The following is a 44,650-nucleotide window of genomic DNA, read 5'->3' on the forward strand; positions in this document are numbered from 1 at the left end:
GGCGGCTGCCCAGAAACCGATATGCTGGGCATTTGCTCTACCCGGGTGGGCTAACCTTGGCCGAAAATGGCATGAACGAAACGAGAAGGTGTCTAACCGAAATGCCCGTTCGATGCGTGCACTTCATCGGCTTCCGAGGTGAGGAATACTGGAGCGCCGTGAAGGTCTTTGGCCCGCCTCATATGATCCACATGGGTTGGGATCGGAGAGCGCAGCGCGATATCGGCGAGGATGACCTGGTGGTCTTTGCCGTTGGTGATGAAACCCAACCCATGAGCCTGTATAACTATCCCGATAGGAAGGAGACAAGATGAACCAGTGGCGCAAACTGATCCGACAGAAAGCAGCGAAGGGTGGGCGGCTCAGTCCAGAAGAGCAGCGCGGCCTCGATGAGGTGCGGGGCGACGAAATCACCCGGCGGGCGATATCGCTTGAGGCGATGACCCTGCAGGACCGCATGCGGTCTATGGAAGCCGCGATCCGCAAAGCCTTCAATCTGGCCCGATGACCGAATCTCCCGAACTCATCGCCGCGCGCCTCATGGCCCCAGCCTCAACCTCTGCCCTATGGACCTATGATCAGGTACGGGCTTTAATCATCGAAGCCGTAAAAGCCGGTCGGCAGACGAAACCAGGAAAGCAGTGATGGCAATCGCATCTCGACGCATACACGCCATGGTATCGTCTCACCTGGAAATAATGGGCCAGGATTTCGCGGAGCTGGCAAGCGCGCTTGGCCGGACCGCAGATACCTTGAGGGCGCTCGACACCGAAGCGAAACTCACAGGCATCGACAACAGTCCTGCCGTGAATCAGGCGGTCCGCGAAGCCGCTGAAGATCTGGCTCGCATCACTAAATCCTAGATATCGATCACATCCACCGGAGCCAGCTGGACATCAGTCGGCGACGGCCATAGCCCTGCCTTCCCGCGCGGCTTCCGCAGCACGTCAACCGGCTCATGAAACCATGGGCCGGATGGATTGCAGTGACGACACTTGGTCATCAGCATAGGCTGGTTGCCGACCCTATCGAGGCTCCAGTCGAGTGAGGCGCCGCAACCTGCGCAGGGTAGGATCATGCCCCGACTTCGTCGCCCTGAAGGTCAATCAGAACCGGGCTGCCGAACATGCACCCATCGAACTCAGGCATCATCAGCACGTTGCCGTTTTCAGCCCGGAAGATCACTAGGTTATCGATGGCCTGCGAATTGACCGGGACGACTTCGATGATCTCGGCGCCCTTCTCATTGCCGTCGATAAAATCGGCAAAGCCCGCAATCGTCAGGCATTCAGCAGAGAACGCAGGAACACATAGGCAGGCGAAAGCGCCCGCAACCAGCAGGGTCTTCATCGTCTCAGTCCTTTCGGAGAAGCCAGGATGCCGCCCGGCGCGGATTCATGCCTTCCAGACGTTGAGCCCGGAATTCACCAGCCAGATCACCGCGCCGCATACCGCGGCGATGACCAGCCAGCCTATCTTGGCGGCAGTTCCGTTCACGCCCTTGCGCAGGGACCGAAGGAACATGAAGTCCCGCCTGGCGTCATCCTGGTGGTCGGCACTGTCGAGTCGCAGGCCGGCATCAGCCAACTCCTCCCGCATCGCCATCCGGAGCTGGGCCAACTGCTCCTTGGTGAATCCGTGCCCCATCTGGTCGATGAGACCGGTCAGCACGCGCGACTGCTGTTCCCGATCGTGTTCAAGCAATTCGACGCGCTTGCCGATCGACATACTTCCACGGCCAAGGTTGCCTTCACCAGACATGGGCGCTCCGGAATTCTTCTTGGGGTTGATCTTGGACGGGGCACGGCGGCGTGGTGTGGCGGTCATTTACCGAAGCGGCGGGCGGCGAAGGCTCCAGCGTCAGCAATGACGATCGCGGGAACCAACACCAGGGCCATGTCATGGATGCGAGCCGGCACGTCGATGACGACGAGCTCAAGGCCAAACCATGGGTTGATGATCTGAACGAAGTAGATCGCCGCCCACCAGCAGCCGAAGGGCAGGACGATGAGCCAGCGGCCGACCGACGTCGCGGACCAAGCACGGCCGGATTCGGCGAGCGCAATGTCTCGCGCTGCCTCGATGCGGTTGATGGTCAGATCAGCCTCAAGCCGATCGGTGTCGTTCTTGGCGTTGAGCTTTGCCTGATAGGCCGCCAGCAGCGGGTCGGTGAATTGCTTCACGATCCCACCGCCAAGCCAGTTGAGGATGGCGCTAAGCATGGATGGTGGCTTTCGTCTGACCGTTCTCGATGACCTTGATGGTGGAAGGGTCGTCGGTTTTCTCGATCACCTTCCGAACCTGCACCTCAGGATCAGACGCGATGCTGGCCGGCCGCGGCCGCATCCAAATGTTGAGCAGGAATGCCGCGACCAGGAACCACCGCTGATAGCCGGGTGGAATGACAGCGAGGATCTCCGGAGAGTTCAGCACCTCCGGCAGGATGAAGGCCAAGGCGAGAACGATGTTCAGGAGATAGGTGCGCCACCGGACGATGACTTCCCAGATGCGTGGCAGCATGATCATGCCTCCTTGGCGACTGATGCGAGGGCCTGAGCCCGTTGAGCGTTGATGATGGTGCGAATGACCAGCGGAACGACGATCGCCGCCACGACGGCCACAATGGCCCATACGGGCAGCCAGGACAGGTCCGGCGCCTGATCTGCGCCGATACCCCCGCCAGTGCCCACAGCAGCCCCGCTGCCCTGCGCCACGGCCTTGTCACGGGCCGCCTTGGCATCCGCCTCGAGCTGGGACTTGCTGCTCACCCACGACAGGGCCTTGGCCTCGACATTAGCCACGCGCGTCGACCATCCCCGGCCGAAGGTGTTCCAGATGGCGAGACCACGCAGGAAGCTCATGCGGCGCCCGCAGTGGCCCTTGATGACGACGCGGGGGTCAGCAGCCTTGACGGCCAAGATGGTGACGGGTCCGATGCGGCCATCAGCTTCGACGCCGACGACGCGCTGCAGTTCCTTGGCGGAACGGGACGGACCAGAGTTGACCCCATAGTCCATCGTGGAGAGATCGACGCCAGACGGCAGATCATCACCCCGAATCTTGCGCCAGTAATTGGCCTCATAGAGTTCGGCGATCTTGGCATCGCTGAGGTTCTTGATGTCGAGGGCCGGATAGGATGCCGCGGCGATCCCCTTCTTGGTCCCCTTGAGTGTACCGCTGCCGACCTTGCCGCCGGTCCAGTTTCCCGGATCCTTGGGATTGTTCGTATAGCCTCCCTCATGGACAAGCACGTCCGCTAGGCAAGCGGGGAAGTTCCCCTTGGCCATGATAGTCTCCATTGATGTGGGGTTTGGTTGGCTGGGGTCTGACGTTGGAGAGGTCAGACGATTGCGCTCGCCGGCAGGATTGCTGGCGAGGTGAGATGTGGATCAGAGTTTGAAGTAGTCCGGTCGGCTAACGCGCTTCCAGCGCTGCTATCCTGTCGTGCAGGTTGGCAAACTGAAGCGCGAGCAGTTCAGTGGCAAACCACAGTCGGTCAAAGAGATCGCCAGATAGAAGGTGGCGCTCGTACCATTCTGGCTTCGTCGGCATGCCCGGAAGAGTTGCCTCCGCCTTTAGCCACGCAACGTATTTTGCTGGGTCGCGAGGGTCGAAGCCACTATCGATCATGCCTCGGAACATGCGGGCAATCGTATGCCGACCATCCTCCGCCTGAGCATCCCAGCGAGTCACATCGACGCTTCCTGTCTCACGGAACTCCTCCATGAGCTGCAGCGCGACGAACTGCAGCCCGCCATAGTTGACAGCGGCCGTGAAGACCGGGGAAACCCTCGGACCAACATACTCGCCCCCGGTTATTCTCAGGCCTTCAGAGTCACCCGGTAGTGCATCTATTGCCGCGCCAGCACCGTCGATCACGCCATTCTTGTGAACAAAGAACTTTGGTCCGGTGGCCGCTCCCTTAAAGGTCACGCCCGCAAAATAGATACTGCCGAATGCTGAACCCGCAAAATACGCCGAGAAGTGCGGGACGCCCGAAATCGTAATGACGATAGGGATGTTCGAAATTCTCGACGGCATTCCTGTGTGCCAGTGGCTTTGCCCGCCGCCGGCTATTTCGTAGTCGCCGACGGCAACAATTTCGCCGTCCAGGCCAGTGTCGATGTGAGAATTGACGACGCTGCTAAAGATGTTTCGCTCGTGGATGATCTGAGCGCCGTGGTCTGCATGGAGGCCGTGGCCTATTTGACCCGTCGTTCCGACCTTGAAGCCACGCACGGTCATCCTGGCACCATCGCTCGCCGTGAATGCGTGGTCGTCGGCGACCGTAATCGGGCAGTTATCTGGTTGCGTCACATCTCCGGTTATTATGACGGAGCCGCCGCCTACCAATGCTGCAGGTAGGCGCACTGGCTTTGTTTGAGGCCCGCTCACATTGATGAAGACGTCGAACCCTGACGTGTCTACCTCGCGCGCAGCATCGATGGCCGCCTGGATATTCCGGAAGGCGTCTCGCTGATCGTCGCTCAACCCAGCGTTGGTGTCTTCACCATCGGCACGGACGAAATAGACTTGGTTGTCGCGCAGTTTCTTACGCGCCTTGCCGTCCGGAATGGGCTGCTCCGCCCGTGCTGGCGTTGCTATTGCTGATAGTCCTGCTGCGGCCGAGCCTGCCACAAGCGACTGAAGCGCACGCCGTCTAGAAGGCAGGGAAGGCAAGAAGCTGCTCCGGGTTAGCGCTCTAGCTTTACGACGCGTTCGTGCAGGTTGATTACCACAAGCGCCAGCATTTCGGTAGCCAGCCAGAGCCGTCCGAACATCTCGCCAGATGATAGCGTGTTGTGCTGCCATTCGGCCTTGGTGGGCATGCCTGGCAGCGCCTCGTCGGCCTTGAGTTTGGCGATGTACTGCACCGGGTCGCGTGGGTCGAAACCATCTTCGACCATGGCTTTGAACCGGTGAGCCAGTTCGTGGCGGCGGGGGATGCGCTGCTCGGGGATTTCGATTTCTTCGGTAACCGGCTGCTCGATTGCATCGACGCCGTTGCCGTCTTCATCCCAGATGGGGACGAATTCGAGTACGGGCTCGTCGGTTTCAACCTGGGCAATCGTGCGCACCCATCCGCCTTCTGTCTCAGCGTACCGCGCTTCCGGCTTGATAACCTTTTGAATGACCAGACGACGCTCCTTGCGAGCCGGCTCGATCCAATCGGGAACCATGTTGTCCCAAAAGCTCGTATCGACCTTCCCCGTGCGCAAGAAATCGCTCGCAAGCGCCATACAGGTTAGCAGTACGTTGTCGTCATAGACGCCTATCGCGTTGATCGTCCCTGCGCCCTTATCGCCACCAGTTGCGCCAGCCATGAGGAGGCCTTGGGCAATGGTGGCGCGGGTTGCAGGCGTTCCTGCAACCATCGTGTTGAAGCGCATAGACGCATCTTCGGAGCCGTCGGTCGGGTCGAGCAGAACCGAGTTGATCTGCGCGTAAAAGGTATTGTTGCCGCCGCTGTCCTTGCCAGCGAACACCAGAACACCAAGCTCGTCACTAGCCGCCGGGGAGGCGCTCGATCGATCCAAGTTCAGGAACGGACCAGCCTGCGCGCCGCTCTCTGTTTCGCGGATGGTTATGGGCACGGCGAAAGTGCTGGTCAGCTCGAAGACGTTGGCAACGCCTCGCTCTGGAATCGTCCCGGCGTTACTTTGTAGGTCAGCCGTAGTCAGATCCCGCGCGGTTGCCGATCCGACATATTGACCGCCAGTGTAGATGTCGCCAGCCACGTTGCCTGGCAGCGCAGTGATGGATGCTCCGGCACCCTCGAGGGTGCCGTTCTTGTGGACGTAGAACCGCTTGCCAGTCGCGGAACCGACGAACGTCACATAGGCGAAGTTGATGTAACCCGTCGCGCTGCCGGCGAAGTATGCCGAGAATGCCGGGGTTCCTGTGATCGTAATCGTGATCGGTGTATTGTAGATGACTGAAGGCACGCCGGTGTGCCAGTGGCCAACAGCCCCACCAGAGATGGCGTAATCTGCTACCGCGACAATCATGCCATCCAGGCCAGTGTCGATGTGCATTCCGGCGCAGGTGCCAAAATCGTTGCTTCCGTGAGTCACGAAAGCGCCGTACTCCACAACAAAGCAGCGACCACTGGTTACTGTCGAAAGTTTGAACCCCTCGACATGAACCTTTGCGCCGTTCGTGGCTTTGAAGCAGTCCCCACCCGTCACTGTAATGGTGTTGCTAGAAGGGCTCCCAGTGTTGCCGACGATCGACAGCGTTGCGCCCCCGAGTAAAGGGCCGGGGATGGTTGCGCCCGCAGTGCGCGCGCCGTTCCCGACACTGATGGTGATGTTGAAGCCGAAGTTATCGAGCTCCATCGCTGCGTCGACCGCGGCCTGAATGGTCAGAAAGGCTCCACCAGCATTGTTGACCAAGCCAGTATTTGAGTCGCTGCCGTCTGTTCTAACGTAGTAGGTCCGGGTGCCTGCCAACTTGACCCTGACGTCGTCGACACCAGCACCCCCGATCGCAGCGAGCAACGCCGTATCGCTCAGCGTGTCCATCGCCCCAGCGCCAGTGAACCGAGGGAACAGGTCACCGCCAGTACCGTCAAGTGCAGCCATGGCCAGAAGGTTTGCACCATCAAAGACCTCAGCGGTTCCTGGCCCCGTCATCTTGATGAGCTTGTTTCCACCTGTGCCATCGAGCGCAGCCAACGCCGCCAGATTCCCGCCGACTAGCAGCCGCTGAAAGCTGGCATAGAGCGTCAGCGCCTTAGTGACATCGGCAGCCGGCCACCAATCGTAGTCGAGCCCGGCCGCATCAGTGCCTGGGTACTCAAGCGCCCACTTCCCTGCGGTGTTGCTGGTGAACTCTTCGACACGGTATGCGGCGCCGTCCACGAGCAAGACATCCCCAGCCTCGTACTTGCTGAAGTCGGTGCCAGCCCCGGTAAAATCGACACTGCCATTGGTGACAGTAATCGTACCAGGACGATAAGGAACGAAGGGCGTTGCCATGGATGCTCCGGGCAGAAAAAAAGCCCGCCTAAGCGGGGTGTGGGTGGGCTTGGTGGTCTGAGGGTTAACCTACTCGCGTCTAGGATTCAACGGCGGCTCCAGTGCCGCCAGTTGCCCCTCCAACTCAGCCACCCTCTGCTCCAACACCAGCTTCTCCTGCTCAAGGATTTTGACCTGGTTGGGATAGAAGGATTCGAGCATGTCGACGCGCTTGCCTGCGGCACGAAGGGCGGCGATGGGGTGGATGGTCATAGTCTGGGTGTCGGTCATGGTTGGCTCTCTTCGGTTATGGCCGCCATGGCTGCGGCAATGGCATCGGCATGGCGCTGTGCCGCATCTTTGAACTGCCCGGTCGTCAGGCCATGCAGAAGCACACCCCTGTCGTCCTCCGGATCGCCACCCGTCTTGGCAAATGAGATCGCCACAGTCATCCAGCCGGGTTCGGCGCGGCGCTGAGATATCGCCCCCGCAATGGCGGCCGTAATCACATGCCCCAGCCAATCTTGGGGGTCAGGCGCAACGTCATAGAGCGCCGACATGTCTTCATCGGAAATCGAAAGTCGCTTGCTCATGTCAGACCTTGTTATTGACCGCGATGATTGACCGGTACGAAGCGGTGTACACTGGGGTCGTTGTGAATGCCGCTTCATGCACCAGTTCATAGGTCGCAGTGGATGGGGAGGAGTCCACGAACACCACCGACTGAAGGCCCAAGATGCCCGAAATGCTCTTGATCGAACCAAGCAGAACGCCGTTCTTCCGCAGATACATCAGGTAGGCAACGCCGGTTCCTGCGCCGATGTCGCACTGCGCGGTGATGATGACTTTGCCGGCGCTCGCCGTCACGCTCACACTGGCTAGAACCGTGACGCCACCCGCAGAAGCGCTGCAGTTTACAGCCGCCGCGGTCTGCGTAGCGAAGGTCTCGCTGACATTGCCGGAAACGATGTTGGCGGTCTGGATGACCGCCGTGCCGAGTTGAGCATTGCCGATTGCAGCATTGGCTATTTGCGCGCTGCCGATCGTCGCGTTAGCGATCTGGGTATTGGTGATCGTGGCATTGGCGATCTTCGCGCCAGTGATGGTCGCGTTTACGATCTTGGCATTGGTAATGCTCGCGTTCTCAATGAGCGCCGTATTGAAGTAGGCGCCCGTCGCATCGAACATGCCATAGACCGTACCGCCGCTATCCATCAGCCCGATACGCTGGCCGACCAGAAGCACGCGGCTAGACCCGTCGCTCTTGGAATCCAGCAGGATCGCTGCCGTCGTCCAGACGTCACCCGTCGTAGCCCTGGCCTGAATGCCCACAGTGGCATAGCTGCTGCCACTCGACGCCTGCGACACCATGCGGATTTTGGCGTCTGCGCTGATATCTCCGACCGATGTCTCGATGGACGTTATGGAGTTAGCGAGCGCCACCAGGCCGGTGGTTCCATCGGTGATCTGAACGACAATCGCGTCGAGCCCGGAGGCCAATGCAGCGTTGCCGCTCACCGGATCAGCATACGCCACCTCCAGCGTTTCCACGCGAGAGGAGATGCCCACCAGTTCGCCGTCGATGATGCCGACAGCCGTCGTGATCAGCAGCTCGTAATCGGCCTTGATCAGCCCCTGCGTTGCCGTCAGGGCAGTCCGAACCTGCTGGAAATTATCGTCGCTGGTATTCCCCTGATCCTGAAGCCGAACCACGACAGACTGGAGATCGTCACGGACCCGCTTGTTGCTCTGGGCGAGCCATTCCAAGCCCTGGTTGAGGACTTCGAGGGTGCCTTCCAGGTCTGGATAGAAGTCGGCAGGCGTCAGGTATATCGGAGGCGCTGTGACACCGAGCCAGCCGGACCATTCAACGGCCCTCCCGGAGAACGGGACGTATATGCCCCGAACCTCATAGTCCTCGTCTGGAATGATCCCTCCCCAGGTCAGAGCCCGAGAGGGATCAAGCTCTGTCGCGTCGTATGGAAACTCCCCATCGAACACCAGATTGTTGTCGCCGAAGTCCTCGCGTACCTGGACACGAACGGCCCTGACATCGAGAAGGCCTTCGTCATAGAAAATCTCAATGCCGATGCGCCGACCTTCAGCCGCCGAATCCGGAAAGATGTACGGCGCGACGTTCCAGCCAATTATCTCCTGCGGCGCCGGGCGGGCAATGACCAGAGGCGGAAAGTCGACCTCGACAATCTCATCGTCAGGCGGGTCATAGTCGGCCGGGTCAATCTCCTGCGAGCCAACGACCTGGTTCCCGTTCGGGAGGTCGTCCATGACCGTGATCAGGAAGGCCTTATCGGTATATCCCTCCTCCGCATCGGTCAGCAGGTAGCTGTCCAGTGGCTCGTATTCCCACCACTCAGGCGCATAGGTTTTGACCGGCTTGCGGAACCGACGACCCTCCTCAAGCGCCGCGTACATCAGACGCTGCACCTGGTCGACGTATGGCGCTGCCTTGTAGCTGGTCGAGAACGGCAAATGCCGGCCGTCGTCTGCCGCTTCATAGTCACTGCGCAGCCGAACCGGGGCTTCATTCATCTCCCAGGCCATGGCCGGCTCTGGGTAATCAGCGCGCATTTCGTTGAACAGGCTTTCGAGCCCAGGGAATGGCTCTTCGCTCTGGTCCTCGCTGATCACCACATCGTCGGTGGTGACGCTGGCAACTGGCGCGTCAGGCTCAGCAACCAGCACTTTCCATGTGCCGCCGATTTCGGCGATACGGCCTTCGCAGGTTTTCAGCAGCTCGCCGATGACGGCCTGGGGTTCCTGGTCGACACTGATCTCATAGCCGCAGCGGAACCGCTTCTCCGTCCCGCCGGCAGGCTTTGCGACCAAGGCATCGCACTTGTCCATCTGGGACGCCCAGACGGCATAAGGCAGATGCTGCTGGCCGATATCCTGGCCACCCCACAGCCACACTCCCTCGTATCGGATGCCGAGCAGGATGTTGTAGATGATGACGATCGGGTTATCCGACCATTCCCATGTCGCCGGATCGTCAAGGCGATGCGACCCCGAGCCCCCTGCAGTCGTGTCCTTCCGGACATCGTACATGTGGATTCCGCGTTCATCGAACATCGGCGCGGGCACGGCCGACGCAAACAGCTCACGGTTCACCAGCGACGTGACGATCGAATACGCGACCCCACGGAAGATCATGTCCGACAGCCACGGCCGATCCGGATCGGCGCCGAACTTGGCGAGCAGTAGCGGATCGGCGACAGTCTGCACGCCGGTATAGTCGCGCCACCACATGCGGTCCTTGCCGGCGCCGTCGCGGAACTCCAGAACTGGATAACCCAGATCGGCATGTGGACTTGCGTCCAGCGTCACTGGCTTGCCGTTGATGAACCGCCCAGCCATGCCGTCGGCGACAAGGTCGCAATGGCTATAGACCTCTGTGCGGTAGGCGTTCGGTGTGCCGCCGTCATCTCCCCATTCACCGCCATATTCGAACTGGCCGGCAGTGCCGTAGCGGCCGACAATGAAGGCCATGGGGTTGGTGCCACCGACCTGGCGCTCACCCCGAACACCAGGAACCCTCTGCTTGTCCTGCTGCTGCATGGACTTGATGATGGTCGAAGCTGCCATCGCCACCAGCCCGATAACGAGCTGGATGATCAAGCTGATAGGATCAAACACTGGCTGGGCCTACCTGGTGGTGGATTCGGTGGACTTATGGCCGGACGTGCCGGCATCGTCTTCGGCCTCACCCCAACGGATGGGCCACTTGAATGCAGTGCCGCCATAGCGACGAGCGCGGTCGCCGGACCGCAGCTTCAGGCTTTCGTCAGACCGCAGGGCTCGGCTAGTGCGGGTCAACAGGCGGGTTGCGCCAACGACCTTAAGCGTGATTGTCGATGGCGATCCTCGGCGGCCCTTGACCTTCGGGGCGCCGTTGACCTGACCAAGCTTGCGACAGCGAGGGTTCGCCACCAGCAGGCCAGACCACGAGTCGAGATAACCGCGGTAGATTTCGACCCTGGCATTGCGGCAATCGTGGGTGATGACCATCGTCCGCACCTGCGGCTGCAGGGCGTTGAGCGTGATCGAAACCGTATCGATCTCCAGCCCGATCTTGAGCGGGATGCTGTCCATCTTCTGGATGGGCGAGCCGTCGCCATAGAACGAGTGGTTGACGATGTCCTGCGTATTGCCATCGACAACATTGGTCGACACGTCCTCACCGAAGTCGGTGAATCCGAACACTTCTTCCTCGCCAGTGGCCCGGTTCTTTGCCCGGATCACGATGAAGGTACGCGGAGCCTGATGCACACGATCGCGCACCGCGCCTTGAGTGGCGACGTCAAGTGGCCTGACCATTGATTGCCCCTACCCTGCCGAGGTCGTCTGTCGAGCCGTGAAACTGATCACGGCATTGAGGATGTCGACGGGCGAGATGCTGAGCGTGCCCGGCACCATCTTCACCTTCGCCGCCGGCTTCTTGAGGATGACGGCCAGCGTGGTGGTGACGCCGGGCCCGATCGGATAGGACACCGCAAAGGACGGCGTCAGTCCAGCGCCAGAGGCTGTCACCGTCTCGGCGGCCTTGATCAGCGCCCTACGAGACGGACTGCCATAGTCCACGGCGATATAGTCGCCGCGGGTGATGACGTAGCCGGCGGGCAATCCAGTGATGCGCATGGTGCGCCGATCTCCGCCGATGGTGTGAATGGTCGGCGCCGACGCTGCCAGGATCGAGCCGTCAGGATCCGCAGCAGGGTAAAGCCGCATATAGTCCGGCAGGTAGAAGCATTCCTTGCTGCCGCCCAACGCTTGGATAAGCGCCATCAGACCATGCGCCTCGGCATTAGGCATCGGCGCGGTCTCACAAGCCGCCTGGTAGAGTGTTGGGCCCATATCGGCCGTCAGGAACTCGCCCGATCCAAGCTCCGAGACATTCTCCATCGGCATGGGAATGAACGGCGCGGCTCGCAGTTTGAGCAAGTCAGCAAAGTCCTCGACGGCGTAGGGGCGAGCAGGCAGAGCCATCAGAGGTTACCTCGCGCCAAGGGATCGCCGACCGACAACTGGATGTCCTGCTGCAGGCCGTGGTTTCGGTAAGTTTCGATGCCGTCGCTGACGATCGACTGGACGAAGGGCAGGATGTTGCCGTTCTGGTCGGCGCTCATGCCGAACGTGACATGGGTTTTCCCACCGCCCGCAAAGTCGCCGATATCGTTGTGGCGTATGACGTTTGCGCCCTTTGGCAACTGGACTAGCTCTTTGCCGCGCTCACCGACTTCGACCAGGCCGGCGGACATCGTTCGCCCACCGGTGGCCAGCCCGCCCCACGAGGAAGCGCCGCCACCGAGGAAGCCAGCGCCACCAGGCGCAAGCCCACCGAACGCGCTCCCGAATGCCCCGAAGATGACGTCAAAGATGCCGCCAAACGCGCTATCCAGCGCCTTGGTGGCGATGCCATCGAGGCCGGAAATGATGGTATCGAAGAAGCTCTTGCCCGCATCCTCGCCCTTGAAGAAAGACTTCACGATGCCGGTCGCCATGCTGGCCATGGAGTTGCTGATGCCATCGAAGATTTCGGCAATCTGGTCGCCAACGGTCTGGAAGGTTTCGCCCATGGCATCGACGGCTGGCTGGACAGCGGCAGCAGCGGCCTTCACACCGCCCAGGCCGGTCTCGATTTCCTCGAGTTCCGGCACGATGACCGGCGGAATAACCAGCGGCGGGATGATCGGCTCAGATGGAGCCTTGGTGTTGCCCTGCGAGATTGCCGCGATCGTCTGGCGCAGGTTCCTCTGCTGCTCCAGCAATTGATTGAGGCGGTCGGTGCTTGCAATCTCCTCCATCACCCCGTCAACAATCAGGAACCCGCCGCCCGCTTCCGGGTTGTTCTGCAGATCGGCAATGGCCTTCGTCACATCCCCAAGCTGGTTGATGTAATCGCTGAGCGGCCCGCCGGCACCAGCCTGAAGCGCATTGTTGATGCTGGACCAGGTGTTATGCGCAACCACGCCAAGTGCCAGCAGGCCGGCCGTCACCAGCGCGATTGCACCGGCCGGGCCAGTGAGCGCAGCAAGTGCCAGACCAAGTCCGGTCACCGCGGGAGCCAGCAGCCCTACGGCGGCCGTAACGGTGCCCAGCGCGATAGCAAATGGCCCCGCAATGGCAAGGGCCGCAGCGATCTGAACGCCCACCTGCATAACAGCAGGGTCAAGCGTATTGAGCCAATCGACAACGCCGCGCAGCGCATTGGTCAACGCCGGCAGCACCATGGCGATGATCTCGCCCACGGTTTCTTCGAACTTGCCCCAGCTATCCTTGAGCTCGTCCACGCCACCGGTGGCGTCCTGCGCCGCCTGCGCCTGGCCACCATACTGGCGCTCCAGTTCGGCAAGGATCAGCGACTGAGCGCCGGCCACGTCGCCGACCTTGACCATCTGCTCGATCATGGCTTTCTGCTCGGCCGTGAACGACACACCGACGCGAGACAGCGCCGTCAGGCCTTTGATCGGATCTTGCAGCGCTTTGCCGACCATGATTGCCGAGGACTGCAGGTCGCTGCCCAAACGAGCCGACAGGTCGATCGCGGCCTGCTGCGCCCGATCGAACACGTCCCCCTGAATCTTGCCGAAGGTCAGTAGGTTGGCCGAAACTTTCGTCAGGATATCTTCGCCCGTGAAGGTCGATGCGCCCTCAAGAGCATCAGCCATCGCGTCGAGCTGCGCAGCGGTACGGCCAGCAACCGGCCCCATCGACTTCAGGACAGCATTGACCTGGGCCATTGCCTTAGCCTGCTCCTGGAAAGCAGGAACGGCCTTACTGGCGAACAGCAGCAGCGGAGCGGTAAACGCCGCTGACATGATAGCGCCGACCTGCTGCATCTTGGCGCCGGCGGCAGCCAGTGAGGACTGCGCCTTTTTCATGCCCCGCTCAAACTCAGCCGAGTCTAATCCGAGCGAAACCCTCAGGGATCCGATCTGAGCGGCCATATTTACCTCGCATAAGATGTGCGCGTATGTTCCGCCCATGACTTGGAGGAGACGGGAATGCGCTTGGTTTTGATGATTGCAGCGCTTGGTCTGGCTGCCGGCGCGGTGCGTGCGCAGGATTCTGGGTCGCTAGACCCGCTATCTAAAGCCTGCATGATCGCCGCAGGCGTGGTGGTGGACGGCCCTGCTTCCGAAATCGAAAGCCAGCGCGTCCACCGTCGAGTTGATATCGAATGGTCAGTCGCGGGTGCCCGTTACGAGCACACATGCTACTTCCTCGATGGGGATTCAGCGGTGCCTGAACTCGTCCGCACAGAAACCCGACGCGGCTCTGGAGACGAGGTTGACGTCAGACTGCGGGATCAGAACGACCGTGTTTGGTTTTGCATGGTCGAAATGCCTGACCATGAGGCTTGTGACCCGACCAAATGAAAAGGCGACCCTCGAAAGGATCGCCTTAGGCTGGGTCGAAGCGCCCGCCCTTCTTCAGATTGTCGAATGCCCAAAGCGGCTGAAGGTTCGTGTAGTGGCAGGCCTCTGCCAACTGCTTAGGATCGGAAACGTCAAACGAAACGAGCGGCTTCACGTGATCCATGTGCCACTCCCGACGGCCTCCCCAGCCCCGGCCCCAATTTTCCCAGGTCATGCCGTCGGTGAATTGCTTTTCGATGTGGCTACGAACGACATCAAGAGAGGCACCTAGAAGCTCCGCAGTTCGGACCGACTTACTGCTGCCCTTTAGTGCGTTTCGGATGCGAGCCCTTATGGAAGCCATCATCCTAAAATCCAGGTCACCGGCCTTCTTGCGGCGGCGCTCAGCTGACTTTAGCCGATAGTACTCTCGCATCTTTTCGGGGTTTGCTTGGCGATATTGCCTATTGGCTTCAGTGTGCTTTTGCTGGAATTCCGGACTCTCTGCGCGCTTTTTGCGCTGCCAATTTTTGACCCTCGCGGAATGCTTCTCTTTGTGTTTCTCGTAGGTTCGCTTCCAATGCTCGTGCATCTTATCTGGGTTTTCAGATCGCCAACGCTTCAAATCTTCAGCTGCTTTTGCCTTATCTTTGAGGGCGTATCGACGCTTTTGGTAGTCACTGCCCGCTGGCTTGTTTCGTTCGCAATTTCGTCGATTATATTCTTTGTGTCGCTCGGGATTGGCCTCCCGAGACATTCGATTACTTGCGTTTATACACACCTTGCATCTTGCCATGCGGCGCCGGACGCCCTTGTCCGTGTAGAAACCAAAATGCGCATCGTCTACAGGCTTCTCAACGCCGCACTTGGAACAGACTTTGGTCGCCGTAACTTGATCAACCATGACGAAGATCAGCGGAATTCGGAGAACCGGTCGATCAGGAACTCGCGGCCAAGCCGCTGCGATACATCGGGATCAGGAACGCGGAAGCAGACCTGACGCGAACTGGAAAACCCGCCAACGCCTCCACTCAAGCTCGCCGCCCAACGATGAGCTTTCTCCGGCAGCATCTCGTCCATGGCCTTTGCGAACTCAGCCATATGGAAGTCGGCCCGCTCCATCGCCGTCATCGGCGCTTGGTTGGCAACTGCTGGCTGGATCAACGCAAGCGCTGCAGGCGGAATGAACAGATACGAGAACGCCCCTACAAGCGCGGAACGCCTTGTGATATTGGCAAAGTCAGCCATTCGATGATCCTCCAAGATCGTCGTTTCGGTTAGGGCCGGCGGGGAGTTCGTACCTCCCTTCCGGCTTGACTAAATCCTAGGGTAAAGTAAGAATGGCGTCAACAGATAATCCTAGGAAAAAGCGCATGGGCCGTCCCCCGGTCGACTCCGAACAGCTGAACCTCAGAATTCAACGCGATGCCTTGAATGGCATCGACGCCTTTGCGGCAGAACAAGACGACACGCCAAGCCGCACAGAAGCGGTTCGCCGTATCATCCGGGACTGGCTCATCGGCCATGGCTATCTAGAAAACCCGCCGGACAAAGAAGACGCCAACTAGAGCCCTATTTGGGTCTTCACCCACTGCTCAAGAATGCCGGTCCCCACGTCTTTGATGATTTTCAGCGGCAGTGACGCTAAATCCGAGGGCGATAGTGACTGCTTCAGTTTTCCCCAAACAGTGTCGTTCGCCATGGCGGCCACGAAATCGTGCCCTTCCCAGGAGAGGTCTTTAACCAGCACCTGCTTGTACGGCGTGTCGTACGTCTGAGTAGAAGGGCCGACTATCAGTCCGACGTCGTGCAGCAATGCGACGTGATACCCTACTGTGAAATCATCTAGGCCATCGACCTTAAGCAAGCGGGGGTCGATGTCTGTTCTGGCCTGAACCGCCAGCATGATCTTCCTAATGACATCCATGTCCCGCTTCATATCGGAGCCCCCAATTTCCTGGGGGATCGTATCGCGCCCTTCAGCAGCGACAACCGGAACAAATACGGACTCTTTGACGGTGGCGACCTTCATGTCTGATCGATCCCTCAAATTACCAGTTCGCAAACACCGCAGCCTGCTGCTGCCACGTCTGCCGAGGCCGTGGCTTCTGCGCCTCAAGCACAGATTCCAGCGACGGCATTTTCTTCGCTCGGGTATATGCCGCGGTCTGCCACGCAAGCCGGGCGAACCGCTCGTTCTCGCGCTGCCGGCGCTTGGCGGCGGCTTCCATCTGAAGCTCGACTTCCTGGAGGCAAAGCGTCCAGATCAAATCGGCCTCTAGGTCGAGGTCAATCCACGTTTCGAGAAGCGACAGCCAGTCTACCCGGCTGCCGCCCTGGGAGGGCGGGCGCCCTTTCCCTTCGGCTGGGCATTGACCATCGAAGTCGTCAGAGCCTCGCTCCAGATCGGGATTTCGGTGATCGTCACCAGATCCTCAACCTCCTGAAGCGTCAGGCCATGGTGCTTGCGCAGCAGAGCCCACAGCACCACCAGCAGCACCGACAGGTTCACCGTCTCGCCCGAAAGCTCGGCGGTGATGTCCTGCAGCGGCTTGCCGTCGAAGTGGGTCTCGATCGCAACGCACGCGCCGAGAGTGAAGGCCAGCGTGTATTCGCCGGCCTCGATGCGGGCGAGCCCTTCGCCCTTCAGCGGATTGGTCATGGCTGTTCCTAAGCGGCGATAACGGGTGTGGTCTCGGCCGACGTTGCCGAGGCGCTGCCGCCAGTGTTGGTGGCCGTCACCGTGACGGTGATGTTGTCGCCGATATCGCCAACCACAGGCTCGTAGGTCGAGCTAGTGGCGCCGGAGATGTTCGCGCCCTCATTCTTCCACTGATAGGTGAACGTGGCATAGGGGGCCCAGACGCCGGGATGCGCGGTCAGCGTTTCGCCGACTTGGGCAATCCCGGCAATAGCCGGCAGGATTCCGTTGACCGGCGCAGTGGCGGCATCAGTCGTGGTTGCGCCCGCACGCTTGAACGTGGTCGTAAAGGTCATGCGATCATCGAGCGGGATGGCCTGGTTATAGCCGCGCCGCACGATGGGGAACGTCTTGCGCACTCCATTCGGGAGCGTGATGCGCCCGCGGTTCTTCTTGCCGCGGGCGGCGATCATGGCGAGGTCGGTGGCAGAACCGGGGATATAGTTGCCCTCGACGGTCATGGAGCCAGGCGACGTGAGCCCAGGTATGAACTCCCGGGTGCGGTCAGGCGACGTGTAGTGTGTCGCCTCGACTTCCTCGTCCTCATCTTCGCCAGGATCGACGTTGATGACTTCGCCCATAGCGACAAAGACGGTTGGCGTGGCCTCATCGGCCATCTCAAAAACTGTCCCGTACCCGATGATTGCGGCTGTATCGACCATGCTTGCAGTCCTTCCATGAAAAAGCCGCCCGGTAAGGGGCGGCTTGTGGGCAGATGATTGACTTAGGTGTTGGTTCTATATCGCCAGACTGGGCTGGAACGGCTCGGCTAGCTTTGCGTGCTTCTTGATATTGTCGACGGCCCACAGGGGCTGCAGGTTTGCCAGGCACCAGCATCGGCGGAAATCTATGTGGTCAGCGTCGGTATAGTTGAACGCCGATTTTGGGATGACGTGGTCAATGTGCCATTGGCCCATATTTTCCCAGCTCATCCCGTCAACGAACTGCCTCTCCAGGTGCGCCATGAGGTCGAAGACGGTATAGCCGACCAGGGACTCCCACTTTCGCCCGCTCTTTTTCCCCTTCAGGGCCTGATTGATCGAGGTGGACATCCGCCCGTCGATAGTGCCCTTCGGCGTTGCCCTCCGCCGATTGTCGGCTGCTCTAATCTTGTCCCTGTTCGCCTCGATCCACGCCCTCACTATGTGTGGATTTTCGGCTTTGTACCTGTTGGCCTGTTGCCGCGCCCGTTCGCGGTTAGCGGAATACCATTTCCGGTTTTCCTTGAGCAATCGATCCCTGTTCCGTTCGAAGTATGCTTGATTATAGCTCTTCTTCTGCGCGGGATCGCGTGGCGGCCGGTTGGCCTCCTGTTCCTTTACCTTCTCAGGATTACGCTGACGCCATCGCGCAGATGCCTCGTTCAGAACTTCAGGTTTTCTGCGCCGGTAATCTTGAGCATAATCGGGGCGGCCTAAACGGAAGGCCGCAGCATAAGCTTTGTCGCACGCCAAGCAGCAGCTTTTGTAACCACTCTTTTTGTACTTATCGCGGGAGAAACTGGTGAGCGGCTTCACTCCGCCGCACTTGGTGCAAACCTTTGTTTGCTCTAAAGATAAATCAGCCACTCGATCCTCCGTGATCGGGCTTGGTTAGGGCTAGGTCAGGCGGTGCAAACGCCTCCTAGCCCGCTTATCCTACTCCATTTCAACGCTATGCCAAGCGCCAGTGGATGGTAAAATCTCGGCTGTCCGTGAACCACGAAGTGGCATCGACCTTATCGAACCGGGTCCGCTGGCCCTGGGCAAAGCAGCCCAGAAACGCGAAGCCGCCGAACTCCCCACGGAAGCCTGAAAGCCTATCGTTCAGGGCCTCGGCAACGGCGCGGGCAGATGCCGCAGTCGTGCCGCGGCAATCGAACTGAACCCGCGTCATGGCGTAACCGCTGGCGCCGGCATAGGTGTAATCGGTCACGCCGCTGATCACATACATGACAATCGACGGCTGAGCCGAACCTTGGGGCAGTGTATCCCAATGGGCTCGGTTGACGATCAACCCCGCCAAAGGCGCATGGGCGAGCAGCAGGCCGGCGAGCTTGGTTTGCATCTACTTGCCCCTCGCCGCCCGCTTGGCAGCTGCCTTTACTGCCTTTTCGATCCCGACCCACAACTCATCGCCGATGCGGTCAAGCACCTGATTTTTCGTCTCGTCCCAAGCCGGCCGCATAAACGGCTGCGGTGCGTTGCCGTCGCTGCCGAATTCTCGGAGATGGCCCTGCGGCCGATCGTCAGGGCCGATGTATCTTTCCTGCTCAGCGAACTTGCGATGCTCTGATTTCTGAGCCCTCGTCAGCGTGCCGGAAACGTCGATGGATTCCCGAAGCCCGCCACTATCGACAGGGGCATATCCTCGAGCTGCCTTTGCGACGATCTCGCCGGCATTATCCAATGCAACACGTCCAATTGCCCTTCGCTTCGTAGCCGTAAACTGAGACAGGGCAGCATCAAGTTCTTTGCCCCCAGCAAATGAAACAGTGACCTTCATTCGTCTGCTGCCGCTGCTGCGGTGATCTCAAGACCTTCACGACGGCCAAGTTCTTTGACCCCGGAGATGTCGTGAATTTTGTCCTGGTAGACCAGGCAGTCTTTCGGGTTGAGCACTGCCACCGTCGCGGAATACCGGATTTGGAACCGCATGGAGATCGAAGCGCCTACCTCGGCAGCCCTGACCTTCTCGCCATCACTGACGGGTGTTGCAGATGCCCAGACCGTAGCCAAGGGCGTGAAGCCTTCGATTGGCTCATTGTCCGCGTTGTAGGTGATCCCGTATTGCATCAGGGTGATGCGGCGATCGAGCTTTTCAGATTTCAAAGCCATGCGCGCAACGGGACTAGCAGGTTGCGGATCGTGTTCTGGTAAACCGCGGGATCGGCCATATCGATCGTCATCTTGACGTGCATGATGATGGCCGCCTTCATCAGGTCAATCCGGATATCTCCAGCGGCCATGCCGGCGACGAAGCGGATACGCACCGCCTCTTCGTCGGCGTACAGACCGGGCCATGAGTAGCCCGGATTTAGCTCGATACGGCCATCAGAGAGCACCGTGTAGGAGCCCGCCGAAAGCGTCTGCTCGACGCCGGCGGTATCCAGATACTTGATGGTCGTGACCGATGTCACCGGCACGGCTGACAGAACGATAGGATCATCGAAGCCCGGCGAACGCTGCTCGACGGTCGTGGACGCGACCACCATGCCGACCCGCCCGCTCGGTCCGTCAAGCTCGGCCTGGGCCGCCCTCAGCGCCGTGGTGATCATAGCATCACGATCGGTCGATGACTCCCCAAGCGCGGTCTTCACCTCGGACAGGGTGACCAGAAGTGACGGCTGGGTGATGACGACCAAGACCATGATGCGTCCCTTTAAGCCGCGGCGACGGCGGCAGTGCCGGCACTGGTTGCGGCAACGCTGCCGGCGATGCTGCTGCCGGTCACTGTGACCGTGATCACGGCGCCGACGTCAGCAACGGCGAGGAGATATGTGGCGGCAGTGGCGCCGCTGATGGCAACCCCGCCGCGCTTCCACTGACGGGCGAAGATTGGCGTCGGCTTGCCGGTCCATGTGCCCGTGGTGGAGGTGAGGGTCTGCCCGACCGTCGGAGTGCCGGTGATGGCCGGGAGAACCGTGTTCGCCGGCTTGGCAGGAACGCCGCCATGCTTGGCTGTGAAGCCCAGACGATTGGCGTAGCTGCGCTGATTGGCGCGCTTCGTGGTGGGCATGTTACTTCCCCTTGCCAGATGGCTTGGCGGCACCGCCGCGGCGACCGTTATTGTCGTGGTCGAGTGGATCAGTCTTGTTCGCAGGCGCGACCGGCTCCGCCTTGTTCTTCGGCGCCTGTTCCTTCTTGACCTTGGGGATGAACCCACGGGCCGCCCACGCGTCAAGGCGATCCTGCGAGATGTCCGTCGTGTCGATTTCCTGGCCGGCATGGACCATGCCGGTTTCGCCAGTGGCGAAGCTGTCGAGGGCTTTAACTTTCATGGTGATTCTCCTATCGGCTCATGAGATGGGCCGCGTGAGCGGCCCATCATGATCAACCGATCGATCAGGCCGCAGTGGCAGCGGTGATGGCGTCGGAATAGTCGCCCTTGATGAAGGCTTCCGGGCGATACACAGCCAGGGCAAGGCGTTCCTCGGCACGGACGGTCACCAGGTTCTGGCGGAAGTTCGTGCTGTCCTCGGTCGAGATTTCGACGTTGGCGTCTTCACGATCGAAGATCTGAGCGCCGAGCTGGAACGCACCGACGAGGAACTTGTCGATGGTCATGGCCTGGGTGTCGACCACAGGGAGGCCCCAGAGGCGCTTCTGCAGGTTGCCGGCGGGGTTGGCCATCAGGTAGTTGCCGCCCAGATCCTTGGTCAGCTCAATGGTCGCCCAGTCGGTGGGGTGCATCACGACGCCGTTCGGCGGGTATTCCGCGAGGAATGCCTGCAGCATGGCAAGGCGGATGACGTCGATCTTGGTCACGGTCGCCGGGATGGTGATCGGGGTCGAGAAAGCCGTCGCCTGGGTATAGATGCCATTGAGGTCGGTGCCGGTGCCGCCACCCATCAGAAGCTGGGTTTCCTCGACATACATCAGGCCGTAGCGCAAGCGCCCGTCGATGTAGCTCTGGAGCATCGGAACGTCGTCAAGGATCTGCTTGGTGGCCTGCACCCAATGGGCAATGGTCGTCACAGCAGCGGTCATCAGATCGAACTTGATTTCCGACTGCGGCTTGGCCGTGCCCGCGGTTTCAGTCACGGTCGCCGCCGAGTTCGTGAACCCGGTTTCCTTGATATACTGGATGGCGTTCGAGCTGGTGCGGCCGGGCGTCAGCAGGTCGCGGATCGTCATGCGACGGGTGACGGGGTCGATCAGGCCACGACGATCAGGAACGATCAGATCGCCGGCAGAGCCGTTAGCATCGGTGGTCAGGGCCGAGATGATGGCCTTAACCTGGACCGATACACGGCCCTTGCCTCCAGACTTGAGGAAAGCCTGTACTTCGTCGCTGTCCGTGACGAGCTCGCCCATAGACTTGCGGCGCTCCGGCTCACCAGCACCGCGAACCATCTTCTGCTCGATCTCGGTGAGACGCGCAGAGATTTCGTTGTGCTTGACCAGAGCCTCATCGGCCCTCTGCTTGGTCTCTGCCGTGGTCACGCCGAGGTTCTTGATCTCGGTATTCGTGGTTTCGGCAATCTTCTTGACCTCGTCGGCGGCCTTCTTAAGGTCGAGGACGAGGGCTTCCATTTCTTTTTCATCAGCCATTGGAATTCTCCGTTAGGCGTTGGGAAGGAAGGCGCTCACTGCGGATCGCAGATCGGCCATGACATTCGCCTTCACGCCCTCGGACTCGCTCCGAATGGCCTTCGCATAGCCGACAGAGGCGATCTGTACGGCCATGGCTTTGGGGACCCCTGCATCACGCAGGAGGTCCTCGAATTCTTTGATTGGCATGGGATCGCCGTCACGTAGCCGGCGGGCGAACTCTTCCATACGTTCGGACTTCACCGCTTCGATGCGGGCCCTGCGATTGGCTGGAAACGAAACCAGGGAGATTTCCATCAGGTCCAGTTCGTCCAGGTTGCGGACGTTGCCATCAGGCGTAACCTTAATCTCGCGATAGCCGATCGAAAGCCCGCCGATGGCCTTGTTCTTCGCAAGGGTATGGACCTCGCGAGCGCGCTGAATATCCATCAGCAGCCGGCCCTTACCCCACAGCCCCTTCTTGTCCTCGGCCAGATCCTCCCAGACGCCGATCGGCTCGGAAGGATTATGCTGCCAGAACATCAGAACTTGCGTCCCTTCCCGGCTGTGCTTGGCCAGGCTGGCCGCAAAGGCGCCAGGCATGACGCGCTCGCCGTAGGAATCGACGTTGCCGCTCACCGAGCCGTAGCCCGTGAAAGTTCCTTCATCCGAGAGGTCCTTGACCTCCAGGGCAAAATCCTTGGTTTTCATGGGCTTTATTCCTCGTCGTCTTCCGGTTTGGCCGGAGGCTTGGGAGTGGTCGGCTGCTCGCCGAGTGGGACGTTCTGGGACTGCACAGTGAGATCGTCGCCGCCCGGAAGTGGGGGCAGGTTTTCCAGCCGCCTCACTTCGTTCCGGGTCATGATGCCGTTCTGGACCATGACGGCGTAGAACGCGGATCGGGCAGCGCTGTCGGTGCGCAGCAGGCCCTCGACCTTGAACTCTGGCTTCAGCGCCTTGCGCTGCGCCGCAGGGATGAGGGAACGCGAAACCGCCTGCTCGATGCGAGACAGGTACGGCTTCAGCGCGAATGTCAGGAACGCGATCAGCTGCTGCTCGAGGCCCGATCCCCAGCTGGTAGACTTCTGCGTGTGCCCGACCATGAAGGGCGGGACGCGGAACCAGCGGCAGATTTCCTCGACGTGGAACGACCGGGTCTCAAGAAACTGGGTATCTTCCGGGGTCATGGTAACCGCCTGGAATTTCAGTCCGGCCTCGAGGACCATCACGCCGCCGGCGTTCTCGCTCCCGACGAACGGCGCCACGATATTCTCCTGCAGCTGCTTGCGCTGCTCGGGCTTTAGAACCTGGTCGACGGTGAGGATGCCAGTCGGCCGCGCGCCGTTGGCGAACATGGTGCCGGCGAGCTCGTCGGTTGCCATGGCCGTGCCAAGCGACTGACGGGCGAAAGTGATAGGGGAAAGTCCGACATCACCAGCGCCGCCAAAGCCACGAACATGGAAAACGTCATCTTCGCTCCAGACCTTAAGGCCCTTGGGGTCGTGATAGTGGTACTCTCGGGCGCCCTGGCGGTTGCGCTTCACCACCATCCAGTCGCAGCGCAGCGGAGTGAGGGCGACCAGGCGATTACCCATCTTTTCCTTTTTGGCGTACGCATTGCCCCACAGGCAGAGGCAGAGAACCACGCCTTCCCAGAACTCTACGGCGGTATAGTCGGCATTCGGCGCGTCATGGATCAGATCATAGAGCGGGTCGTCACCGGCCACGGTGCGGCCGCCATCCGCTGCCGTCTTGTAAAGCATGAACGGCAGGGTAGCGACGGTCTCAGAGAGCAGCCGGACGCAGGCCCAAACCGTGGCCAGCTGCAGTGCTCCATCGATCGTCACAGTCTTGCCGGCAGAACTGTTGCCAGGATAGGCCAACTGCCAGCCAGTGGTGTCGGTCAATCCGAAAGCCGCACGGACGATGGCTTTCACCCGAGCCGGGAATGGCATCTTGGTTTTGGTATCAACCACGGCGCGCCACCACAGGGTTTGCGAGGAAATCGTCGATATTGTTCATATCTGGCGCCTGCGGGTTGCGGGCCATCAGCGTGACCGAGTTGAACATGGCCATGGCCGGGTCAATCTTGGCATCGCCGGCCGTCTGTTTGGTCGCCCGGATGCCAGTTGCTGTCGGTTCGATCTTCAGGTTCGGCACGCACCAGTTCATCAGCGGGCCGCCGGCATGCTTAAGCAGACCAGAGGCCAGGCGCCGCTCGGCGCCCTTGATGCTGGACATCATCCAGCCACCTTGCGGCGCCGCCACCAGCAATCCAGATTCCTGCGTGACCTCGATTTCATCGAGGGCATCTTCCATTTCGCCCAGGCCGGACGCGTCGACCGCCACCCCGCCGAGCAGCCCCATCGTCTTGATGCGGCTGATGTGCTCGATGATCGTGGCAACATCGCCGAGCGGGTCTTCCAGAATGGTCAATTCGCCCTTGGCCTGGATGCGCTGCAGCGTCGTGACGATCTTCGGCCGGCGCTTCAGCACCCCGGAATGACACCAGGCATGCGACCATGACAGCCAGCGTTTCATCTTGCGGGTGACCTTCACCCCGTCGATTTCGATATGGACCTCGATCTCGCCCGGCTCGCGGCCAAGGATGTTGAGGCCGAACAAGTCATCGAGGCCGCCGCCGTCGATACCAACCACAGCGACTTCGCAGCGATCGAGCAACCGCTCCAGCGCCTCATAGTGTCCGGCTGCGCCCGAAGCGCTCAGCCTTGCCAATTCCTCGTCTTCGGCCGCGGTCCAGTGATCAGCACCAGCCCATCGGTTTGACCGCAGGTTCATGCCGATCTCGACGTTTAGATGCTTGGCCAGGAACGTCGCGAGCGTCGTCTTGTCGCCCGACAGTTCCTTGATCATCTCCTCTTCCAGCCACTCCTGGCTGACTGACCGACCCAAATTCGGGTTGGTCACATAGAAATTCGCCGGGTCTTCGTAGGCCTTCGCCTCGACCATCTTGTCCGGAAACTCATAGAGCACCGGCAGAAACTTGCGATTGACGATTAGGCCGTCCCGCACTTGGCGGGCATAGTCCAGTTTCGCCTTGAACACGCCCGCAGGCGGATCATCGCTCTGCGTCGAGAGCGAAATCACGAAGCCTTCAGGCCGTGACACCAGGCCGCCTGTGGCCTCGCGCAACATTGCGTCCGCGCCGGCCCGCTTGCCGAACACCCAGAGCTCATCGATCAAGATGCGGCCCGACTTCTTGCCCGACACAGTGTCGGTATCAGCCGCCACAACCTTCAGCATGGCATCATTGCCGAGATGCTTGATGGTTCGGATGTGGTCCTGAACCGTCAGGAACCCGCCCTCGCCCGCATTCGCATCCAGTTCCGGATCAGCGCGCACCATGGCGGCCGCCGGCTTGTAGCTGTTCTGGGCGACCTCGATGGTCGGCGCCAAAATCAGCAATTCCTCGTTGTGCCGCCAGTTGACTATCAGCGCCGTCAGCATGATCGCCGCGGCAATTGTCGACTTGGTGTTCTTCTTGCTGATGAGCAGGAAGAACTCGGTCACCATCTGCTTGCCGGTCTCGGCGTCATAGGATCCGAAGATTGCAGCGACGAAATCGAAAACCCACTGGTCACTGACCTCGCCGAATGTCGGCTGGCCGGGCAAATCCACGACCTTGAGGGCCTTGAACACGCCTAGCGCATGCTCGGCTTCGGCCGGGAACAGCGGGCGAAACGGTATCAGCGACCGCTGCGCGACAATCCGTTGCTCCCAATCCTTGCACGACGTGGACCACTCAGGGTTCACTTACCGACGACCGACAGTTGAGGCGGGCCAGGACGCGGAGCGAACTTGCCGCCCGGTGCCGTCGCCGCATCGGCCGCACTCTTCTGCGTAGCCTTCTTGCCCTTCGGCTGCTCGCTCACCGTCTCGCCCATCGTCTTGAGGGCCAGGGCGATCGTCTGCAGCGTCTTGGCGCGCACCGGAAGGCTCACCGCCTGGCGTAGAGCCTGGAGCCGGTCTGGGTCAGTTTCCGAAAGCTCGATGATGGTCTCCATCTCGCCCCGGTGGAGCGTTTCGGCGCCGAGCTCATCGAGCATCCGCTCGGCCAGATTGCGACCCCGGCCGAGAACCTCCTCGACCTTCGAGACCTCGGCGATCGGCGCGGCAACTGCAGGCCGGTTCGCACCCGCCAAATCCTGCGAACCAGATGGCTGGTTCGCGCGGACCCATTTGCGCTTCTTGGCTTCCTTGCGGATCGCCGTATCTGAAATCTGGAACCACTCGGCAATCGCCCGGATGCTCTGCTTCCCGGCTCGATACTCGGCCTCGATAGCAGGCCAGTCGGTGGCTGTTTTTTTGGCGTTCATCGGTGTGGTTCGCGCCTTGGTTCGCACCCTGATTTTCCACCAGAGGAAAAAATCTCTGCGTGAGATCGCCGCGGGTCCGGGAAGAGAGGGCTTTGCAGACTTTTACCCACCCCCCCCCAATGGCCTAGGAGAAGCGCCAGGCGGGGTCAGGGGCGTTGCGCTCTTCGGCCTGGGCATCGCTGTCGTGCCAAGCCTTGGAGACGGCCTGAAGGTTGTTGATGTCCCAGAAGAGTTGTTCATCTCCGCGATGCGGGATCTTGTGGTGGACGATCGGGCTGTTCGGTGCTGGTGCCTTGCCTACCAGCACCACGCCTGTACGCTGGCAGGTGTAGAGGTCACGGACCAGCACCTCGAGGCGCAAGGCTTGCCACCTGGCCGACTTATACCATCCACGGATCACAGCATCTGGGCTGTATCGCTTGTCCCTGATCTCGCGGGGCGCCTTGAGCCTCTGCCCCATCGGCTTGAGCCTGGGCTTGAGTACCTTCAGTGCCAATGCCCTATGCCTTCTGCTTGGGGGGTGGCTAACGAGATCTGCGCTGGGCCTCTGCCGTCAGCAGCGACAGATACCATCCAACAACCTGGTTCACCGCCATTGTGGGCAGCACGGCGATAACGCCTGTAAAGCGCGCGATATGCATCATCATGCTCTCCGATGTCTGTATTGGGTCGGAGCGGGCCGGTCCTGCGCTGCCTGCTGGCAGGTAAAGGCTATCGGCAACGCGCCTCGATCTGGTTGCAGGGGTGGGATTCGAACCCACGACCTCCAGGTTATGAGCCTGGCGAGCTACCGGACTGCTCCACCCTACGAAAACGAAAAAGGCCCGCCGAAGCGAGCCGTTCTTTTACGCGCGATATGCGCTAGCATATCGATGTGTGGCTGCTTCGTGCCCCGCTGTCAAGCTGCCCTTTTCATGGCCAGCTTGAAGTGCACGGCCAAATCATCCAGCGCAGCGAACAGTTCCCGCTTGGCCCGGTCCCTTGCTCGTGAGCCCATTCCCCGCGTTGTCAGGCTCTGGTCATGGCAGATTACACGTTCAACGACGCTGGAGCGCATCATGCCCAAGCACCTGACCGCGTCCTTGTAGGCTTCCAGTGCGTCAACCGTCCTGCCAGCCAGCACATCCTCACGAGGGCCTGACGTGTCCACCTTGACGGCCGCGTAGTCAACAGCACGAGCGCCGCCGATCTGGGCACGCTCGTATGCGGTTCGATACTTCGCGGCTGCCATAAGGTGCATTTCGCTGGCGCCACCCAACCGGGCCAGCCCGCCGACATACTCCACCATATTCCTCGAGACCGAGACCTTGCCGACGGCCGGGCCTGACTTGATGCTGCGCTGATGGAAATATTCGGCATCGGTCATATAGGGGTCTTGCACCAGGTCATGCTGAACGACGCGAACGTCTGCCGCTACCGAGTTGTCTGGGGTGGCCGGCGCAGGGACCGATGATGCTGCCCATGCCTTGCCGATATCGGCTGTCGCTGGCGTACCACGGAACAGCATGACGCCCGGGCATCGCGGTCGCCGACGGCGTGTGACCAGCTTCGCCTTGATTAGCTCATCGACGCCGACGCTGTAGCTGGTCAGCGCCTCCTGATCATCGATCGAATTACGCCGAGACTTCTGACCCCGGATGAACAGCCGAGCAGCTGCCGACTTCGCTTCGTTGCTCAACTCGTCGGTCATGCTCGTTTACCCCTGTTGATCGTCTGATGTCGGTCTAGTTGCCTTAGCGCTGCCCGCACCTCGGCCATTGCTGCAGTCGCGCTGATATCGGCGCGGCCATATTCGGTGTCGACTTGACGGAGAGCGGCGAAGAACTGGTCCAGCGCACTGCCGTTCCGCTTGGCATCGAGGTCAGCGCCAAGGCGCTTGAAGATCAGCGTCCCATCGCCGCTCATTTGGCCTGACCCTTGATCTCAGGCTCATACGCAGCCCATGCGTGAAGAGTGAGAAGGATCGCCTCGGCCAGATCGAGCTTGGTTTCCATGCTCATGCCGTTGGTGGATTTGACGCCTTCGCTCACCAGGTTGGCGAAGCTGTCTCGCATGGTCGTGGCGAACTGGATCTGGTCGGTGATGGAGACCTTCATTTGAAGCGCCGCGCCTGTTCAGGCCTTGCCATCGGCTGCCGGTCGGATTCGGTCAACATCGCGATCTGCCGGCGAATGCGGGCCAGCTTCTGCGATATCACCAGGCGCTGCTCGCCATGGGCATGGATCAGGCCACGCTGATAATCACGCTCGGCGATCTGAAGGGACAGGATGCGGTCGGTTATGCTGGTCATGCCATTGCCCTCGCCTGTTCGATTTCCTCGATGCGGAAGGTTCTGGATCCGCTGCCGTAGACCGGCAATTTCCTGCCCAGCATCTTCTCGACGGCTTGGAAATCCGCATGGTCAGGTTTCAGCACCACCAGGCCGTGCGCCGATGGCGGGACCGGGTCGGATTTCAGCACGATGTGCAGCGCATCGACCCACGCCTTGGTGCGGATCCACTTCCCGAAGCCCGGCATAAACTGCAACTGCGATTCCGCCGTCACGCCGCGAGCCTCGGCGTCTTCGATGCGCCATTGGTCGAACCGCTGCACAGCGACAAATGCTCGTCGGGTTTCAGGATCCGACAGCCTTGACCATTCCCGCTTGCCTTCGGTCCGATTTGCCGCTGGCCGTTTCGGGAATATCTTCCAAGCTTCATCAAACGACACGCGCTCGTTATCCGAGCGAAGCGAAGGATGGTCGTTGGAAGAAAGGTAGTTATGTTGTGACGTAGCTTCGTCACAGGGGTTGTGATCTTCAGGCGTCACAACCCCCTGTGACGTGGATTTCACAGGGGTCTCTACATCTGGTGTCGGGTCAGGGCGATCCATCAATACGCGGTACTGGCTGATGGTGCGTCCGTTGGCCTTCGTCAACTGTTCGCGCTTCATCAGAAAGCCCATTTCGCAGAGGTCTCGGATGGCCCGATTGACCGTCTCACGGGTCTTGCCGATCGCCTCGCCAAGCTTCTTTTGGTTGACCTCGCACCAGCCACGATTGTCCGTATGGCTGCCCAGTTTCACCAGGACGCGGAGATGCACATCCTTGAACCGTGGGTCATCCAAGCAATCGGCAGGCAGGATGCTGTAGCGGGGCTTGCTCATGCTGGCGTGCCTGCCTTGCCGGTCACGCGCTGCAGGTACTCGATCACGTCATCAGGCGGCGTCGACAGCCATTCGCCGTGCAATGCATCATGGGCAAAGTGCGCAAGGCACCTGCCCTCATATTTCCGAGCCTCGGTGATCAGCATTGGGAACGAGTGGATGAGCCTGACGTCCGGCAACGTCGCCTTGATGTTGTAGAGCCGCTGGTTCAGGTCGGTTGAAACGCCGACCTTCGTCTTGCCGCCGCTCACCATGATGTAAACGCAGCCAGCCGCGACCGGCCGGCTTTCCCGTGGCGGCAGCGGCGGAAGCCCGAGCCGATAGAGGCCATGGCTGTGCGATACGAGATCCTTTGCGACCAGCGCAGCTATCGCATCATCGATCTCGGCGGCGTCCATGCACGCAACCTTCTCGATGTAGCTGATGGGGCAGGCAAATTGATCCTTATCCGGTGACGCGACATCGGCCAGCGCGAGCAAAACCATCTTCTGCGCAGGTGGCAACGATAGGCCCCATGCCCAACCGAATGCGCGAGAGCTCATCGCGTCCGCTCCAGACCCATGCGCTCTTCATGCCGGCGGATTCCCGAAAGCACGGTCGTATGGTCCTTGTCGCCCAAGCGGCGCCCGATCGCGGGCAGAGACATCGAGGTCTCCTTACTCATCCGGTACATGGCTTCGTGACGAGCGGCGACGATGGGTCTGGCCCGACGAGAGCTCAGCAGTTCGCCTCGGGTGATGTCGTGCTTGACGCACACCTGGTCGATGATTTCGAGCCAATGGCCCGGATCAAACGCTTCGGCCCGATGCTGTTGGGCAATGGTCAGGATATCGCGGACGCGCTCCCGAACCGCCGCGTCGATGCGGACCATAGGGACGCGCGGGGCTGGCGGAACATAGTCCGGGCGATGTGACTGCTGCCTCACCGGGACAAACCGCCTGGCGCGCTCCGGTGGCGTGGTTCCTGACGACAGGCGCGATCGAACATCGGCATAATGCCGGGCCAATGCTGCTTCTGTTCCGGTGGTCTGGTTCATGCTGCCCTCTGGGATTGGTTGGTATTCATGCTGCTGGGGCTCCATCGAGAAACGAGAGCTGGGCGCGCTCAGCATCGAGGCGGGCAGCGCAATGGGGATTGATCCAAAGGACTTCGATGCGCTTCTTTGCACCGTCTGCCAGGGCAGTCCTCTCCACGCGGCGCCAACCAATCAGGGCTTGGTCATAGGTCGGGTGCGGGTAACCAGACAGCACCACCATCCCATCAAGCGCCTTGAGACAATTTAGAAGCGCGATGTGATCCGCATCATCCATCTCATGCGCATAGTCCGCCCCGCCGTCGGCGCGGGTATCCATGACGTATGGCGGGTCAACGTAGTGCAGCGTGGATGGCGCATCGTGCTGGTCCATAACTGCACATGCGTCTTTGCTCTCGACGGTGACGCCGGCAATCCGTCTTATCACCTGGGCCAGACTGTCTGGATAGTTCACCCAATCATGGGTAGGCGTCGTGCCGGAGCGGTTTGAATTGGCCCGGAAGCCGGTTGCTTTGTTGTGGCCATTCGAGCCGAAGCCCATGAACGAGCGAATGATGAGGCGCCGAGCGCGCTCGAAATCATCCTCGGTTGGCTGATAGGCCTGCAGAAATTCGGTGCGTGCGAATGGTGTCAGGCGTACCGCCTTCACCAATTCGTCGGCGCGTGGCGAACGCAGAACGCGGAATAGGTTCACAACGTCGCCGTCTAGGTCGTTGTAGATTTCGGCATACGCCGGCTCTTTGCGCATCAGGACAGACGCCGCGCCGCCGAAGGGCTCGACGTACACCTGATGGGCGGGAAAGTGTTCGATGATCCAGGGTGCCAGCAACCACTTGCCGCCGTGCCATCGCAAGACTGGGCGAGGAACCGTCATTCCACCCGCCCCGCAATATCATCCAGCGACTTCTGGACTTCTGCCTGGCGTCTGCGTTCTGCCACTGCCTGACGGGCTTTGCTGGATAGCTTGGGGTCGCGGCCAGAGGCGGCACGGTTCATTAGCTCACGACGCTGCTTGTCGCTGCGTACGGGCTTTACAAGCTTCTCCAGCTTGGATTTTACGGTGACGTATTTGATGGTGTAGCTGGTTGGATTGCCCATGGTCATGCTGCCTGGTCGTTGGCGGCTTCGGTGGTCACCAGGCCGGCAATCACCAGGAGCTGAAACACGTGCTCGCCCGCTTCGGTGAAGGTCCAATGCTTCCCGGTGGCGTCAGGCACCTGCGAGTGCACCACCAACCCCCGCTCAGTTAGCGCCTTTGCCCCCATGATGAACTGATCAGCTCCGCTGGCCGTCCACGCACCATCGTGCCCGAACGCATGGTTCCGGATACGCGCCATCGTGCCGATCATGTTGCGCGACAAGGTCAGGTGGAACGCTGTCTGGGTGACATGGTCGGAGAACTTGCGGTTCATGCTCAAAACTCCAGTTCAATTGCCGGTGGCGGAGGCTTAGGGCGTCCTGTGCCCTTTTGGCCTGTTGCCGAGGTGGTACTGTCCGCAGTGCGGGCAGCGGTATTGGTTCAAGGGCATGCATTCTCTTTCGCCACTTCACTGCGTCAGCTCTGGTGGCGTATGGACGCTTTCCTTCGCATTGAGTGAGACGGGAGCGGATGCCGAGGTTCATGGGTCATGCCCGGCCAGATGCCCGACGCTTCCGCCACTGGCGGTGCGCGCGAGAGCCGCCTGAGCGCGGCCGGGATGCCGCCGACGACCGTCCGCCGCCAAAGTCGAAGAACGGCAGGGACGTTTCCGGCCATTCGTCCAAGGCGCGGGCGAACGTGGTGGCGCCGGTTAGGAGCGATGCGGCGGCGGGACCGATGATTGATTTCCGCATGGGCCCTACTCCGCCGCCATAGCGACGACGTTGGTTTCATCGGCCTCGGCGGCGAGCAGGCTCGACAGCGCAGCATCGGCGGCCGTGATGATGTTGGACTGCTGGTTGATCTGCTCTTCCAGGCTGGTGCGGTCGACTTTGAACTCCGCCTGCAGCCGAGCCATGTCCCGCTCATACTGACCTTCACGGGCAGCAAGTTGAGAGCGCAGGGCCTGCTCGTTGACCGTCGCGCTGTCGCGCTGTGCGGTGATGATGTTGCCGAATGCGATATCGGCCGGGATGGCTGGCTGAGTGACTTCGGCTGTTGATGGCTTACGGCTGGTCATTGGATTCCTCCTGGTGGGGTTAGGCGGTCGCGGACTTCCGCTTTTCGTGGATGGCGTGATCGATCCTGGCGATGGCGAGAACGGCGGGTTTCAACTCTGCCGGGGCGCTGTCGTAGGCCATGACGCGGGTTGCCCTGCCGCCGTTGAGCCGGGGGAGCACGCCGCGAGGGATCAGCGTCCAGTTTGAGGGGTCGGTGTTGGTCTTGTTGCCGTCGACGCACTTGAGGCAGTGGCCATCCGGCACCGGTCCGTTGATCTGCTCCCAGAGGTAGACGTGCTTATGGACCGGGCGAGTGATGCCGCCGGTCCAGGGGTTCACCTCATCAAGGATCATGACGACATAGCCGTCTTTGCTATCGACGCGCTCATGACCAGGCCCGCGATAGGTGTGCGAGATATTGCCCTTCTTGAACTGCGTCTTGCGGGCATTGGGGTGTCTGCCGCCTTTGCCCGGAGCGCACGGGACACCCTTGTTCATGGGCGCCTGGCCCTTCTCAAAACAACCGGTGCGACCTGTCTTCCAGCCCATCCGCTTGCGCAGGCCATGAAGGTTCAGCGCCGATATCTCATCCCGCCCAAACCTCATCAAAAACGCGCTGTGATAGTCGCTAATGACCATCATGCGGTTTTCTTCCAGCCATGCCATTTCGGCGGCGCTGTAGGTGATCCGCTGGCCCCTCATTCTTCAGCCTCGGCGGTCACGGACTTGCCGATCAGACCAGAAAGCGCGGGCCGGTAACGGTCGCCATGGGTGGCAACAAAGGTTGCTGCCTTGAAGGTCAGGTCGGCATTGCGGATGATCTGCTCGGCGACATTGACGATGGCCTCGCCGCGCTTCGATTCCTGCTCGATCTGCTCGGGGGTCAGGTCTTCATCTGACAGGCGCTCAAGCTGGGCAAATAGGTGATCGTTCAGGTCTGACAGCTTGTTCTTCATGGCCTAGGCGCCCCATCCTTGAGATTGGTCGAAGTCTTCAGCGGCGACTTCGGGGGCCATGGCCACCAGGGCGCTGCCTTCTGCGCCCACGACGCCAGCAAGGCGCTCAAGAACATCAAGGCTGTCGCCGTCCAGTTGCCGGCCGTCCGCGCGAAGGGATTGGACGGTTCGGCGAAGCCAGGCGACGTGTTCGGCGGCCTCCCGGCGTTGTCGGTCCTGCTTGAGCTTGCCGACGATCTTTCGCGCATGGTCCATCTCCTCCGCATCGATACGGCGGGCGTCTTGGTAGTAGAGGTCCTTGGTGCGCGACCAACCGAAGCCGAGTGCGCGCGCCGCCGCTTGCACCCGGTCTTTCCAGTTGTCGGACGGCGATGTGAAATCAGCCGCCTGATGCACGAGACCCTTCATTTCAGCGAGGGAAGACATTTTGCTGTCCTCCGAACGAAATTCGCCCATCTGCAAATGCCTTCCAGATAGTTTTGAAACCATCGGATGAAGGCGAACAGCAAAGGCGACGACGATGGATCAGCCGGACACCAGCGATGTGCTTAGAGAGCTTCTGGTGCGGCAGGGAATGCGTGCGGGATCGGTTGGCGCCGATCGAGCACGGGGAATAAAAGGCCGGGCGCTGCCGACAAGGCGCGGCCCGGCAAGTGACGCTGGCTCCCAGGGAGGAGTTGGAGGTCACCATGCGGATCAAGTACCCAGCCCGAAGCGTCATGCCCGGCCTGTCTTGCGTGTGATCAACGGCAAGTGCCTGCCCAGGGTGAAGACCCCATGCAGCCCCAGCAGTGCTCTGGGCAGACATTTGCGGTTGGTGTGGAGTGACGGTCATCTGGTCACCAGGCGCCCGTAGAGAGAGCCATGCTGATGCAACAGCAACGGCAGCCAGGATCAGGATGAAATCGGAGTGGCGGATGTGGATCATGCTGACCACCCGAACAGAAGGCGGGCAGCCAGCAGCACTGGAACCCATGCTGCCAGGGCAAGCGCAAGGATGGTCAGGCCCCTTGATCCGCGTTCAGGCGATAGCCGGACTGTGCGGTTCATGCTCCGACAAGCTCCATGCCCATATCGAGAGCCTTGAAGATTTCGGCCTTACGATGGGGCTCGATGCTGACGAGACGCTTGGCTATCAGACGACGCTGTTCCTCATTGAGGATGCGGCCGTTCATATTCCAGCGGATGACGTCGATGAGGGGGTTGTTTCCGTCGTACTGAACGACTGGATATTCGACTGGCTTGCCGTCGAGGCCGACCATCGCACGAGCCCTGGTGTATCGAGCCCAACCGTCGAGGATCATGTTGCCGAGCTTGACGATGGGCGCCGACGCCGCGTTCGCCAGATCCTCATCAATGACAGCGACGTCCTGACCCAGATCACCGAAGGCGAAGCTGTATTCGTGGCGGCGTACGCCTTCGGGCGGGCTGGATTCCCAGACGACTACGCCGGGCGCGGCGTACATTGGGGGCTTTGGTGCGACGGCTTCCACGTCGCTGCCGAGTGCCAAAGCGTCGGCTCGCTCCCCGTTCTCATGCGAACGGTCGTCATCAAGGGGGTGAACATCATCATCGGCGGCTACATTTTCGCCTCCTGCGTTGTCGTTACGGGCATCATTGCCGGTTCCAACGGGGCCATGGTCAGTGGCATCAACTGGCGACGTGACCAATTCGTCGCCCGCCTCGCTCGATATCGGAATGTCGATATCGGAATTATCTGCGACCTGACCATGAGGGCCTGGGGAGGCGGTCAGGTCGCTGCCATCCGCTTTGGTCGGATGGGGTTGGTTGATTGGTTGCCGGTCTACGATGCCCTCTGCACCGGCAAGAGAGGTTACCACACGGCCTTCTGCAGCAGCCGAACTACTGCTTGGGCCGACATCTGGCCCAGCCTGGTTGAGAGGCCGGGTTTCTGGAATTTCCTTACGCGCGTCCCGCGCCTGCGTTGCAACTTTCGTGCCAGAAGGCTTGATGCGCGGCCCGAGCAGGCTGCCGACGTAAAGGTCGACCGTGGCGTCGTGCAGGTCTGCCTCGGTATCGCCGGCCTTAGCGACCTTGCGGAATGCGGCGCGGAGTGCCTTGCCGTCCAGGCCATTGGCCTTCAACTCGCCAAACAGCTCCTTGAGGTCTTCGCTGATAGCGGCCTTCTCGCCTTCGAGGCGGGCCCAGCGCTCGTAGCCGTTGCGCAGGAGGTCGTCGGCAATGCTGTTACTGCCTTCGGTCATCTATGCTGCTCTCCCAACAATGGCGATCGAGCGCGGGCACCGTGGAACCATGGTGATCAATCCTCGATGTTCGAGCTGCTTGCAGACGGAGTGGGCTCGGCTTGTCGTGCATCCGAGACGCTGGGCGAGTTCACGGAAGGATGGTGGTGTTCCACCGGTCAGCTCGATGTGGGTCTGCAGGATGTCGAATGCCTTGCGCTGACGATCTGTCAGGCCGACGCGGTCTGGATTGGTGACGCTCTGCTGGCCGGCGATAAATGCGCGGGCCACCAGTTCGCGATCATCCGTATGGATATGCTCATCGGTGAAGATTTCTGCCCATTCATACACTGCTGGGGAAATGTCGTCGGGGCGGGCCATCACGCTGCCACCTCGGTCGCTACGGCCGTCACGCGCTGCGCGACACCGGTCAAACGCAGGAGTTCGAGCACATGCTGACCCGCTGGCGTCAGGCGGTAGAACCACTTCGGCGTGGAGTTGGCGGGGCGGTTCTCAGCATGAACAGCCGGATTGTGCTCTGCCAAACCACGACGCTGGAGCGCCTTGATAGTGGGGATGAAGCTGCCCCTGCCCGTATGACTGGCCCAGCCTTCCCATTCACCGCCGCCGATGGCCTCAAGCAGCGATGCTTGATCCCGGCTGAGAGACAGGTTGAACGCAAACCCGGTGGTGTATTGGGTGAACTGGTCGCGCCAATCGCTCATGCTGCTGCCCCTTCCGACTTTGGTGCCGGAAACACGTCAGGGCGAAGCTCATGCAGCGGGATGCCAGTGACGGCAGAAACTTCGGTGGCGCGTGTCGCCGGAACTTGCGACCACTGCGACAGCGCGCCGGGCGTAATCTTCAGCGCCCGTGTCAGGTCGCCCCGACGCCCGCGCTTCTCATCCAGCCATTTGATAAGATTTTCCATGCTGATTTTCTTAGCACCACTAATATTCATGCGCAAGCGTTTCTTTAGTGGTGCTGTGTGGAAACGGCTTTAGTGTCGCTTAAAATGTTGTAATGGCTACTAAAGTTCGTCCGATCCCCAAGCCGACCAAGCCGCGCCACTTCATCAGGCAGTGGCGGAAATATCGTCGGCTGACGCAAGAGCAGCTGGCAGATCGCATTGACGCCACCAGCGGGGCGATTTCCCAGCTGGAGAACGGGATCATCAACTACACGCAGCCGACCCTTGAGGCCCTGGCGTATGCACTGAACTGCGAGCCGGGTGACCTGCTGACCCGCGACCCCAATCTCGACGGCGCGATTATCGACCTGATGCGGCTCATCCGGCAAAAGGACGCTGCCGCGACTGTCATGGCGCTGCTGAATGCCCTGCCCGACAGAACCGGCACGGAGGGCTGAGCATGCGCGGACTTGTCATTCTGGTGCTGCTGGTTGTCGGCATCGGATATCTGTTCTCGCTGGGCAGCGGACGCAGCACCACGACTGCCTCTGCTGTTGCGGCTGCGCCTGTTGCGACAATCGACAAGTCAGAGGCGATGCAGGCCGACCGCCTTGCGTTCCTCCAGCGGATGATCAACGAGCGGGTTTTCACCAAGTTCGAGCAACCCGGCACACTGACCAGGGCATTCGTTGGCCCGGCCTTCTACGCCGCCACGATTGACCAGAAGCAGAGCTTCGTCAGCGTGGTCTATGCCTACTCGTATGACGGCTCAAACGCGACCGACAGTGTTCGGCTTTTCGACGGCCAGACCGGCAAGGAGATTGGGCGATACCCCAACGCCTCCGGTCGGCTCGAACTGTTTTAGCGCCGATGCCCGACACGCCGCGTCAACCCGACATCCTCTATCGCCTACGGTTCTATGCCGACCACGTCGATGACGTGCCCGTCCGGGATCTGGAGGCGATCATGCGGGAAGCTGCCGAGGATATCAAAATCCTCCGCGACCTGGTCGGGATCAAGAACGACATACTGCTTGAGGATATGCCGCCAGAGGGGAATGCATGAGGGGTCAACTATGATTATCACCTTCGCCTGTGACAAATGTGGGAACACCCTCGCGATAGACGAAACCAATCCGCCCAAGGACGATGACGCGGTCACCTGTGGCGGATGCGGGCAGCACTTCGGCTTCTACGGGTTGTTCAAGGAGCGGCTCAAAGACGAGGCTGAGGCCAAGGCCAGAGATTGGTTCAACGACCTTACCAAGGGCCTGCCGAGGGCATAGCCCCGGATCGGCGTAGAGTTCTACAACCAGTTTAGCCTGACCCATCGTCAACTCCAGCCCCGCCCCGTGCGGGGTTTTTTCTTTGCCATCAGCACGACGCTGACAGGTGGAGTGTAGCAGCCTCGATTCCTTGGCGCACCCTCTAATATTAGTGGTACTAATTTTCCTGTTGCACTCAAACTTTAGTGGTGCTAATACTCCATCCATCAGATCAGCGAGGCGATTGCCTCTATGGAGATGGATTTCGATGAGCACAGCCGTCCAGACAACCAACCCTACCGAGACCTTTCGATCCATCGCCGCCGACCGGCTCCGGTCGGTTGCAGACATGTCGCTGCACAATTTGGTCGATGAGTTCGTCAGGCTCACATCCGCGATCGAGGCTGGCGAACTGCCGAAGGCAGACGGCGAGTATGGCGCCCCAAAATATTCCGACGCTGCCAAGGTCGCCATCGAAGAACGCAAGCTGGTGAATGGTGCCACGCGTGCCCGCTTCGGCTTTGGCTTCGATCTCTACGACGCAGACTTCTGATCCTCACCTGAGCGCATCCGAGTGGTGCGTTCTAGCGAAGATCAGGAGATGGACGATGGAAGACCAGACGATCACGCTCAACCAGAACGCGACCCAGTGTATCCGCACCGTCTCTGAGTGGGGCGCTGACCACATCCACAACATTTGCAGTGGCACCACGACGACGCTGCCGTGGGGGCTCGGGGGCTGGGCAGTGGTGGGCGGCATCGGCCTCGCAGGCATCATCGGCGTGGTGATGATCGCCATGATGCTGGCCATGGTCGTCGACATTTTCCGCTGGTGATCGTCATGATCGATCACCACGAACAGCACTGCCGCCAGATCCTCATAGATGAGCTTGAGGCGGTATATCCAAGCCTATCGGTATGGGCTTCAGCAGAGTTTGACGCTGGGGTTTCTGCTTCGAAGCTGAGGTCGGTGCTGTTCGTTGTGAGCCCTGAAGCGGCACGGCTTGCCGAGCGCTCTGCTGATTTAGCCAACGCTGTCACCTTCGACGACAGCGGCACTTTGGGCAAAGGCGGCAATGGCGGGCTGCTGTCTCGCGAGACCATCCACAAGGCCGGTCTCGTTCAACTCACCCTCAACGATATCAAGAAATTGAAAGGCTGAATCCATGGCCAGAGGAACACGCAACGTCGGGCTGCTGGAGCAGCTTGGATATCGGAAGGGCCGAAAGGTCAGGCCAATGCCTCCGACCGAAGAACAGAAGGCTGCATTGCGCGCCTTGCAGGCTGACTACTTCCGCAAAATGGCGCCGACATGGGGTGTTGCTCCCGATGAAGTCGATGCGTGGATCGAGGAGCAGGTAGCATGATCGGCGTCACCGATAGCTCTGGCCTCGCCAAGGTCGATGATTGGCGCGCTCGTGTTGCGGTCGAGGGTAACACCGACCTGAACCACGACAACCTTGAGCCGGCGCCAGTCGATTACTACGCCCGCGACACTGCTGATCTTGATCGGTCCCGCGTCCATCTGGCGAACTGCATCATGAATTGCGGCACTCGCATTTACGCCGGTGACGATCATGTCGTCGTGCCGCCGAACGATGAATTCTACTGTTTCGACTGCGCTAGGACGGAGGCAGCATAGCCATGGCTTTCACGATCGTGTTCCCCGGCTGGCCGACGAAGATCGAGGGCAACATCTTCGATGTCGAGACCCCCTTTGGCAAAGTCGAGACTATCGCCGTTGGCGACACCTGCACTCAGGCCGACCTATTCCGCGAGGCCCTTGAGGAAATCGCCGATGGCGTGATGTCCGGCGCTGCCCTGCAAGCCGTCGCTCAGAAGGCACTCGACGCCGCTGACGCCGCGATGATGGCTGAACTGAATACGAGGAGGGCGGCATCTTGAACCCCACCCTTTCCACCACCCTCTGCATTACCTGGGCGGCTGTAGCTTTGGCTGCTGCTTACTGGTGTCGCTGGGATGAACCCATATGGATGGGGCTGTTCTGATGGGCCTCCGCTTCATCCGCATCGAACGCTTTGACCACTTCGACGCCAGGATCATTTGCGAAAGCAGGTTCCTCTGGTTCAAGCCCCGCCGCGTCGTATTCGTCGGCAACTGCACCGTCTGGCACAGCTACCCGGACGGGAAGCGCGTGCCTACCGGGATAGAACTGTGGTTCTGCGACATCTGGAAAAGCTGGAAATGGCGACAGGCAGAAGGCGGTGCCTCGTGAGCCAGGTCACCCACCAGATCGGTCGTCCCATCGGCCCTTTCCCCATCATCGAGGATTTCCGAACAGACCCTAGAACAGCATGGGCTCCTAAGCCTGTGAAGGTGGAGAAGGCAGCATGACTCGCGTTCTCGTCTGTGGCGGCCGCGACTACAACGACGCCGCTCGCGTGTTTGCTGTTCTCGACAAGATGCACGACCATGCAGGTATCGACGCCATCATCGAGGGTGGCGCCCGTGGCGCTGACGCTTGCGGCAAGGAATGGGCTTACCGCCGCCAGGTGGAGGTCGAAACCTTCGAAGCCGATTGGGAGAACCAGGGCAGCTTTGCTGGCCCTGCTCGAAACAAGCGCATGCTGGACGAGGGCAAGCCAGACCTGGTCATTGCGTTCCCCGGCGGCCGCGGTACGGCCGACATGGTCCGGAAGGCCCGCAAGGCTGGCGTGGAAGTCGTGGAAATCGCCCATGGCTAGATCCCGTAAAGCTCAATCATGGGTCGCCAAGCATCACGACCAGGCCATCCCGGAATCGGTGAAGCGCCATATCCTCGAGCGGCAGATGAATGCTGCCGGCGAAGTCATCTGCACCGATTGCGGCAATGTCATCAGGCCCGGTCAGGTGAAGGCGTTCGATCACGAAACTCCCCTGGCAGATGGCGGCGAGCATTCCGAAGCGAACCTTCGGGCCATCCACGAAAAGCCATGTCACGCCATCAAGACCGCCGCCGAGGCAAAGGCGCGGACAAAGGCCCGCAGCCAGTTTGCCGCGGTGCATGGGATCAAGACCAGCAAGTCCGAATTGCGCAGCGCCGGCTTCGCGCCAGCCGCGCCCCAGCATCGCGCCACCGCACCCCGCACACCCAAATTCGAGGGCGACATCATGGCCCGGAGGATAACCCCATGACCGAACAATCCCCATCCGGTTCTAAGATAGAAGGGCTGGTATCTCCGTTGGTTTGGGAGCGCGTTCACGAATACAAATGGGCAAGCCGCCAACCAGCCGCCGATTACACCATAGTCGAAGAGAGTCAGGGGTTTGCCCTATATCGCGGCGCTGACCACGTTTCGCAGCAGCCGCTTCTTGGGCCAGCTAAATCCGCCGCCCAATCCGACTACGCTCGGCATGTTCTCTCCGCTGTCCCTGCCCTTATCGACCGCATAGAGGCGTTGGAACGCGCGTTGAGGCCGTTTGGCACGTACCTTGAGACGATGCCGTTTGATCTGGACGGCAAGGGCAACCCGTTGCCGGATAATACCGGTCCCGGATGGACCTATTTGACCGCAGGCGACTTCCGCCTCGCCCGCACAACTCTTTACGGAGAGACGAAATGAGCAGTGAGACACGAGTGTCGGATGAATTGAGCGGCGGAAAGAAAACACCAGGTGAAGTCGTATTCGAGCTTGAGCGCGAGGCTGCTGCCCTATCGATTGAAGGCGAGCGTCGTGGCGCTGACGATGCAGAGATGTTCGATGCCACTGCGATGCTGCTCGTAAAGGCGTCCGTAATGATCAAGAGCCTCGAACGCCGCACCCTCGAAACCCCACCCCTTGCTGCACAGGATGGGGCGCTTACCGCAGTTCAGAAGCTCGCCGTCTCGATGACAGATGAGAAAATCGCGAACGCGTTGGACGAAGAGTGCGAAACGATCCTTCAGCTCATAATCCACGACCAGCCACATCAGGTTGCCGAGCATGTCGGGGCGCTGAAATCATGGTCGGGGATGCTGCGCGGTCGCGCTAGTCGGATGCCTGCCACCCCACCCTCCCAAGCCATTGATGCCGGGTATGGGGAGGCTGTGGCTTGGGAGGGTTACTGGCCCGGAGCGGGCTCGATCAACAGCCAGACAAGCCTGACGCGGTTCCGTTCGACCATGGAAAAGTGGGAGAAGGATGGAGCAGAGATTACACCCCTCTACTACACCCACCCCGCAGCGGGGAGAGTGAGCGTCAGCGATGATCGAGGAAATCAACCTCAAACGCCCGCTGCGCAAGGCTCTGCGCCCGTCGAAGGCTTAAATGCAAATCAACTACTTGATATAGTCCGGAGCATAGAGAACAACCCTCCCGATTTATGGGGTGGGGTTGTCGGTGATCCAGGGCGAGCCCACTACGATACCGGCTGGTTCGCCGCCTGTCACGCCATACGTGCATCCCTGTCTAGCCTTGGAGGTGGGGAATGAGCAGTTCCAGCGAAAGCCACGGCACCCACGATCTTAACACTCCCGCTCCGTCCACAGCAGTGGCAGAGGGGATCGTGGAGCGTTTGCGGGAGCTGATAGGCGAGTATTTCGACCTGGGTTATGCGGAAGGCGCGACAGGCCGCGATGCCGACACCGTGGGCGGCGATGCGCAGAGGGTCTGGTCGGAAATCGCCTCAACCATAGCAGCTATATCCGAAGAAAACCGCCTGTCCATGCAGACCATTGCAGACGAGCGGGAACGTGCGGAGAAGGCCGAGGCTGCACTAGCCACTGCGCAAGAGGCTTTGGAGCGAGCTTACGACTTCCTCGGAGGCGTGGACGGTGCGGTAGAACTTCGCGCCCTGATAGCAGCATCCCTCGCATCGGGGCCAAAGCCATGAGCGACCGCACAGACCGTGAGTTCCTGCCCCTGATCATCCTGACGGTCGTGGTTGTGTCGGGAGCGGTATTTGTCCTTGCATCTCTATTAGCGCAAGGGGTGATCCTGGCTAAGGATATGGGGTGGTGGCCATGGGGCTGATGGCTCCTCACAAGCGCATGCTGACCAAGGACGAGGCCGCAAGCTATTGCGGCTTCCCCACCACGTCACGCTTCGAATCCGCTGCCTTCCCGCACGTCATCCCTGTGAATTACGGGAATTGCGTGCGTTACGATCGCGTCCGACTTGACGAATGGCTCGACACCCTCAGCCAATCCCAGCCCTCTAATGCAATGGGAATAGTCGAGGCCCTCAAGCATGCTGGTTCGCATCGTGGGCGTTAAGACCTATACCGACCGCCACGGCAAGCGCAGGCGCTATTACCGGCGCAAGGGATGCCCCACAGTAACCATGGACCCGACGCTTGATGGCAATGCCCTCGCCGCCGAGGTCGCCCGCCTGGACGCGCTCTATAAGCCATATGCGGCCCGCGCCGGCACGCTGATCCTGCTCATCCAAGCCTACAAAGCGAAGTCGGCTCACTGGGCGGGTCTGCGCGAGCGGACCCAGGCCGACTATGACCGCGTGTTCGACTATCTCCGCCCGGTCTATGATCAGCGCTTGGTCGACTTCACCGCCCCCGTCATTGCCAGCATGCGCGACACGGCGCGCGAGCAGCGCGGCTTCAAGTTCGCGAACCAGATGTTGGTGACGCTCAAGATGCTATTCGCCTTCGGCGTCGAGTATGGGCACATGACCATCAACCCGGCCGCCGATATCTCGACCGTCGCTCGGCCCACGGATTTACCGGAAGCGAATCGGCCATGGTCGCCAGAGGAAGCGATCGAGCTGATGCGGGCGCCGATCTACCTCGCCGCGCCCATTGCCATGTCGGCATACCTCGGGCTGCGCGAGGGTGACGTTCTGAAGATGGCAAAGACCGCCATAGATGATCAGCAGCGGCTATTGAGCCTCACCACCAGCAAGACACGTCGATCGCTCGAATTGCCCGTCTGCGATGATCTGCGGGCGATCCTGATAGCGTTCCAGAAGTGGCGTGCCGCCTTCTGGGATGAGCAGCAGCGCAAGAAGCCGAAGCTGGTGATGCAGGACCGGGCCACGACCATGTTCGTCAACTCTCGCGGCCAGCCATGGACCTCAGACGGATTCCGAACGTCGTGGGGGAAGTGGCGGGACAGTCTGGTGGAAGGGAAGAAGGTTGCGCCGGGCTGCACATTCCATGGCGGCCGTCACACGGTGGCGACCATATTGGCGGAATGCGGCTTTGAGGCGCTGCAGGTCAAGCACCTGCTGGGTCATGGCAGCGAGACCATGACGGAGCATTATCAGCGGCGCGCGAAGCGGCGCGGCATGCTCAAGGATATGACCGATGCGGTGCAAATGGCCTATCGGGTCGGCGGGGGAAATGTCGTCGTGCTGGGACGGGCAGGGAACGGAAGTGACTACCCCTCGGATAACCGGGGCTAACCGTTCACTTCTGTTCTGGGAAGGCGACCGGAGAAACCTCAACAGTCGCAATTACTTG

Annotated in this window: 73 protein-coding genes and 1 tRNA gene; 23 read left to right on the top strand and 51 right to left on the bottom strand. The window is 60.5% G+C overall.

The window, feature by feature from the left end; all coding sequences use genetic code 11:
- Positions 1-92: 92 nt before the first annotated feature.
- On the bottom strand, positions 93-269 hold the full coding sequence (locus IM737_RS21035) for a hypothetical protein (RefSeq protein WP_336886245.1): 177 nt from the start codon (positions 267-269) through the stop codon (positions 93-95).
- Between the two features lie 41 nt (positions 270-310).
- Here IM737_RS21035 and IM737_RS20545 point away from each other — a divergent pair, with 41 nt between their 5' ends.
- Positions 311-508 carry a hypothetical protein gene (locus tag IM737_RS20545; RefSeq protein ID WP_236900030.1) on the top strand — a complete coding sequence of 66 codons (198 nt, stop codon included), beginning with the start codon at positions 311-313 and terminating at the stop codon, positions 506-508.
- 136 nt (positions 509-644) lie between these two features.
- The gene (locus IM737_RS20550) at positions 645-863 is read left to right on the top strand and encodes a hypothetical protein (protein ID WP_236900031.1); all 219 of its coding nucleotides are present in this window, start codon (positions 645-647) and stop codon (positions 861-863) included.
- Between the two features lie 211 nt (positions 864-1,074).
- On the opposite strand, the gene IM737_RS20555 is transcribed toward IM737_RS20550, so the two are convergent.
- From IM737_RS20555 to IM737_RS20615, 13 genes are all read right to left on the bottom strand, one after another.
- Entirely contained in the window at positions 1,075-1,350 is a 276-nt protein-coding gene (locus IM737_RS20555) for a hypothetical protein (protein WP_236900032.1), read from the bottom strand.
- A gap of 45 nt (positions 1,351-1,395) precedes the next feature.
- Complete coding sequence (locus tag IM737_RS20560; RefSeq protein WP_236900033.1) at positions 1,396-1,728, bottom strand: hypothetical protein; 333 nt, start codon at positions 1,726-1,728, stop codon at positions 1,396-1,398.
- A 95-nt stretch (positions 1,729-1,823) separates the two neighbouring features.
- The gene (locus IM737_RS20565; protein WP_236900034.1) at positions 1,824-2,222 is read right to left on the bottom strand and encodes a hypothetical protein; all 399 of its coding nucleotides are present in this window, start codon (positions 2,220-2,222) and stop codon (positions 1,824-1,826) included.
- Positions 2,215-2,520, bottom strand: a complete 306-nt coding sequence (locus tag IM737_RS20570) for a hypothetical protein (RefSeq protein ID WP_236900035.1) — start codon at positions 2,518-2,520, stop codon at positions 2,215-2,217. The genes IM737_RS20565 and IM737_RS20570 overlap by 8 nt, the downstream gene beginning before the upstream one ends.
- Before the next feature lie 2 nt (positions 2,521-2,522).
- On the bottom strand, positions 2,523-3,287 hold the full coding sequence (locus IM737_RS20575) for a glycoside hydrolase family 108 protein (RefSeq protein ID WP_236900036.1): 765 nt from the start codon (positions 3,285-3,287) through the stop codon (positions 2,523-2,525).
- Between the two features lie 127 nt (positions 3,288-3,414).
- Entirely contained in the window at positions 3,415-4,680 is a 1,266-nt protein-coding gene (locus IM737_RS20580) for a hypothetical protein (protein WP_236900037.1), read from the bottom strand.
- Between the two features lie 14 nt (positions 4,681-4,694).
- A complete protein-coding gene (locus tag IM737_RS20585; RefSeq protein WP_236900038.1) occupies positions 4,695-6,980 on the bottom strand; it encodes a hypothetical protein in 2,286 nt (761 codons plus the stop codon).
- Between the two features lie 69 nt (positions 6,981-7,049).
- Positions 7,050-7,250 carry a hypothetical protein gene (locus IM737_RS20590; RefSeq protein WP_236900039.1) on the bottom strand — a complete coding sequence of 67 codons (201 nt, stop codon included), beginning with the start codon at positions 7,248-7,250 and terminating at the stop codon, positions 7,050-7,052.
- On the bottom strand, positions 7,247-7,552 hold the full coding sequence (locus IM737_RS20595; protein WP_236900040.1) for a hypothetical protein: 306 nt from the start codon (positions 7,550-7,552) through the stop codon (positions 7,247-7,249). Before IM737_RS20595 ends, IM737_RS20590 begins: the two co-directional genes overlap by 4 nt.
- Position 7,553: 1 nt before the next feature.
- A complete protein-coding gene (locus tag IM737_RS20600; RefSeq protein WP_236900041.1) occupies positions 7,554-10,613 on the bottom strand; it encodes a phage tail protein in 3,060 nt (1,019 codons plus the stop codon).
- Positions 10,614-10,622: 9 nt separating this feature from the next.
- Complete coding sequence (locus IM737_RS20605; protein WP_236900042.1) at positions 10,623-11,294, bottom strand: hypothetical protein; 672 nt, start codon at positions 11,292-11,294, stop codon at positions 10,623-10,625.
- A gap of 9 nt (positions 11,295-11,303) precedes the next feature.
- Positions 11,304-11,963, bottom strand: coding sequence for a hypothetical protein (locus tag IM737_RS20610; protein WP_236900043.1), 660 nt, complete (start codon positions 11,961-11,963; stop codon positions 11,304-11,306).
- The gene (locus IM737_RS20615) at positions 11,963-13,924 is read right to left on the bottom strand and encodes a phage tail length tape measure family protein (RefSeq protein ID WP_236900044.1); all 1,962 of its coding nucleotides are present in this window, start codon (positions 13,922-13,924) and stop codon (positions 11,963-11,965) included. The genes IM737_RS20610 and IM737_RS20615 overlap by 1 nt, the downstream gene beginning before the upstream one ends.
- A 57-nt stretch (positions 13,925-13,981) precedes the next feature.
- On the opposite strand from IM737_RS20615, the gene IM737_RS20620 reads away from it, so the two are divergent.
- The gene (locus tag IM737_RS20620) at positions 13,982-14,356 is read left to right on the top strand and encodes a hypothetical protein (RefSeq protein ID WP_236900045.1); all 375 of its coding nucleotides are present in this window, start codon (positions 13,982-13,984) and stop codon (positions 14,354-14,356) included.
- Between the two features lie 25 nt (positions 14,357-14,381).
- Here IM737_RS20620 and IM737_RS20625 read toward each other — a convergent pair whose 3' ends face one another.
- Both IM737_RS20625 and IM737_RS20630 read right to left on the bottom strand, forming a co-directional pair.
- Positions 14,382-15,239: a hypothetical protein gene (locus IM737_RS20625; protein ID WP_236900046.1), complete on the bottom strand. Its 858-nt coding sequence runs from the start codon at positions 15,237-15,239 to the stop codon at positions 14,382-14,384.
- Positions 15,240-15,247: 8 nt separating this feature from the next.
- Complete coding sequence (locus IM737_RS20630) at positions 15,248-15,583, bottom strand: hypothetical protein (RefSeq protein ID WP_236900047.1); 336 nt, start codon at positions 15,581-15,583, stop codon at positions 15,248-15,250.
- A gap of 125 nt (positions 15,584-15,708) precedes the next feature.
- On the opposite strand from IM737_RS20630, the gene IM737_RS20635 reads away from it, so the two are divergent.
- On the top strand, positions 15,709-15,903 hold the full coding sequence (locus IM737_RS20635; RefSeq protein WP_236900048.1) for a hypothetical protein: 195 nt from the start codon (positions 15,709-15,711) through the stop codon (positions 15,901-15,903).
- On the opposite strand, the gene IM737_RS20640 is transcribed toward IM737_RS20635, so the two are convergent.
- Positions 15,900-16,367: a DUF2513 domain-containing protein gene (locus tag IM737_RS20640; protein ID WP_236900049.1), complete on the bottom strand. Its 468-nt coding sequence runs from the start codon at positions 16,365-16,367 to the stop codon at positions 15,900-15,902. The two genes, IM737_RS20635 and IM737_RS20640, sit on opposite strands and share 4 nt — an antisense overlap.
- Between IM737_RS20640 and IM737_RS20645 the strand changes: the two genes are divergently transcribed.
- The gene (locus IM737_RS20645; protein ID WP_236900050.1) at positions 16,366-16,617 is read left to right on the top strand and encodes a hypothetical protein; all 252 of its coding nucleotides are present in this window, start codon (positions 16,366-16,368) and stop codon (positions 16,615-16,617) included. The two genes, IM737_RS20640 and IM737_RS20645, sit on opposite strands and share 2 nt — an antisense overlap.
- A 38-nt stretch (positions 16,618-16,655) precedes the next feature.
- Here IM737_RS20645 and IM737_RS20650 read toward each other — a convergent pair whose 3' ends face one another.
- From IM737_RS20650 to IM737_RS20815, 34 genes are all read right to left on the bottom strand, one after another.
- Entirely contained in the window at positions 16,656-16,997 is a 342-nt protein-coding gene (locus IM737_RS20650; RefSeq protein ID WP_236900051.1) for a hypothetical protein, read from the bottom strand.
- Between the two features lie 8 nt (positions 16,998-17,005).
- Positions 17,006-17,698, bottom strand: coding sequence for a phage tail tube protein (locus tag IM737_RS20655; RefSeq protein WP_236900052.1), 693 nt, complete (start codon positions 17,696-17,698; stop codon positions 17,006-17,008).
- Between the two features lie 75 nt (positions 17,699-17,773).
- Positions 17,774-18,604: a hypothetical protein gene (locus IM737_RS20660; RefSeq protein WP_236900053.1), complete on the bottom strand. Its 831-nt coding sequence runs from the start codon at positions 18,602-18,604 to the stop codon at positions 17,774-17,776.
- Positions 18,605-18,689: 85 nt separating this feature from the next.
- Positions 18,690-19,082 (bottom strand): tail completion protein gp17, encoded by a 393-nt coding sequence (gene gp17, locus IM737_RS20665; RefSeq protein WP_236900054.1) that lies wholly within the window; start codon positions 19,080-19,082, stop codon positions 18,690-18,692.
- The gene (locus tag IM737_RS20670) at positions 19,083-19,520 is read right to left on the bottom strand and encodes an HK97-gp10 family putative phage morphogenesis protein (RefSeq protein ID WP_236900055.1); all 438 of its coding nucleotides are present in this window, start codon (positions 19,518-19,520) and stop codon (positions 19,083-19,085) included.
- A complete protein-coding gene (locus tag IM737_RS20675; protein ID WP_236900056.1) occupies positions 19,517-19,852 on the bottom strand; it encodes a phage head closure protein in 336 nt (111 codons plus the stop codon). The genes IM737_RS20670 and IM737_RS20675 overlap by 4 nt, the downstream gene beginning before the upstream one ends.
- On the bottom strand, positions 19,843-20,385 hold the full coding sequence (locus tag IM737_RS20680) for a hypothetical protein (protein ID WP_236900057.1): 543 nt from the start codon (positions 20,383-20,385) through the stop codon (positions 19,843-19,845). Before IM737_RS20680 ends, IM737_RS20675 begins: the two co-directional genes overlap by 10 nt.
- Positions 20,386-20,396: 11 nt before the next feature.
- Complete coding sequence (locus IM737_RS20685) at positions 20,397-20,753, bottom strand: hypothetical protein (protein WP_236900058.1); 357 nt, start codon at positions 20,751-20,753, stop codon at positions 20,397-20,399.
- Between the two features lies 1 nt (position 20,754).
- A complete protein-coding gene (locus IM737_RS20690) occupies positions 20,755-21,015 on the bottom strand; it encodes a hypothetical protein (RefSeq protein ID WP_236900059.1) in 261 nt (86 codons plus the stop codon).
- A 64-nt stretch (positions 21,016-21,079) separates the two neighbouring features.
- Complete coding sequence (locus IM737_RS20695) at positions 21,080-22,288, bottom strand: phage major capsid protein (RefSeq protein ID WP_236900060.1); 1,209 nt, start codon at positions 22,286-22,288, stop codon at positions 21,080-21,082.
- A gap of 12 nt (positions 22,289-22,300) precedes the next feature.
- The gene (locus IM737_RS20700; protein ID WP_236900061.1) at positions 22,301-22,978 is read right to left on the bottom strand and encodes an HK97 family phage prohead protease; all 678 of its coding nucleotides are present in this window, start codon (positions 22,976-22,978) and stop codon (positions 22,301-22,303) included.
- Between the two features lie 5 nt (positions 22,979-22,983).
- Entirely contained in the window at positions 22,984-24,243 is a 1,260-nt protein-coding gene (locus IM737_RS20705; RefSeq protein WP_236899991.1) for a phage portal protein, read from the bottom strand.
- On the bottom strand, positions 24,236-26,041 hold the full coding sequence (locus IM737_RS20710) for a terminase large subunit (protein WP_236899992.1): 1,806 nt from the start codon (positions 26,039-26,041) through the stop codon (positions 24,236-24,238). The genes IM737_RS20705 and IM737_RS20710 overlap by 8 nt, the downstream gene beginning before the upstream one ends.
- Positions 26,038-26,604, bottom strand: coding sequence for a hypothetical protein (locus IM737_RS20715; RefSeq protein ID WP_236899993.1), 567 nt, complete (start codon positions 26,602-26,604; stop codon positions 26,038-26,040). Before IM737_RS20715 ends, IM737_RS20710 begins: the two co-directional genes overlap by 4 nt.
- A 124-nt stretch (positions 26,605-26,728) precedes the next feature.
- The gene (locus tag IM737_RS20720; RefSeq protein WP_236899994.1) at positions 26,729-27,100 is read right to left on the bottom strand and encodes an HNH endonuclease; all 372 of its coding nucleotides are present in this window, start codon (positions 27,098-27,100) and stop codon (positions 26,729-26,731) included.
- A 237-nt stretch (positions 27,101-27,337) separates the two neighbouring features.
- Positions 27,338-27,414, bottom strand: a tRNA-Met gene (locus tag IM737_RS20725).
- Between the two features lie 88 nt (positions 27,415-27,502).
- Positions 27,503-28,294, bottom strand: a complete 792-nt coding sequence (locus IM737_RS20730) for a DUF6456 domain-containing protein (RefSeq protein ID WP_236899995.1) — start codon at positions 28,292-28,294, stop codon at positions 27,503-27,505.
- A complete protein-coding gene (locus IM737_RS20735; protein WP_236899996.1) occupies positions 28,291-28,509 on the bottom strand; it encodes a hypothetical protein in 219 nt (72 codons plus the stop codon). Before IM737_RS20735 ends, IM737_RS20730 begins: the two co-directional genes overlap by 4 nt.
- Entirely contained in the window at positions 28,506-28,700 is a 195-nt protein-coding gene (locus IM737_RS20740) for a hypothetical protein (RefSeq protein ID WP_236899997.1), read from the bottom strand. The genes IM737_RS20735 and IM737_RS20740 overlap by 4 nt, the downstream gene beginning before the upstream one ends.
- On the bottom strand, positions 28,697-28,894 hold the full coding sequence (locus tag IM737_RS20745) for a hypothetical protein (protein WP_236899998.1): 198 nt from the start codon (positions 28,892-28,894) through the stop codon (positions 28,697-28,699). Before IM737_RS20745 ends, IM737_RS20740 begins: the two co-directional genes overlap by 4 nt.
- Positions 28,891-29,748: a helix-turn-helix domain-containing protein gene (locus tag IM737_RS20750; protein WP_236899999.1), complete on the bottom strand. Its 858-nt coding sequence runs from the start codon at positions 29,746-29,748 to the stop codon at positions 28,891-28,893. Before IM737_RS20750 ends, IM737_RS20745 begins: the two co-directional genes overlap by 4 nt.
- Positions 29,745-30,290 (bottom strand): GIY-YIG nuclease family protein, encoded by a 546-nt coding sequence (locus IM737_RS20755; RefSeq protein WP_236900000.1) that lies wholly within the window; start codon positions 30,288-30,290, stop codon positions 29,745-29,747. The genes IM737_RS20750 and IM737_RS20755 overlap by 4 nt, the downstream gene beginning before the upstream one ends.
- Positions 30,287-30,784, bottom strand: a complete 498-nt coding sequence (locus IM737_RS20760) for a helix-turn-helix domain-containing protein (RefSeq protein ID WP_236900001.1) — start codon at positions 30,782-30,784, stop codon at positions 30,287-30,289. Before IM737_RS20760 ends, IM737_RS20755 begins: the two co-directional genes overlap by 4 nt.
- Before the next feature lie 25 nt (positions 30,785-30,809).
- Positions 30,810-31,655, bottom strand: a complete 846-nt coding sequence (locus tag IM737_RS20765) for a DNA adenine methylase (protein WP_236900002.1) — start codon at positions 31,653-31,655, stop codon at positions 30,810-30,812.
- Positions 31,652-31,885: a hypothetical protein gene (locus IM737_RS20770; protein WP_236900003.1), complete on the bottom strand. Its 234-nt coding sequence runs from the start codon at positions 31,883-31,885 to the stop codon at positions 31,652-31,654. Before IM737_RS20770 ends, IM737_RS20765 begins: the two co-directional genes overlap by 4 nt.
- The gene (locus IM737_RS20775) at positions 31,882-32,193 is read right to left on the bottom strand and encodes a hypothetical protein (protein ID WP_236900004.1); all 312 of its coding nucleotides are present in this window, start codon (positions 32,191-32,193) and stop codon (positions 31,882-31,884) included. Before IM737_RS20775 ends, IM737_RS20770 begins: the two co-directional genes overlap by 4 nt.
- A 426-nt stretch (positions 32,194-32,619) precedes the next feature.
- Positions 32,620-32,940, bottom strand: coding sequence for a hypothetical protein (locus IM737_RS20780; RefSeq protein WP_236900005.1), 321 nt, complete (start codon positions 32,938-32,940; stop codon positions 32,620-32,622).
- 19 nt (positions 32,941-32,959) lie between these two features.
- Positions 32,960-33,586 carry an HNH endonuclease gene (locus IM737_RS20785; RefSeq protein ID WP_236900006.1) on the bottom strand — a complete coding sequence of 209 codons (627 nt, stop codon included), beginning with the start codon at positions 33,584-33,586 and terminating at the stop codon, positions 32,960-32,962.
- A 32-nt stretch (positions 33,587-33,618) separates the two neighbouring features.
- Positions 33,619-33,876, bottom strand: coding sequence for a hypothetical protein (locus IM737_RS20790; RefSeq protein ID WP_236900007.1), 258 nt, complete (start codon positions 33,874-33,876; stop codon positions 33,619-33,621).
- A gap of 3 nt (positions 33,877-33,879) precedes the next feature.
- Positions 33,880-34,302: a hypothetical protein gene (locus tag IM737_RS20795; RefSeq protein WP_236900008.1), complete on the bottom strand. Its 423-nt coding sequence runs from the start codon at positions 34,300-34,302 to the stop codon at positions 33,880-33,882.
- Positions 34,303-34,922: 620 nt separating this feature from the next.
- A complete protein-coding gene (locus tag IM737_RS20800; RefSeq protein ID WP_236900009.1) occupies positions 34,923-36,101 on the bottom strand; it encodes a GapR family DNA-binding domain-containing protein in 1,179 nt (392 codons plus the stop codon).
- Positions 36,102-36,461, bottom strand: a complete 360-nt coding sequence (locus IM737_RS20805) for a helix-turn-helix domain-containing protein (RefSeq protein WP_236900010.1) — start codon at positions 36,459-36,461, stop codon at positions 36,102-36,104.
- Positions 36,461-36,805: a PadR family transcriptional regulator gene (locus tag IM737_RS20810; protein ID WP_236900011.1), complete on the bottom strand. Its 345-nt coding sequence runs from the start codon at positions 36,803-36,805 to the stop codon at positions 36,461-36,463. Before IM737_RS20810 ends, IM737_RS20805 begins: the two co-directional genes overlap by 1 nt.
- A complete protein-coding gene (locus tag IM737_RS20815; RefSeq protein ID WP_236900012.1) occupies positions 36,802-37,011 on the bottom strand; it encodes a helix-turn-helix domain-containing protein in 210 nt (69 codons plus the stop codon). The genes IM737_RS20810 and IM737_RS20815 overlap by 4 nt, the downstream gene beginning before the upstream one ends.
- 92 nt (positions 37,012-37,103) lie before the next feature.
- Between IM737_RS20815 and IM737_RS20820 the strand changes: the two genes are divergently transcribed.
- The 18 genes from IM737_RS20820 to IM737_RS20900 all read left to right on the top strand — a co-directional run bounded on the left by IM737_RS20820 (position 37,104) and on the right by IM737_RS20900 (position 44,592).
- The gene (locus tag IM737_RS20820; RefSeq protein ID WP_236900013.1) at positions 37,104-37,448 is read left to right on the top strand and encodes a helix-turn-helix domain-containing protein; all 345 of its coding nucleotides are present in this window, start codon (positions 37,104-37,106) and stop codon (positions 37,446-37,448) included.
- 2 nt (positions 37,449-37,450) lie between these two features.
- Positions 37,451-37,855 (top strand): hypothetical protein, encoded by a 405-nt coding sequence (locus tag IM737_RS20825; protein ID WP_236900014.1) that lies wholly within the window; start codon positions 37,451-37,453, stop codon positions 37,853-37,855.
- Between the two features lie 5 nt (positions 37,856-37,860).
- Positions 37,861-38,055: a hypothetical protein gene (locus IM737_RS20830; RefSeq protein ID WP_236900015.1), complete on the top strand. Its 195-nt coding sequence runs from the start codon at positions 37,861-37,863 to the stop codon at positions 38,053-38,055.
- A 10-nt stretch (positions 38,056-38,065) separates the two neighbouring features.
- On the top strand, positions 38,066-38,275 hold the full coding sequence (locus IM737_RS20835) for a hypothetical protein (RefSeq protein WP_236900016.1): 210 nt from the start codon (positions 38,066-38,068) through the stop codon (positions 38,273-38,275).
- A gap of 247 nt (positions 38,276-38,522) precedes the next feature.
- Positions 38,523-38,807 carry a hypothetical protein gene (locus tag IM737_RS20840; RefSeq protein ID WP_236900017.1) on the top strand — a complete coding sequence of 95 codons (285 nt, stop codon included), beginning with the start codon at positions 38,523-38,525 and terminating at the stop codon, positions 38,805-38,807.
- 55 nt (positions 38,808-38,862) lie between these two features.
- Positions 38,863-39,090 carry a hypothetical protein gene (locus IM737_RS20845; protein ID WP_236900018.1) on the top strand — a complete coding sequence of 76 codons (228 nt, stop codon included), beginning with the start codon at positions 38,863-38,865 and terminating at the stop codon, positions 39,088-39,090.
- 5 nt (positions 39,091-39,095) lie between these two features.
- Entirely contained in the window at positions 39,096-39,416 is a 321-nt protein-coding gene (locus IM737_RS20850; RefSeq protein ID WP_236900019.1) for a hypothetical protein, read from the top strand.
- A gap of 76 nt (positions 39,417-39,492) precedes the next feature.
- A complete protein-coding gene (locus IM737_RS20990) occupies positions 39,493-39,621 on the top strand; it encodes a hypothetical protein (RefSeq protein ID WP_272906561.1) in 129 nt (42 codons plus the stop codon).
- Positions 39,618-39,896, top strand: coding sequence for a hypothetical protein (locus IM737_RS20855; RefSeq protein ID WP_236900020.1), 279 nt, complete (start codon positions 39,618-39,620; stop codon positions 39,894-39,896). The genes IM737_RS20990 and IM737_RS20855 overlap by 4 nt, the downstream gene beginning before the upstream one ends.
- 2 nt (positions 39,897-39,898) lie before the next feature.
- Positions 39,899-40,159 carry a hypothetical protein gene (locus tag IM737_RS20860; protein WP_236900021.1) on the top strand — a complete coding sequence of 87 codons (261 nt, stop codon included), beginning with the start codon at positions 39,899-39,901 and terminating at the stop codon, positions 40,157-40,159.
- 85 nt (positions 40,160-40,244) lie between these two features.
- The gene (locus tag IM737_RS20865; RefSeq protein WP_236900022.1) at positions 40,245-40,490 is read left to right on the top strand and encodes a hypothetical protein; all 246 of its coding nucleotides are present in this window, start codon (positions 40,245-40,247) and stop codon (positions 40,488-40,490) included.
- 115 nt (positions 40,491-40,605) lie between these two features.
- Positions 40,606-40,959 (top strand): DUF2493 domain-containing protein, encoded by a 354-nt coding sequence (locus IM737_RS20870; RefSeq protein WP_236900023.1) that lies wholly within the window; start codon positions 40,606-40,608, stop codon positions 40,957-40,959.
- Positions 40,952-41,389 carry an HNH endonuclease gene (locus IM737_RS20875; RefSeq protein WP_236900024.1) on the top strand — a complete coding sequence of 146 codons (438 nt, stop codon included), beginning with the start codon at positions 40,952-40,954 and terminating at the stop codon, positions 41,387-41,389. Before IM737_RS20870 ends, IM737_RS20875 begins: the two co-directional genes overlap by 8 nt.
- Positions 41,386-41,817 (top strand): hypothetical protein, encoded by a 432-nt coding sequence (locus tag IM737_RS20880; protein WP_236900025.1) that lies wholly within the window; start codon positions 41,386-41,388, stop codon positions 41,815-41,817. Before IM737_RS20875 ends, IM737_RS20880 begins: the two co-directional genes overlap by 4 nt.
- Positions 41,814-42,665, top strand: coding sequence for a hypothetical protein (locus IM737_RS20885; protein ID WP_236900026.1), 852 nt, complete (start codon positions 41,814-41,816; stop codon positions 42,663-42,665). The genes IM737_RS20880 and IM737_RS20885 overlap by 4 nt, the downstream gene beginning before the upstream one ends.
- Positions 42,662-43,066 carry a hypothetical protein gene (locus tag IM737_RS20890; protein WP_236900027.1) on the top strand — a complete coding sequence of 135 codons (405 nt, stop codon included), beginning with the start codon at positions 42,662-42,664 and terminating at the stop codon, positions 43,064-43,066. Before IM737_RS20885 ends, IM737_RS20890 begins: the two co-directional genes overlap by 4 nt.
- Before the next feature lie 139 nt (positions 43,067-43,205).
- Entirely contained in the window at positions 43,206-43,448 is a 243-nt protein-coding gene (locus IM737_RS20895; RefSeq protein ID WP_236900028.1) for a hypothetical protein, read from the top strand.
- Entirely contained in the window at positions 43,423-44,592 is a 1,170-nt protein-coding gene (locus IM737_RS20900) for a tyrosine-type recombinase/integrase (RefSeq protein ID WP_236900029.1), read from the top strand. Before IM737_RS20895 ends, IM737_RS20900 begins: the two co-directional genes overlap by 26 nt.
- Positions 44,593-44,650 lie beyond the last annotated feature (58 nt).

This window comes from Devosia sp. SL43 (assembly GCF_021729885.1).
GTDB lineage: Bacteria > Pseudomonadota > Alphaproteobacteria > Rhizobiales > Devosiaceae > Devosia.

Excerpts from the sequence above, each read along its gene's own strand:
- IM737_RS20545 (WP_236900030.1), top strand. The coding sequence starts at position 311 with ATGAACCAGTGGCGCAAACTGATCCGACAGAAAGCAGCGAAGGGTGGG.
- IM737_RS20550 (WP_236900031.1), top strand. The coding sequence starts at position 645 with ATGGCAATCGCATCTCGACGCATACACGCCATGGTATCGTCTCACCTG.
- IM737_RS20555 (WP_236900032.1), bottom strand. The coding sequence starts at position 1,350 with ATGAAGACCCTGCTGGTTGCGGGCGCTTTCGCCTGCCTATGTGTTCCT.
- IM737_RS20560 (WP_236900033.1), bottom strand. The coding sequence starts at position 1,728 with ATGTCGATCGGCAAGCGCGTCGAATTGCTTGAACACGATCGGGAACAG.
- IM737_RS20565 (WP_236900034.1), bottom strand. The coding sequence starts at position 2,222 with ATGCTTAGCGCCATCCTCAACTGGCTTGGCGGTGGGATCGTGAAGCAA.
- IM737_RS20570 (WP_236900035.1), bottom strand. The coding sequence starts at position 2,520 with ATGCTGCCACGCATCTGGGAAGTCATCGTCCGGTGGCGCACCTATCTC.
- IM737_RS20575 (WP_236900036.1), bottom strand. The coding sequence starts at position 3,287 with ATGGCCAAGGGGAACTTCCCCGCTTGCCTAGCGGACGTGCTTGTCCAT.
- IM737_RS20585 (WP_236900038.1), bottom strand. The coding sequence starts at position 6,980 with ATGGCAACGCCCTTCGTTCCTTATCGTCCTGGTACGATTACTGTCACC.
- IM737_RS20590 (WP_236900039.1), bottom strand. The coding sequence starts at position 7,250 with ATGACCGACACCCAGACTATGACCATCCACCCCATCGCCGCCCTTCGT.
- IM737_RS20595 (WP_236900040.1), bottom strand. The coding sequence starts at position 7,552 with ATGAGCAAGCGACTTTCGATTTCCGATGAAGACATGTCGGCGCTCTAT.
- IM737_RS20605 (WP_236900042.1), bottom strand. The coding sequence starts at position 11,294 with ATGGTCAGGCCACTTGACGTCGCCACTCAAGGCGCGGTGCGCGATCGT.
- IM737_RS20610 (WP_236900043.1), bottom strand. The coding sequence starts at position 11,963 with ATGGCTCTGCCTGCTCGCCCCTACGCCGTCGAGGACTTTGCTGACTTG.
- IM737_RS20615 (WP_236900044.1), bottom strand. The coding sequence starts at position 13,924 with ATGGCCGCTCAGATCGGATCCCTGAGGGTTTCGCTCGGATTAGACTCG.
- IM737_RS20620 (WP_236900045.1), top strand. The coding sequence starts at position 13,982 with ATGCGCTTGGTTTTGATGATTGCAGCGCTTGGTCTGGCTGCCGGCGCG.
- IM737_RS20625 (WP_236900046.1), bottom strand. The coding sequence starts at position 15,239 with ATGGTTGATCAAGTTACGGCGACCAAAGTCTGTTCCAAGTGCGGCGTT.
- IM737_RS20630 (WP_236900047.1), bottom strand. The coding sequence starts at position 15,583 with ATGGCTGACTTTGCCAATATCACAAGGCGTTCCGCGCTTGTAGGGGCG.
- IM737_RS20635 (WP_236900048.1), top strand. The coding sequence starts at position 15,709 with ATGGGCCGTCCCCCGGTCGACTCCGAACAGCTGAACCTCAGAATTCAA.
- IM737_RS20645 (WP_236900050.1), top strand. The coding sequence starts at position 16,366 with ATGTCTGATCGATCCCTCAAATTACCAGTTCGCAAACACCGCAGCCTG.
- IM737_RS20640 (WP_236900049.1), bottom strand. The coding sequence starts at position 16,367 with ATGAAGGTCGCCACCGTCAAAGAGTCCGTATTTGTTCCGGTTGTCGCT.
- IM737_RS20650 (WP_236900051.1), bottom strand. The coding sequence starts at position 16,997 with ATGACCAATCCGCTGAAGGGCGAAGGGCTCGCCCGCATCGAGGCCGGC.
- IM737_RS20655 (WP_236900052.1), bottom strand. The coding sequence starts at position 17,698 with ATGGTCGATACAGCCGCAATCATCGGGTACGGGACAGTTTTTGAGATG.
- gp17 (WP_236900054.1), bottom strand. The coding sequence starts at position 19,082 with ATGCAAACCAAGCTCGCCGGCCTGCTGCTCGCCCATGCGCCTTTGGCG.
- IM737_RS20670 (WP_236900055.1), bottom strand. The coding sequence starts at position 19,520 with ATGAAGGTCACTGTTTCATTTGCTGGGGGCAAAGAACTTGATGCTGCC.
- IM737_RS20675 (WP_236900056.1), bottom strand. The coding sequence starts at position 19,852 with ATGGCTTTGAAATCTGAAAAGCTCGATCGCCGCATCACCCTGATGCAA.
- IM737_RS20680 (WP_236900057.1), bottom strand. The coding sequence starts at position 20,385 with ATGGTCTTGGTCGTCATCACCCAGCCGTCACTTCTGGTCACCCTGTCC.
- IM737_RS20685 (WP_236900058.1), bottom strand. The coding sequence starts at position 20,753 with ATGCCCACCACGAAGCGCGCCAATCAGCGCAGCTACGCCAATCGTCTG.
- IM737_RS20690 (WP_236900059.1), bottom strand. The coding sequence starts at position 21,015 with ATGAAAGTTAAAGCCCTCGACAGCTTCGCCACTGGCGAAACCGGCATG.
- IM737_RS20695 (WP_236900060.1), bottom strand. The coding sequence starts at position 22,288 with ATGGCTGATGAAAAAGAAATGGAAGCCCTCGTCCTCGACCTTAAGAAG.
- IM737_RS20700 (WP_236900061.1), bottom strand. The coding sequence starts at position 22,978 with ATGAAAACCAAGGATTTTGCCCTGGAGGTCAAGGACCTCTCGGATGAA.
- IM737_RS20715 (WP_236899993.1), bottom strand. The coding sequence starts at position 26,604 with ATGAACGCCAAAAAAACAGCCACCGACTGGCCTGCTATCGAGGCCGAG.
- IM737_RS20730 (WP_236899995.1), bottom strand. The coding sequence starts at position 28,294 with ATGACCGACGAGTTGAGCAACGAAGCGAAGTCGGCAGCTGCTCGGCTG.
- IM737_RS20735 (WP_236899996.1), bottom strand. The coding sequence starts at position 28,509 with ATGAGCGGCGATGGGACGCTGATCTTCAAGCGCCTTGGCGCTGACCTC.
- IM737_RS20740 (WP_236899997.1), bottom strand. The coding sequence starts at position 28,700 with ATGAAGGTCTCCATCACCGACCAGATCCAGTTCGCCACGACCATGCGA.
- IM737_RS20745 (WP_236899998.1), bottom strand. The coding sequence starts at position 28,894 with ATGACCAGCATAACCGACCGCATCCTGTCCCTTCAGATCGCCGAGCGT.
- IM737_RS20750 (WP_236899999.1), bottom strand. The coding sequence starts at position 29,748 with ATGAGCAAGCCCCGCTACAGCATCCTGCCTGCCGATTGCTTGGATGAC.
- IM737_RS20755 (WP_236900000.1), bottom strand. The coding sequence starts at position 30,290 with ATGAGCTCTCGCGCATTCGGTTGGGCATGGGGCCTATCGTTGCCACCT.
- IM737_RS20760 (WP_236900001.1), bottom strand. The coding sequence starts at position 30,784 with ATGAACCAGACCACCGGAACAGAAGCAGCATTGGCCCGGCATTATGCC.
- IM737_RS20765 (WP_236900002.1), bottom strand. The coding sequence starts at position 31,655 with ATGACGGTTCCTCGCCCAGTCTTGCGATGGCACGGCGGCAAGTGGTTG.
- IM737_RS20770 (WP_236900003.1), bottom strand. The coding sequence starts at position 31,885 with ATGACCATGGGCAATCCAACCAGCTACACCATCAAATACGTCACCGTA.
- IM737_RS20775 (WP_236900004.1), bottom strand. The coding sequence starts at position 32,193 with ATGAACCGCAAGTTCTCCGACCATGTCACCCAGACAGCGTTCCACCTG.
- IM737_RS20780 (WP_236900005.1), bottom strand. The coding sequence starts at position 32,940 with ATGACCAGCCGTAAGCCATCAACAGCCGAAGTCACTCAGCCAGCCATC.
- IM737_RS20785 (WP_236900006.1), bottom strand. The coding sequence starts at position 33,586 with ATGGCATGGCTGGAAGAAAACCGCATGATGGTCATTAGCGACTATCAC.
- IM737_RS20790 (WP_236900007.1), bottom strand. The coding sequence starts at position 33,876 with ATGAAGAACAAGCTGTCAGACCTGAACGATCACCTATTTGCCCAGCTT.
- IM737_RS20795 (WP_236900008.1), bottom strand. The coding sequence starts at position 34,302 with ATGTCTTCCCTCGCTGAAATGAAGGGTCTCGTGCATCAGGCGGCTGAT.
- IM737_RS20800 (WP_236900009.1), bottom strand. The coding sequence starts at position 36,101 with ATGACCGAAGGCAGTAACAGCATTGCCGACGACCTCCTGCGCAACGGC.
- IM737_RS20805 (WP_236900010.1), bottom strand. The coding sequence starts at position 36,461 with ATGGCCCGCCCCGACGACATTTCCCCAGCAGTGTATGAATGGGCAGAA.
- IM737_RS20810 (WP_236900011.1), bottom strand. The coding sequence starts at position 36,805 with ATGAGCGATTGGCGCGACCAGTTCACCCAATACACCACCGGGTTTGCG.
- IM737_RS20815 (WP_236900012.1), bottom strand. The coding sequence starts at position 37,011 with ATGGAAAATCTTATCAAATGGCTGGATGAGAAGCGCGGGCGTCGGGGC.
- IM737_RS20820 (WP_236900013.1), top strand. The coding sequence starts at position 37,104 with ATGGCTACTAAAGTTCGTCCGATCCCCAAGCCGACCAAGCCGCGCCAC.
- IM737_RS20825 (WP_236900014.1), top strand. The coding sequence starts at position 37,451 with ATGCGCGGACTTGTCATTCTGGTGCTGCTGGTTGTCGGCATCGGATAT.
- IM737_RS20830 (WP_236900015.1), top strand. The coding sequence starts at position 37,861 with ATGCCCGACACGCCGCGTCAACCCGACATCCTCTATCGCCTACGGTTC.
- IM737_RS20835 (WP_236900016.1), top strand. The coding sequence starts at position 38,066 with ATGATTATCACCTTCGCCTGTGACAAATGTGGGAACACCCTCGCGATA.
- IM737_RS20840 (WP_236900017.1), top strand. The coding sequence starts at position 38,523 with ATGAGCACAGCCGTCCAGACAACCAACCCTACCGAGACCTTTCGATCC.
- IM737_RS20845 (WP_236900018.1), top strand. The coding sequence starts at position 38,863 with ATGGAAGACCAGACGATCACGCTCAACCAGAACGCGACCCAGTGTATC.
- IM737_RS20850 (WP_236900019.1), top strand. The coding sequence starts at position 39,096 with ATGATCGATCACCACGAACAGCACTGCCGCCAGATCCTCATAGATGAG.
- IM737_RS20990 (WP_272906561.1), top strand. The coding sequence starts at position 39,493 with ATGCCTCCGACCGAAGAACAGAAGGCTGCATTGCGCGCCTTGCAGGCT.
- IM737_RS20855 (WP_236900020.1), top strand. The coding sequence starts at position 39,618 with ATGATCGGCGTCACCGATAGCTCTGGCCTCGCCAAGGTCGATGATTGG.
- IM737_RS20860 (WP_236900021.1), top strand. The coding sequence starts at position 39,899 with ATGGCTTTCACGATCGTGTTCCCCGGCTGGCCGACGAAGATCGAGGGC.
- IM737_RS20865 (WP_236900022.1), top strand. The coding sequence starts at position 40,245 with ATGGATGGGGCTGTTCTGATGGGCCTCCGCTTCATCCGCATCGAACGC.
- IM737_RS20870 (WP_236900023.1), top strand. The coding sequence starts at position 40,606 with ATGACTCGCGTTCTCGTCTGTGGCGGCCGCGACTACAACGACGCCGCT.
- IM737_RS20875 (WP_236900024.1), top strand. The coding sequence starts at position 40,952 with ATGGCTAGATCCCGTAAAGCTCAATCATGGGTCGCCAAGCATCACGAC.
- IM737_RS20880 (WP_236900025.1), top strand. The coding sequence starts at position 41,386 with ATGACCGAACAATCCCCATCCGGTTCTAAGATAGAAGGGCTGGTATCT.
- IM737_RS20885 (WP_236900026.1), top strand. The coding sequence starts at position 41,814 with ATGAGCAGTGAGACACGAGTGTCGGATGAATTGAGCGGCGGAAAGAAA.
- IM737_RS20890 (WP_236900027.1), top strand. The coding sequence starts at position 42,662 with ATGAGCAGTTCCAGCGAAAGCCACGGCACCCACGATCTTAACACTCCC.
- IM737_RS20895 (WP_236900028.1), top strand. The coding sequence starts at position 43,206 with ATGGCTCCTCACAAGCGCATGCTGACCAAGGACGAGGCCGCAAGCTAT.
- IM737_RS20900 (WP_236900029.1), top strand. The coding sequence starts at position 43,423 with ATGCTGGTTCGCATCGTGGGCGTTAAGACCTATACCGACCGCCACGGC.